The sequence below is a fragment of the Bifidobacterium merycicum DSM 6492 genome (genome assembly GCF_900129045.1).
GTDB lineage: Bacteria > Actinomycetota > Actinomycetes > Actinomycetales > Bifidobacteriaceae > Bifidobacterium > Bifidobacterium merycicum.
In genome coordinates, this window is record NZ_FQTX01000002.1 from 230,685 (window position 1) to 288,355 (window position 57,671).

A 57,671-nucleotide genomic window follows, 5' to 3' on the forward strand; every position below is an offset into this window, starting at 1 on the left:
GCGCCCGTCATCAGTCAGGCTGGTCAGCCCGTACATCAGGCATTCGCCCACGAAGAACGCCATGAGGAACCACAGTCCGTTGCCCATGACGAGCACGTCGAGGAACTGGTGCGCAATACCGTAGTCGTGGCTCGTCTGGAAGGCCGCGCGCATGGCTGGTATGAGCAGTATCGCAAACGGTTTCGCGAGGAAGTACAGGGAGAACACGTAATACGGCACCAGCAACGTCTTGGCCTTGCGCGCCAGGAACGCCATGAACCCGCCCCCTCCTACTGAACGTGAGCCCCCCCAGTAGGAAGAACAAGGGCATATGGAACAGGTATATCGCGTCGATGGGCGCGTCCAATGCGGGCAGCCACACGCTTTCGCCGTCACCGTTCCTGATGTGTCCGAAACTGACCAGTACGATGCCGACACCCTTGGCTACGTCGATCCACTCGACTCGTTTGGAACCACTCATTTCGCTTCCTGTTCCGCTAAGTTCCTAAATTTCATGAACGCGACGAAGCGCACGATGAAGGTCGTGATATTGGTGCTGGAGAACACCACGCACACCGTCAACGGTGTGATGTTCCCGGCCAGCCACAGGACCGCGCAGGCCGTAAGATTCACGATCGTACTGACCATGATCGCCGCGTTCGCCCAAGTCGCCTTCCCGATCGGCGAGAGCGCTGGATAGCCAAACATGAAACTGAAATATCCGAAGAACACGCCGACCATCAGTATCCGTAGGAACCCGCCCGCGCTGGCGTACTGTCCGCCGAGAATCAGCACGCACAACGGCGTTGCCAGCACTTCCACCAGCACACACGCGAGGAACCAGAGAATGCCGCCCCGCAACACTATGCGGTAGAACAGCCTGTAGTCCTTCTTGTTGACCATCGACGGGTAGAGTGCGTCGCCGAGCGGCGGAATCATCTGCTCTCCGGCGGACGACAACCTGGTCGCGCCGGAGTACAGGCCCATCTCCACGGATTCGGGGCTGTAGCGCATGCCGAGGAAGATGGATCCCAATGATCCGTTGATGCTCACGGATATGCGGGATATGAAGAACCAGAAGCTGTCTTTCAACGCTTCCAGCATTTCCCTCATGGTGGTGCCGGTCGCCTTCAAACCGTCGCGTTTGAGCAGGGAGAACGCCCACAGGAGCGCGATGGTATCGAATACGATCATCGAGACGGGATATGTGATCAGAGTGTCGTCGCTCTTCACGAACAACAGCGTCGCCACCAGGATTCCGGATTTCGCGAACACCGCGCGGATGGTGATGTCCTTCATGCGTTCGATGCCCCTGAAGTAGGCGTCCGGAAGCAGTGCTTTGGCGATCGAGTCCACGAAGAACAGCAGGATGATTACGAAATGGCCGCGGAGCATGTTCACGAACGTCGCGCATGCCAGGAACACGGCCGACGCGCCGCATGCCAGCAACAGCTTGGTGTACGTCATCGTCGAGATGGTTCGGGACATTTTTGCTTTGTCGTCGCGATGCACGGAGATGGTCGCGGTGGTTGACAGCTGGAAACCGTACTCCACCACCATCTGGAACACCAGGCAGAACGACGTCGCGAATCCGATCACGCCGAACTTCTCCACGCTGAGCACGCGTGACAGGTACGGCAGGAGCAACAGTCCGATCAGATAGTTCGAAAACGTGAGAGCGTATAGGAACAACGCATTCTTAAAAATACGCGAATATGATTTGTTATTCGTAGCCTTCATTGTCTTTAGGTTAACTCATCTAGCTAATGTTTTAGATTCGTGCGTAAGAAATCAGCAGTTCCTATTTGATGACTGTCGTGATTTGATTTCCTGTATAACGAACAGATGCGCATGTGCGAGTTTCCTCAAGGAAGTTGCCGACCTCAATGTACATGACTGGCACTTCGTTATCAGGGAGATTCAGAAGTTTGCGGGTATCCTTATCTGCTTTTGCCGTGAACATGGTGTTCAGAGGGCAGGAAGCAAGTCCTAAGGATTCAAGCGACAAAAGAAGGGACATACCAAAAAGTCCGCCGTCAGTGAACCCCTCATTCCGTTCATAGGATGTGATGAACGATCGCAGGTCGGAAGTAATGAGAATAAGGGCAGGGGGTTCCGCATATCCTCCCACTCCTCCTTGGATAGCCAAAGCCTTAGTGATGATTTCAGGGTTTAGGATCAGATGAACTCGAGTTGGTTGTCTGTTGCAGACGGACGGTGTCCTCATAGCCATGTCAATGGCTTGCTTGATGAGATTAATATCTACTGGCTCATCGGAAAACTCTCGTACCGAATGACGGTGTTCATTAAGTTGAGCGTAAGGTAGGAGCGAGTTGTTAGCTTTTGTTGACCGTCGGATGACGATGCTTCCCCCGCGTGATGGATTTGCGGACTTAATATGATTCCATTGCTCTTTGGTGAAAAGACTTTTTTGCCATGAGATATCCTTGCCCGCGCGAATATGACGTTCCATGTACTCATGTAGTGCTGACATCGACTCTTGAAATACGGTGTTTTCCTCATAGTTGCTGTCGGCTAGCTCTAAGCTCTTGAGCATGGCTGGAAGTGCGAGAAACACTTTGCGTCCAAAGCCATATCGAAAATCGCCATGGCTGAGTCCTTTTTCTATCTGATGGCTCAGGAACATGATTCGTGTTTCCAACTGTGTGAGCTCGGTAGAGGCAACACGGGAGTAGTTTCGGTTATATCGATGTGCCTGAAGAACGGAGTCTTTGTAAAGATGAAGCGTTTGCCGTAGATTTCGTATTGCTGACGCTATAGGACGCGGGACGCACGCGTGAAACACTGCCCTGAGCTTCTCACTCATTTGAATCCTCCAATTAAGTGTGAGTGATGAATAATCATTGTTTGTTTGCGAGTACTGCTTGCTGCATGTTGGCGAGGTATTCGTCGACCCTCGTGCGCTCTGCGTCGAGTATTCGTTCGACCTTGGCGAAGTCCACATGCCGATTAATCACGTCGAAGTCGTCATATCCGTCTACATGGCACTGCTCGGAGTCCACGAGCTTCAGGAACTCGGAAAGCCTTCCGGAATACTGGCCCGGGTAGATGCAGATTGGCTCGGTTCCCATGTTCATGGAGAATGCGGTCGCGTGGAATGAGTCAGTCAGCACGTATTTCGCGTTGTCCACAAGGGAAACGAAATCGAGGATTTCAGGTACTACGAGGCTTTTGCCGTTCCGGAATACTTGATCCACGCGGGTGCAGAATCGGTAGATAGGCAGACCTGTTCTGCGTGACAGTTCATCCGCATACCCGTCGAACTCTTTGCTGCGGTTCAGATTGTAGATAAGGATGTAGTCGCCTTTAACCCGCGGTCTCGTGGCGATGGAACGCCAGAACGATGCCGGCATCGCCAGCGTGGGGTCGACGATTTGCACAGCGTTGTGGTATCCGTACTGATCGTTCAGAATATCAACGCCGCTCTGCTCTCGTACGGAGATCATGTCGAAACGATCAATGTACTTCTTCGACTGGTTGACTTCGTTCTCGTCGAGATGGCTTCGGCCGAAGCTGGACGCATACGCGTACTTGGGTTTTCCGTCAGGGGCAAAGTCCAGATAGAAGCATGGAATGACTCCCTTGTTCCATTCGGAATTCCACACTTGGTCACTGCCGGAAACGTACACGTCAGCGAAATCGTTGAAGTTTTTGAAATCCGATTCGCTGAGATACGTCTTTTCCGTGAGGTTCAGATATTCGCTGCGGAAGCCGTCGAACACTTTCTTCCATAGCAAGTAGGTTGGCAGGAACGCCAGGGCCTTCACCGGATTGCCCTTGGCGAAGGAGTCGACTAGGCCCTTACCATACGTATCGGGACGTCGATAGTCGATGAGAACGACGTTGTCGAAATACTGCTTCAGCTTCTCTTGCGTGGCGTATGCCTGAAGCTGTGTGCCATAGTTGTCGACTTGATGGAGCGTGATCACCGCCGCTGTTGTCATGATTGTTCCTTTCCTGTCGTGTCGGGTGTTCCGGTCGGACCGGCCACAGTCCTGTTTCGTTTGGCCTCGTAGTAGCGACTCCAGATGGCGCGATAGCACCAGAAGCCGGGAAGCAGGGCGAGAATACCGAGCTTGTCGCGCTTCGACGCCCTGCGATCGCATAGCACGGTTGGTGCAACCGAGAGGACCTCCCGGCGCAGTCTTCGGGCGAGGTCCTTGTCATGATGACCAGTGTTGACCATCTGGGAAAGCGTGGAGAGGCGCACGTACGCCCGCTTCTCAGCTGCGGCCGTTTTAAGGTCGGGATAGTGCTCGCACACCCATGCGGCCATCCGGTCGCCGGCGAGCACGAGGTCCAGCTTGCTGTCCTTCCAGGTGGTGCCGTTCGCGATGGACGTGTAGCGCTGCGCGTAGTGGTATTGGGGTGTCATGTCTGCCGCGACCCTGTCGCATTCCTGCGTGATCAGGTATGTAGTGGCGGTGTCCTCATACAAGAGTCCCTCCGGATACCGTATCTGCTTGAACAGGTCGAGCCGGTACAGCTTATTCCATGCGGTCACGTCCCACAGGCCGTTGCGACACAGGCTCTCAACTGCTTGCGCACGGTCGAGCGTCGTGCGCGTGTGGGCGGGGTCCTTGTCGTCCTCGTTGTCCGGCGTGTAGGAGACGAAATGGCCGCACTGCGCCGCGTCCGCGCCGGACGCCTCCAGCGTCTCGAGCATGGACTCGACGTATCCGGGCTCGACCCAGTCGTCGGAGTCCACGAACGCTATGTATCGTCCGCGCGAGGGTTCTTCGATTGAGAACACGTGGTCGATTCCCGTGTTACGGGCAGCTGAGAGCCCGCCATTCGTCCTGTGGAGACTGGTGACGCGCGGGTCTTGTTCTGCGTATCGGTCGCATATTGCGGGGCAGTCGTCTGTGGACCCGTCGTCGACCAGGACGATTCGTACATCCTCGTATGTCTGTGCGAGCAGTGAGTCGACGCATCGGGATAGCAGGTCAGAGACGTTGTAGACCGGCACCACGATGTTGACGGGTCCCCGACCCGTGGACGCGTTGCGCATCAGTTCCGCCTTTCGTATTCGTTTCCGCGTAGACAAGGAAAATGGACACCAACAAAATCGAGAATCCCGTGTACGTGACGGCGGACACGTAGATGAGTGCCAAATACAACACCGTCGCAATAAGATATTTCGTCTGACGTTTTCCGAGCATTATGAAAACAGCCAGAAGAATCGGCATGAAATACCAAAAGAAAAAGAGAATGCCGCCCTGCTGAAGCACGTTCGAGAAAACACTTGTATTAAACCCGGCAACGCCAATAGCGTCGGATTTGAATCCTTGTCCGAACAGAGGAGAATTCAGGAAATCAGACATTCCCGTACTGAAATTCGCGTTGCGGTCGGCGATGCTTCCAACATCGGCTGTTTGCTTTGTCTGGTACATGTCGATGACGAAGTAGCCGAGTATGGGAACACACACTACGATGAACAACCACCGGAAGACGGCGTTCATCGATTTGCTCGTCAGCACGTAGGCTCCTGCAGCCAGCAACACGATGATGTAGCCGGTCGTGGACACCGTGCAATATATCGCGACGGATATCACCGCTATCTTCAGGTAACTTACCTTCCGTTCGGAGATGAAAAGCATAATGATGAGCGTCGCGCACAACATGAAACTGCACATCGGCGCTTCGGTGAAGATGCTTGTGTATCTGCCGTTACGGAACGCGTGATAAGGAGAACCTTGCGGATTGAACAGCAGGAAAAACCAAGATGATGCAACGTGTGCTCCACCCCAAGAGTAGACTATTCTACCCAAAGGCTTCACGATGTGCAGCACTTGTCCTGTGGAATACAGCACGAGACCAATGCAAGTGATGACGAACATGACGTCGGCAACGTTGTCTAATATTCTCTTGATTCCCAGATGGTAGACGCAAATGCAGCACACCGAGAAAAACCCGACGAAAAGAATCACGATAAGAAGCAATGCCGAAAAGTTAATCGCCTTACGTAGAAATAAAATCTGCAGAACCGGAATGCTGGTGAACAACAGGCCGAAAATGCTTATTTTTTGCACCAACGATTTCGGTATGTGCGTTTTGCGTTTCAGATAAACGAGGAAGCATCCCAATCCCAGCATGCAGGCGTTGAACAGTATGCCAATGGGAGCTCCAGCCATTTTCACATAGATGGTCTGCATCGTCAGGACTATGGAGGCGGTAAGAGCGATGCCGACGTTACGTTCCAAAGGCGCTAGACGCGTGATCTTCTTGGAAGACATGCTCCTGCCGGAGCGTTTCGTGTTTTGCATGTCAGAAACTCTTCGCGTATTTCCTGCCGGCGAACTTGGCCATGAGAAATCCCGCGCCCTTTTCCCACCAGTCGGTCGGTTCCGGGCTGGTAAGGGGCAATTCGACGACACCCTGTCCGTTTGTTTTGAGCCACACGTCCAGCAGGAGCTCGCTGACCCTACCGGGATAACGTTTCTCGAATGGGGTGTATGCCGAGGCGTCGATCCGTTTAGTCAATTCGTCGATCAGCGGGAAGAGCCATGCGCAGTACGCGTCGAATAAGTCGGCGCGCATGACGAACATGTTGAACATGTGGCCGCCAGTAGAGGCCATGCACTTGTCGAACATGGGAACGTATTCGAGAGCCTTCGACGCGAGAATGCCCCTCATAACGTCCAGATGGGATCCATCGAGCGTGTGCGCATAGTGCGAGCGCATCGTCTCGATATAGTAGTTTCGCCTACAGGGCACGACTACGCCGGTCTTTTTCAGCGCTTCCCTAATCTCCTTGCCGGATGCGATTCGAACGAACCGGTCTTTTTGCAGTCGGTTCGCGAGACTGGGGGACGCAAACAGCCTGCGGTAGTGGACGAGGCCCTTGTAGTTGGCGTCGCAGTTCCTCCACATCCAGTACAGGGCCGTCAGTTCAGAATAGCTTGCGTTGAGGGGCGAGATGTTATCGCCCTCGTTGTCTCCCTGAATGTCGGGTAGCACGTCCGGGTGCAGAGCTGCCCCGACGTGGAGCGGCAGGTAGGCCGGGTCGCCGGGCGTGCGGTACGGCTTGTGCATTGCGACTGCTATGCGGATCGACTCGCTCAAATCCCACGGACCTCCGTAACGGTCTCGGAAAGCGGAGTGCAGACGGCGTGCCCGCCAAAGCCGACACAACGGCCGTTATCGGCTCTTTTTGTAATCGATCGACCTGTGGTCGGCATGCGAGTCCCGTCCTTCTCTCTCTAGCACCCCGGCAGAACAGCCTTTGATCATGGTATGCATACCCGTACACAAACGTGATAAGCACCCCCTATAAAAAGGCAATTCCGCTATTGTCTGCACAGACGATTCTCACACCCCCCGGAGACATAATCGGCCCCCGTCTCATAGATAAAACGCAGTTTTTGAATATTGCTTGTTTTGAGGCCATCGTTATTGCAGGAGAAGGCCAATCGCACTTTTTGACGATTATTGCAGTTCAATGCCATCGTTATTGCGTATCGAGGCCACCGCTTGTCAGGCTCCTTTCACCATGCGAGGCACGTGTGGTGAAAGGAAGCTGCCAACATGGCAAGGAAAACCAAGGCCAAGGCGATACCCCGCCTGAACGACCAGAACCTGTCCGGCAGGGCGATAGCCAGATCTCCGGGAATCGCGAGACAGAGCGTGGCCGAGGTGCCGTCCGCCCCGGCCGCCGCGGGAATCGCCTATCCGGACGTGGCCGCGAATCCTGACGACGAGGTGTATTCGATGCCGTTCCCCGGCAAGGGGCGAACGGGAAAGCGTGTACGAACAGCCCGACTGGGCCGGGATTCACCGCGAGCTCGCCCGCGTCGGCGTGACGCTGCGCATCCTGCATGGCGAGTACGCCGATGAATGCGCCAGCGCCGGCAGACCGCGCATGGGTTGCGACCGTTTCCGCAAGCAGCACGCCGCGTATGCGGCGAGGACCGGTGTGACGAGTGGGGTCGAGCACAGGGCCGGACGGGCCATCGAGGTCGACCGGGCCGGCAAGACCATACGGATCGTCGACCCGGTCACGGGCGACGGGTCCAGGGCGTACCTGTTCGTCGGCGTGCCGCCGATCGGCCGGTACGCGTCCGTGGAGCCGACGCCCGACATGGGCCAGAACGCGTGGCCGCGGTGCCACGTCGCGATGCACGAATGGTTCGGAGGCTCCACACCGCGGCTGGCGTGCGACAGCCTCAGGACCGGAGTGGTCAGCCATCCGCGCGAAGGCGAGGTCGTGCTCGACGACGCGTACCGTTCCATGGCCGAGCATCATTCCGCCGCGGTGATACCGGGGCGCGTGCGCAGGCCGAAGGACAAGCCGTCCGCGGAGAACACGGCATGGCACGCGACCATGGCGCTGGCCGGCGTGATGTGCGACCGCTCTTTCGGATCGCTGGACGAACTGCGCGCCGCCGTCCGCGCATGGCTGGACGAGTTGTGTGTGATCGAATAAAGGTGTTCACTGTCGGCACTTGTTCCTGAACACCCTGAGCGTTCAATTTGGACGGTGTCGGCGGTGATGGCGCCGGTGGAATGAGAACACCGGCATCGTCCGGTTCCTTGGTAGATTCCCGAGTGCCTGTCAACCAAACTGATGGTTCCCGGGAGGAAAGGAAATGACGACACCGGTGTGTGTCCGACAGCGTATCAGGCAGCTCGACCGCCAGGGCTTGAGCCACAGGGAGATATCGCGGAAACTCGGCGTATCGCGCACGACCGTGGTCAGGTACGCCAACCATGGGGATTATTCGCCCAGGCCATCGAATGCCGCCCGACCGGGCAGGTCGCTGGTCGACGATGGGTACGCGGCCGTCGTGGATGGCTGGCCGGCCGCGGATCTGCGCATGCCCGTCAAGCAGCGCCACACCGCGACGCGCGTGTACGAGCGGCTCGTGGCGGAGTGCGGGTTCACGGGCTCGTATTCGTCGGTGCAGCGCTGGGTCAAGCGCTGGCGGCGGGAGCATCGCATGGAGTCGGACGGCTTCGCCGAGTTGGAGTGGGCGCCGGGAAGCGCGCAGGTCGATTTCGGCCAGGCCAGGGCCGTGATCGCCGGAGTCGAACGCGTGGTGCATTTCCTGGTGGTGTCGTTCCCGTATTCGAACATGCGCTGGGTGGTCGCCCTTCCCGGCGAGACCTCGGAGCGCGTGTGCCAGGGTTTGCTGTGGATCTTCGAGCGCATGGGCATGGCGCCTAGGGTGGTGGTGTTCGACAACGCCACCGGCGTGGGCCATCGCAGGCCGGACGGCACGGCCGCCCGGACCCGCTTGTTCTCCCTGTTCTGCGCGCATTACGGGTTCGAGCCGCGGCTCCGCGACCCGTATTCCGGCCACGGGAAGGGCAGTGTGGAGAACGCCGTCGGCTTCGTCAGGCGCAACCTGATGGTGCCGATGCCGTCGGCCGAGAGCTTCCAAACGCTGACGCGCGTGTGGCTTGACGAGTGCGAACGCGTCGCCGGATCGGATCACTACCGGCATGGTGTTCCGGTGATCGAACTGTTCGAGGCGGAGAAGGACCACATGCTTCCATTGCCCGGCGTGCGGTTCGACCCGTGCGACTGGAGGAGCGTGAAGGCCGACAAGACCGGCGCTGTCACGATCGACGCGAACCGGTATCTGGCCGGACCGAAATGGCGTTCCATGCGCCTGCAGGCCGGGGTGCGCGTCTTCGAGATCGAACTGCGGGCCCCGACGGCGAAACGATCACCACGCTGGAGAGGATTTGGGGCCATTCGGCGAAAACCCAGGTGGATCCGGCGAGCCTGCTCGCGATCATCGCGCGAAAGCCCCGCATATGGGGCGAAAGCCCGATCAGGAACGATTTCCCCGAAACCGTGCGAGTCCTGCTCGACCGCATGGACGCACGCACGCGCTCCAATCTGCTCGACGACATCCGAGCCGTTGCCGCCGACTGCGGGTTCGCCGCCACGGTCAAAGCGGTGGAAACCGTCATCAACGCGGGACGGACCGTCGACCGCGCGGCGATCGGCACATGTGCCAAACGCATCCTCGAGGGTGCGGGAACCGAAGGCGGGCAGGATTTGAAGCGTTACGACAAATGCATGAAGGAGGCCGAATGAGCCAGCAAAAACCGCGGCAGCGCGGCGGCCGCGTTCTTGGCAAGGCCACGCCGGAACAGGTCATGGGCCTCGCCCGCAACCTGCCGTTGACACACAGCGTGCTCGAGAAGGCCCTGGAGGACGCCACGCCCGGCCAGCTCGGCTTCCTGGCCAACCTGTTCGAGAAGGAGAACGCGAGCCGGGCCGAATCCAAACGGCGGCGGCTGCTCAAACAGGCCGGGTTCCCCCAGAGCAAGACCCTGGGGGGATACGACCGGGGCATGGCCTCGTTCCCCGCCGACTGGGGCCGCGAACAGCTGGAAAGCCTGGAATTCGTCGACCGGGCCGAGGACCTCGTGCTCTACGGCGACGTCGGCTGCGGCAAGACCCACCTGGCCATCGCGATCGGCATGCTCGCATGCCAACGCATGATACCCGTGAGGTTCTTCACCGCCTCCAGCCTGGTCATGCGCTTGAGGAAAGCCAAGGACGACAACAGATTGGACGCCGAGCTCAAGTCGATAGGCAAGGCCGGGCTGGTCATCATCGACGAATTGGGCTACCTGCCCATCGACATCGACGGGGCCCGCCTCCTGTTCCAGGTCATCGCGGACAGCTACGAGACCCGCAGCATCATCTTCACCTCGAACCTCGAGTCCGGCAGATGGGGCGACGTGTTCGGCGACGGGGACATGGCCGCCGCGGTCATCGACCGCATCGTCCACCACGGCAGGATCCTCCGCTTCCACGGCGAATCCTACCGGAACAAACACTCCCTCATGAGATAAACCAAACAAACAACAAAACAAGGGACCAGCCGTCGACGGCGTTCAACTTGAACGCCGAAGGTGTTCAGATTAAGTGCTGAAAGCGTCCACCTCGATTTGACGAAATACAAGGGCATCCGCGAGCACCTGCCCTACGTGCATAGGATCATCGACAAGTTCCACGTCATCAAGCACGCCAACGAGGCCGTCGACAAGGTCAGGAAGGCCGAGGCCAGGGACAGGCCGGTGCTGAGGAACACGAAGTACGTGTGGCTCAGGAACGAGGCGGGCCTGACGGATCCGCAGCTGGAGGTCAAGCGCAATCTGGCGAAACAACGGTTGAAGACCGCACGGGCGTGCGGGATGCGCGAGACCCTGCAGGACATCTACGCCGACAGCGCCAGCCGGATGGAGGCGGAGGCGGGGTTCAAGTCGTTGTGCTCGTGGATGATGCGTTCCCGGTTGGAACCGATGAAGGCCCTCGCCAGACAGTTCCGCCGGTGCTGGGACGAACTTCGACCGACCATACACGAACGCGATCCTCGAATGGCTCAACAGCATCATCCAACACGTCAAGGCCCGCGCCCGCGGCTTCAGGAACATGGACCACTTCTCCACCATGATCTACCCGACCTGCGGCAAACTCGACCTCAAAACAGTCACCGCCTGACCGGATTTACCCACACCAAACAGCGAAAGGCCATAATTATTCATTATTGTGGAGTGCTAGCCTTGATTGTTAAGAATGGGTTTAAGGAGCGGCGAAATGGCAATGTCTAATAAAGAAATTATTAAGCACCTTCCGGATTGGATCGCAGAAAAGAAAACAAGTTTCTTCTTCGGCTCGGGTACGTCTGCTCCTGGTATGCCTCTAATGAATGATTATGATCCTAAAGATTTGCTGGAAGAAGTAGTGCAAAGAAATAAGGCTTTAATAGCGCATGATCCTGCTTTATTTATTGAATGGGTGGAATCTAAAGATAGCAGGTGGAATTCACCGCTTAAAAAAGAATATAATCACTTTTGTGGGCAAGGTGGTGTACAAGCTGTGCAAGACTTTGTTGAAACAAAATTTCATGAAATACAAAGCACTGCAAATGAATATAAATGTTTTATGAATAATATTCTTTCCATATTAAACAATGTGAATTCGAGAGAATTGCATAAAAATATTAATATTTTTTCAACAAATTATGATTTATTCATTGAAGAAGCAATTGATGAAATTTATGGAGAAGGAGGGTCTGTTCCTTTTGTATTTAATGATGGTGCCAGAGGATATTTTAAGAGACTATTAGATAGCTCAAATTTTGATACCATGACTGCTTATAGAGGTCGTTTTGATAACTATATAGATGAGTTACCAGCAATTAATCTTATTAAAATTCATGGATCTGTAAATTGGAACGAACTCTCTGCTGATGCGATTCAGATTCAAAATAATGTCGTTGAGGACATTGATGTGTCTGGAAAAGGAATGGTGGCGCCTAATGGTCAAGAACCAGAGAACACAACATTAAAAAAGCACTATTATGAAATGCTGCGCTATTTTGAATATGAAATGTCGGCGAGTTGGGAGAATGGCTCGATACTGATAGTGCATGGTTTTTCATTTGGTGATGGGCATATTGCCAAGGCGTTGAAAAGAGCGTTGGAGAATCGTGCGCTAATGGTTGTCGTTGTGGCATATAGAGATGCTGACGTTGAAACAATTAGAAAAAATCTCACTAATTGTGGTTTAAGGAACAATTTATACTTCTTAAGTCCAAAAGATTTTGTCTTCCCTGGTGAAGATTTCAATCGTTTAAATTTGAGTAATTTAAACAAAATAATTACTGGCGAATTAAATTGTGCGTAATGGTGGAGGAAATTGTGGAGCAGAGTGAAAAAGAACTTGGGGTTGTTGTGTCAGTTGATGCCGATGAGGCGACTATTGGCATGTACAACGTAACTAATGGTACTTCTTTCTTTATGGATGGTGAGGAGATAAACGGAATAAAGGTTGGAGCATATGCGATTCTTAAGCAGGGGCGGAATCGCATTGTTGTGACTGTTCTATCGGAAAAAGTGCGAGATCAGCTGAATACCATTAATTCAAAAGAATTTGATAATCGCTTCCATGCACAATCTATTCAGAGAATAGTGAAAGTCAGATCTCAGGGTGTGATCAAAGATGGACACTTTTCTTTAACAGGTGCTGTCGTCCCTATGGTGGGTAATGTTCTTGTTTCCGCATCTTCTGAAGATATCGCGGATATTTTTTCTCGCGGTGTTAAAGAATGTGAATCGGTAATCATAGGGCGCTCTCTTATGGAGAATCAGCCAATTAGGATTCCTGTGAATGATTTCTTTGCTTCGCATATTGGCATTTTCGGTAATACTGGAAGTGGAAAATCGAACACCCTGCACAAGCTGTATCTTGAGTTATTTAATTCGAGGTATGGTTCACCGGCATTGGAGAAAAGTAGCTTTGTTGTCATCGATTTCAATGGTGAATACGGAAGCGGTTCGGCTTTTAAAGACCATCATATTCAACTTTATGATGGAGTAAAGAAAAAATTTCCAATTGATGAAAATTTATTTTTTGATATAAATACATTGAAAGTTTTGGCTAAAGCGACTGAGAATACACAAGTGCCTTTTTTGGCTCGTTCTCTAAAAAAATGGCGAGAAAACCGTGAATATGCTTCGATGGAAATAGGTCTCTTAAAGAAATGTTTAACGTCTTGCAGCATTGACCTTATCGAAGAATGGCGTGATGTGGCGAGAAGTATTTTACAAGAGGGATCTAATGGTGAAATTGATTGTATGAATGTGCTTGATACCGTTAGAACATTTAAAAATGATTTAATGTATATATTGGAGGATGGCGAAGAAGAGTATATTGACAAGGGGGATTCTATTGATGGGTGTAAGTATTCTAATTTGAAACTTGATTCTGTGAAGCGAGATTTAGCAAAATGCGTGAGTTCTTTTAATCCATGTGTTTCTTTTTTGAATTTTATAAAATTTCAGAAAATATATGACGCGAAATATATGGGCATGCAACTTGATTGGTTGAGGCCTGTCGTAGGAAGAATGGAAAGAGTCGTCAATTCCATAGAAAAGTATGCTGAAATAAAAGGAGCTAGTGGGTGTTATCTAAAAGGCATCACTGTTTTCAACTTAAAAAACGTTGATGCGGAATATAAAGAAACCTTTGCATTGTTAATTGCTAAGATGTTCTATGAGCGGAAAAAGAAAGATTCGAACAGTGTTTCGCTTCATCTAATAATAGATGAAGCGCATAATATTCTTAATTCTTTTAAATCATCTCATTCTGATATCTGGGAAGATTATCGTCTGTCGACTTTTGAGTCAATGATTAAAGAAGGCCGAAAGTATGGTTTCTTCCTTACGATTGCGTCTCAACGTCCAGCAGATATTTCTCCAACAATTATGTCTCAGATTCATAACTATATCGTTCATAAGTTAGTGAATGACAAGGATTTGCAAATGATGGAGAACACGATGCCAACTCTTGACGCGTTCTCCAAATCACGAATTCCTACTTTAGGTAAAGGCGAAGCCGTGTTGACTGGTCGCGCTTTCGGTCTTCCCTCACTCATCAAAGTTGATTATGAACCGTATTCGCGTCCTGATTCCGACGATGTTGATTTGATTAAAAAATGGACATCCAAAGCTGATAATACTGCTTCTGCGAGCGATACGTACAGTGGAACGCAGACTTTTTGAAGATTGAATAAACGGATCTTTGCGGGTTCGGTTCCGAGGGGCGGAGTCGTATCGAACGGCTACCATTACCTCCGCGCCAGGCTCGGCGTCGACAAATACGTCGGGCTGGCGCGCTCGAGTAACTGAAACATTTTCCATCCAAGGGTGGCGTGGATAACGTCTTATCAAGTCCTCGCTTAAAACTGACTTCTAGTATTCCTCCATTCCCATCTATCTCCCTGTGTCACGTAACGTTTCTCGATAATCCAAAAATCTGTGCGATCGCTGACCCTGCGCGCGCTGATTCTTCATATCGAAATCACCGGCACATCCTACTGATTGGCGTTTTCTGAATCATTGCCATTATTGTTTTTAATTATTGTTGAGAGCTATCTATATGGAATTGCGTATTGCTCATATGCGGATAAATCAAACAATGCTCTAATGAAGACTTGAGAGACTTTGTTCCTTTCTTCGGGCTTTAGTGTGGTTCTACATTTGATGCATAAATCGCAAATAGGGGCTTCTGAATGCATTGTATATTCGTTTTTGTTATTTGGATAATCACATATCAAGGAACCGGCATACCGTACTCCATGTATTTCTTCTCTCGAAACATGGAACATGCGCTGCACAACGTATCTGAAGAACTCTCGGATAATAAGAAAGTGCGACTGGCTCAACAATTCCGTCGCCGATACGCGACGCACATCGACGAATTCAGGAAATTCATTGCAAGCGCAAACGTGGCAATCGACGGGGACTATCGGGAAGCCTGGCACGCATAGGCAGCGGAACTGCCTCCCTGCACAGGGGATCGAATTTGCATGTGCTCATTGCCAATAGCCCAGCACCGTCGCCAGAATCGGCGACCGGCGCAAACGAGAATTGAGCCATATAACCATGTCGCTCCGACAACAAGGGAACGCGTGTGGTCAGCACAGCTGAGTATTAAAAACAGTGCGGATCCAAGGTGTCGCCAATCAAATGCGCTACGGGGTTGCTTGGGATTTCAGGGAGTTCGGAAAGCCGGCAGACGGCGCCCTTGCCGCTGCCGGCTTGAGCTGAAGCAACCGGTGCTTGAGGCGATCAGTATTTGTTGGCGCCTTCGCCAATGAAGTTGACGGTGAATCCGCGGTGGTAATGCAGGAACATGTCGGCACCGTAGCGGTCGACGGGGCGGTGGGTGAACAGCATGCGGATGGCGAATGCGGTCTGCATGTCATCCGGCAGATTCATGAACTCCTTGTGGGCGTCCCAATACGGATGCATGGTGATGGCCGCGTCCGGCACGTAGGCGTATCCGTAGCCGTCCTCGTTCACATAGCCCATGAACGGCAGATCCCAAGCGTCATGATCGGTGAGCTCCTGCTTGAAATTCTCTACCTTGGCGAGTGCTTCATCGCTGATGCCCAGGTTTTTCGCCACCTTGTTGGCTTCGGCTGTTTTGGCGTCGGCGTCCTTGTCGAACATGTCGAGATTCACGGTGATGACGGTTTTCTCGTTTGCCATGGATAATGCCTTTCTATGAGCCGCGCATAATGTGCATTATGCATGTTCGTTTGTAGTCGCAAATGAACATTATGTATGACTGGTTTGTGTTGTGTGAGGTGAACGCTTGCTGTGTTCGCTATTGATGCTACCACGCATATAGAAGGTGAAATGGTTGGAAAATGAACTTTTTGTGTACTGTGGTTTTGTGAATCGTTGTCATGGCTGGGTTTATGGCAATTGTCAGGCGGTTGAAAAAAGATAACATTAAGCGTGTTGTCTTTTTATGATATTCCATGTTCTGTTAATGTTCGAATGAACATTTGAAGCCGTGAATCGTTGCGGCAATATCATCCGTTGCTCGGTGAAATCAATGGGTGCATATAGTGCAATGTCGAGTAGGGTTGGTTACGGAAAGGGGCGCGTGTGATTCGACCGAACAATAGTGAATGCGAAGTGGCTGCCAAGGCCAAGGCTGGTGTCGCAATTGATGATGCCGCTGCACAGGCGCAAGCGAGCGGCAGACAATCGGCGGGGCGCGCCGTTTCCTATCGCCCAATGCTGCGATTCCTGGCGACGCAGGATCGGAACGTCATCTGGCTGTTGCTGGGCATCGCGCTTCTCCCGGTGGACGGCACCACGCTCGGCCTGTACGCGCCGTTCTGGTCGCCGATCAGTCCCGCGCTATTCGCCGTCTACTGCCTGTGCAACTGGCGGCAGCTGCATATCGTAGCCGTGAAGTATCTGCCTATGTTCCTGCTGCCGGTCGCCTGCATCATCCTGTCCATTCCCGGGTGGCTGCGCTTCGGCATTCATTTCAACGCCGCATTCATGAGCCTCACCGGGCTCCTCGGCATGCTCGCCACGTTGGGCGCGCTTGTCATCGCCTTCCATATCAAACGCATCCCCTGGAACATGCCGATCCGGCTGCTTATCGCGGCCTACTGGTGCTCCTTCGCCGTGGGCGTCGTGCAATGGTTCTCCATCCATCTGCGGTTCGAGCCGCTTGTCAACTATTTCTCGCATCTCATGTACCGCCAGTACATCACCGATAGTTCGGTGTGGGGCGGCGGCCGTCCGCAATTCCTGTTCGCGGAACCCAGCTATATCGGCATGCACCTGTTCGGCATACTGCTGCCCTTCATGTGGCTGATGCGAGGTCGCGACAGCATCTATGCCAAACGGCTGCGTGACCTCATCGTCGTCTACGCGATCGGCACGATGCTGATGCAGGCCGGCACCAGAATCGTCATCGACTCCGTTGTGGCGCTGCTGATCGCCATCATCGTGCACAACACGTGGCATGATCGGAAGCAACGACTGCGTGGCATGGTGCAGTTTGCCGGAGCATGCCTGCTTGGTCTGCTGGGTGTGCTCGCCGATTCCAGACTGTCTTCCATAGCCGAGAACGGCGCGCAGGGAGACGGTTCGTTCTTTGCGAGAATCTACCAAAGTCTCGATCCGCTCTGCGGCCTGCTTACCCATCCATGGACCCTGCTTACCGGTTATGGCGCGGGCAACATCATCAACGCCGTGTGGGCTGGCGCATCCAAGGCCGAGCAGCTACTAAATGGTCTTGGCATGAACGGCGGCGCGGCCACAGGATTTGCGGCCGGCATGAATGCGGACACCGTATGGACGATGTGTGCCTACACCAGCATCATCGCCGAATACGGATTGATCGGCCTGGTTCTGCTGGTCATCGCTTCCATAGTTTCCATGACGCGTGTCTTCGATACTGCAGCTGCCGAGCATGGTGTTTGGAGCAAGACTGTTATCTGCTGGCTTGTCCTGATCGTGTACCTGTATATCCAGTGCGAGAACTATGCGTTCGCCGCGCTGCCATTGTTTATCTTCGCGGTAAGCAAGCTGCGCGAGTAACCGTATTTGACGGGGTACGGATGTCTTCTTCTAGATAACGTACAGTTAGAGAAGCCGCTATCGCAAGTATTCTTTAACCTGTCCACAAGGCGGCTGACATTAGCAATCATTTGGGTAGGTAATGCGACTGTTCAGTTTTTTGAGCCTTGCCGCTCTGGAGCTGCCATAAGCGAAATGAGACGTGTTTCGTTGCTGAGGGTGCAGTGGTCACGGCCTGTTCGGACCACAGCACCTCGATACTTATATGCAAGACGGCAGTCGATGGCCGTCTATGCTGGGTGAAGTGATCTGAAGTGATTTTACAAGCTGCGGATTTGCGAGCCGAACGGCCATAGCGCTAATTTGGCCATCTTGAATGATTGAATGCCGAACGGAATGCCGATGATGGTGATGCAGTTCAACAGACCGGCGCCCACATAGCCGATCGCCATCCATATTCCGGCCAGCACCACCCCGTGTTCACCGTCATGATCGCCCTCGGCGACGACATAGTGCTCGCCAGCGACGGCTACCCCTTCCTCGAACCCACGCTTGATCAATCCGAAAGGGCGCTCGCGGAACTCAAAGCCAGCGACCCGCATCTCATCAGCCGTTCCCCACGACCAAAGGCTTCGAACCAGGGCTCGACTCCTTCGACGACCGCGCATACCTGCGCTTCACCGTCTGAACCCCCGAACACACAAGCGTAAACGCTTGCGGTGAGCGCTTATGAAAGTGTTGATGCAAAAACCGGTTTTGCTGAAAATAATCCCCCCGTGTCCGTAAACTGTGAATGATTGAGACAGTCAGACAGGAGAGAAGCGTGGCTGAAGACAAAGCCCAACAAAACAGCATTCTTATCCCGGAGAACCGTATCGATGCAAACCCGCAGAATGTGGTTCTCGCGGAACGATCAGAATCGGATGCAGACGAAGGCATGACCCTGATGGATCTGATCCGCATCGTCGGCAAGCACATGTTCACAGCGATTCTGGTGTTCGTTCTCGTGGTCGTCGGCGTAACCGCATACACGCTGACCGCGCAGAAGAAATACACGGCAACGGCCCAGCTGTTCGCCAGCTACAACAACACCACCGCCGACGCGCTCGACAGCAGCGTGAGCAGCCAGAGCACAGCCGGCACCTACATCGCCACCCAGCTCAAGAGCTACCCGGATCTGGTCAAAACCGAGGCCGTGCTCCAACCGGTGATCGACGAACTGAACGACAACTCCATCACCACCGACGATCTTGCCGCCATGGTGACCGCCACCAACCCCACCGACACTTACATGCTCAACGTCTCCGTTGAAGCCACCAGCCCGGAACAGTCCGCGCAGCTGGCGAACGAAGTGTCGCAATCCCTTTCCAGAGTGGTCTCCTCCGAGCTGTACGCCTCCGGCAAGAAGTCCATGGTGAAACTGTCCGTGGTACAGAAAGCCAAGACACCCACCTCCCAAAGCTCGCCGAACACCAAGCTCAACATCGCCGTGGCTGTTGTCGCCGGCATCGTACTGGGCATCTTCGCGGCACTTGTACGCGACCTGCTGGCCCGCAAGCTGCAGGACCTCATGGACCTGCAGTCCATCGACCCCAACGGCAGCATCGCCGGCATTATTCCCAAGGACGAAGTGCTTAACGTCACCAAGCCGGTTATCGTTACCAAGCCGGACAGCCCCATCGCCGAGGAATTCCGCCGCATGCGCACCAACCTGTCGTTCGTCACCTCCAAAGACGGCGACAAGGGCCGCCTGATCGTAATCACCTCGTCCATGCCGTCCGAAGGCAAAACCACCGTGTCATGCAATCTTGCGGCCGCGCTCGCGGAGAACGGCGCATCCGTGCTGCTCATCGACGCCGATCTGCGCCACCCGTCCGTGGCCAAGCGTCTTGGTCTCGAAGGTGGCGTCGGTCTTGCTCATGTGCTGAGCAATCAGGCCAGCGTCAAGGACGTGGTGCAGCGTTACTGGAAGCCGAACCTGCATATCATGCCCGCCGGTCCGCGTATTCAGAACGCCTCCGTGCTGCTCAACTCCCGCATCATGCACGAACTGGTGCATCAGGCCGTGCAGCAGTATGACTATGTGATCATCGACACCACGCCCATGTCCGTGGCGAACGATGCCGCCGTATTCGGCCAGATGGGCAACGGCGTGGTCATGATCTCCGCACGTGGAACGACCTATAAGAGCGCGTTGCGTGGCGCCGTCAACGAACTTCGCGATCTCGACGTGCCACTGCTCGGCTACGTGTTCAACCTTGCCGACGAGAAGCGCAACCGTGGATACGGCAACTATTACTACTACGGTTCGTACTACAAGGGCGAGTACGGCAAGGAAGACAGCAAGAAAGACAGGAAGCGCCGCCGTTCGCACAGGCGTGGCAAGTGATGGCACGAATGCGCGCCATATGCCTGACGACTTGTCGTGACAAGTGATTCCAAACTGATCGAGTCCCCGTTTCTTTTGGAGCGGGGACTCGTCATACCTGAACGAATGTTACAGTGCTGGCCGTTGTGCGTTGCGAAGCGTGCGTGACTGGGCGTACGCCTGCTTGCAGGAATTCAGGCCACCGCCGCGGCGATGGCGGCGGTCAACCGTCTTGAACGGAACGCGTCGACGGTCATCTGGCTGATATGGTTGCGCTGCAGCAGACGCTCGGCTTTCCACGAGATGGCATAGTCATGAAGCCCGTGTGTACCTGCGGAGGAGAATTCCAGGCTTGGTTCGTTGAAGATATGAGGGGCGAGAATCTCGGCCATGGGCGAGCGGGAGATATTGCCGGTGCAGACGAACAGTATATGCATGGCTTTCACTCTATGGGTTGGTGATGCCTGAGAGAAAGAGAAGATACCCTTGCTGGTACAGTGGCGGCGTGGCAGAGATCGAAGAGTGGCAGAGATCGAAGAATTGAGTATGGAAGAGCTGTCTGGCGATACCGGGAAACCGGTACCGGTGGCGTTGCTCGCGGCGGGTTGAACGAATCAAATGATGTCCCCGGATTAGGGGAGAGCGCTCGTCATCGAAGGCATCGCATACGGCGTCGTGTCCGCGAAGCGGTACTGCTCATCATGGCGGTTATCCTGTCCGCCATCATCCTGCTGGGCGTATATTTCGCGGTTTCCGCGGCCGTTGTAGCTAAAGAGGTCAAGACGGCGGCCGAGAGCGTGTCTTCGCTGAGCGGCGTGAATCTCACTGACGAGTGGTCTATCGCCAATCTTGACAGTACGGTCAGGAATCTTGATAGGCATGTCGGCATCGCCTATGCCAATACCAGCAACCCCGTCTGGCGTATGATGAGCGGCATGCCGCAGTACGGTGGTAATGTCGCCGCCATCCGTACCGCCGTGGATGCGTTGCACGATCTGTCTCATGATGCGTTGCCGTTGATGGTCGACGCTATGGGAGATGTCGATTTGACACGATTCAGCGTCGAGGAATCTACGTGGCAATCGCCATAGCATGAAAGGTCTCCCTCGGGAGGCCTTTTTTGTTGCCGTTAACCGTATGCTCATGTTGCAGTTCGGTTCTAGCCGGTTAACATGCCAGCTGCAGGACGTAGGAAATAAGCGAAAAAAGACCGGGACGGAAAACGATGAACAAGCGGCACGACAAGGAAACGGCGGGAATCGGTTTTCGACGGTTGGCCACGAATACAACAAGAAAATATAACGGATAAAAAGAAGGTAGGGACGCCGTTGTCCCTACCGAAGACGCACTTGTGACAGGATATGATTACGTGATGTGATTGCGGATGCCCTCAATTGCCTTCTCGTACTACTCTTCCCAAGAGCATATGTTACCCCACAATATGGTATTTGGGCAGCACTATCTCAAAATTGGCACCTCGGGAATCGTCCACCACCTGAACGGTGCCCCCATGCAATTGTGCGGCCCACCGTGCGATGGACAGGCCTAGTCCAGTACCGCCGGACTCCGTGCCTGGGCCGGTTTTGGCGCGGACGAATCGGCGGAAGATATCGGAGCGTGAATCCGGTGAGATCTGCGAGCCGAAGTTCACCACGTTGGTCACCACAGTGCCATGCGGAATATCCTCATGCGCCTCCACCAGCACATTCGTGCCGTCGGGGGAGTGCTTCAACGCGTTGCCGATGATATTGGTGAACAGCTGGCGCAGACGATCCTGGTCCCCTTCGATCATGATGTCGTCGGGAACGTTCATTTCGATGATATGCGCATGCCCACCGTCGGCGATCTCCAGCGGTTCGATGGTGTCGTCAAGAAACTCGGCGAAGTTGAACCTTTCGATATCCAGGCTGGCGGCTCCGGCTTCCATGCGGCTCAGATCCAGCAGGAACGCGATCAGATCGCTTAGCCGGTGCGTCTGGTTGAGAATGCTTTCCAGATTCGCCGGTGTCGGCTCGGTGACACCGTCCGCCATGTTCTCCACCTGTGCCTGCAGGGCGGAAACAGGTGTGCGCAGCTCATGACTCACGTTGGCGATCATGTCCATGCGCATCTTGTCCGCATGCTGCAGTTCGGCGGCCATCTCGTTGAACGACCGCGCCAACTGCTCCACCTCGTCGTGGCTGGAATCGTCGATCGGCACGCGCACGCTGTAGTCGCCGTTCGCCATGGCCTCGGCAACGTCACGCAATTGACGTAGGCGTGCGGTCAGACCGCGGGAGAACGTATAGGTGAAGCTCAATGCCACCACCAGTGTAAGGGGCATGGCGATCCACCAGCTCAGATCGAGCTTGAGCAGGATCCAGCACACCAGGAACGCGATCGCCGTGGCGATCACGATCAGGGCACTGAGTTCCATTTTGAGGGAGCGAAGGAACAAGATAGGGCGCACGCCGGTACGACGTGCGCCCTGGAAGCGCGGTTTACGCTGTTTGACGTTCATCAACAACCTTGGGTAGAAGCCTTATTCGCCGTCGGATGGCGGCTCAAAGGCATATCCTACGCCATGCACCGTGCGAATCATGTCAGGGCCGAGTTTGTGTCGCAACGCCTTGACATGGCTGTCTACGGTACGGGTGCCGGAGGCATCCACCCAATCCCACACCTCTTCGAGGAGCTTCTCACGGGTGAGCACGGACTTCGGCTTTCGGGCGAGGGTCGCCAGCAGGTCGAATTCGGTGGGCGTCAGGTGAACATCCTTGCCGTTAAGGCTGACGGTGCGCTGTGCCGGATCGATGATCAGCGAGCCGAAGTCGAGAACCTTCTCGTTTTCCGCATTCTTGGCGATGACCTTTGCTCGGTCCACCCGGCGCAGCAGCGCCTTGCAACGGGCGATCAGTTCGCGCATGGAGAACGGCTTGGTCATGTAATCATCGGCTCCGGCGCCCAGACCGATCACCTTGTCCGCCTCATCGTCGCGTGCGGTGAGGATGAGCACCGGTACCGGGCGGTCGGCCACGATACGTTTCGTGGCTTCAAGACCGTCCATTACCGGCAGCATGATGTCCATGATGACCAAATCCGGTCTCAGCTGAGCCGCCGCCTGAACGGCGCTTGCCCCGTCTCCGGCAACGCGTGCGGACCAACCTTCGGCGGTGATGCGCTGGGCGATGGCTGTGGCCAGCGTCGGTTCATCTTCGACGACCAGCACGGTGCGGGACTGAGCCTGCTGTTGTGCTGTTGAGTTGAGCATTTCGTTAGCTGCCTTTCAGCTGGATATATCAGTTTTCCGGCTTCAAGAATACCGCAGCGAGCGCAGGGACGGTGATTCGTGCGGAAGCGGGGCGGGAATGGTATTCGCCCGCGTCCGCTTCGAACGTGCCGTTCGAAATGCCGGAACCGCCGTACACGGTGGAATCCGTGGTGAGTACTTCCTTCCAACGTCCGCCGTGGGGGAGTGCGACCTGATAGTCGGACCATGCCTCGCCGGAGAAGTTCACCACCACGACGCATTCCTCGCCCTTCGTGCCGATGCGCACGAAGCTCAGGGTGTTGTGGTCGGCGTCGTCGCTGGTGAGCCATTGGAAACCGTCGGGGGTGAAGTCTTGGCTCCAGATGGCCGGTGTTTCCTTATACAGCTTGTTCAGGTCGGCCACGAGACGCTGCACGCCCATGTGCTCCTGCCAGTTCAGGCAATCCCAGTCGATGGAGTTGTCGTGATCCCATTCGCCCCACTGCGCGAGCTCGTTGCCCATGAAGGTGAGTTTCTTGCCCGGGTGTGCCCACTGGTAGGCGAACAGGGCGCGCACGCCGGCGTACTTCTGCCAGTTGTCGCCCGGCATCTTGCCGAACAGCGAACCCTTGCCGTACACGACCTCGTCATGGCTGATCGGCAGCACGTAACGCTCGGAGTAGGCATACACCATGGAGAAGGTGATCTCGTCGTGATGCCACTTGCGGTTGATCGGCGTCTCATGCAGGTACTGGAGCGTATCGTGCATCCAGCCCATGTTCCACTTGAGGCCGAATCCCACGCCGCCAGCGTCGGTCGGAGCGGTGATGCCCGGGTAGGCGGTGGATTCCTCGGCGATCATCATGATGCCGGGGTTGTTCTTGTACGCGGTGGCGTTGGCTTCCTTGAGGAAGTCGATGGCCTCCAGATTCTCACGGCCGCCGTAGATGTTCGGATGCCACTGGCCGGGCTTGCGGCTGTAGTCGAGGTAGAGCATGGAGCTCACGGCGTCGACGCGCAGGCCGTCCATGTGGTATTCGTCCAGCCAGAAGCCGGCGTCGGCGACGAGGAAGTTGCGCACCTCGTGCCTGCCGAAGTTGAAGATGTACGTGCCCCAGTCCGGGTGTTCGCCGCGGGTCGGGTCCGGATCCTCGTACAGCGGGGTGCCGTCGAATCGGCCGAGAGCGAAATCATCCTTCGGGAAGTGCGCGGGGACCCAGTCCATGATGACGCCGATGCCGGCTTCATGCAGCTTCTCGACCAAGTATTTGAAGTCGTCCGGACCGCCCAGTCGGGAATCGACCGCGTAATAGCCGGTGACCTGATAGCCCCAGGAGCCGGTGAACGGGTATTCGGCCAGCGGCATGAACTCGACGTGGGTGAAGCCCATCTTCTGCACGTAGGGCACGAGCTTGTCGGCGAGTTCGCGGTAGTTGTTCACGTCCTTGCGCCAGCTCAGCGCGTTGAGCTCGTAGATCGCGACAGGGCCGTTGTGCGGATCGGTGGCGGCGCGGCGGGCCATCCACTCTTCGTCATGCCACTCATGCTTGGAATCCACCACGATCGATCCGGTCGCCGGCGGAATCTCGTGGGAACGCTCCATGGGGTCGGCCTTGTCGATCCACTCCCAATTGGCGTTGAGGATCTGGTATTTGTACACGTCGCCGGCCTTGGCGCCCGGGACGAACAGCTCCCACACGCCGGAGGAGCCGAGCGCGCGCATTGCGTGGCAGCGGCCATTCCAGCCGTTGAAGCTGCCGATCACACGCACCGCGTGCGCGTTCGGCGCCCATACGGCGAAGGAGACGCCGGTGACCTTCTCGCCCGGTGTGCCGTCCACGCCGCCCATCGGATCCTCATATTCACGTACATGCGCACCCAAGGCATCCCACAGACGTTCGTGGCGGCCCTCGCCGAACAGGTACATGTCCATTTCGCCGACGGTCGGCAGATAACGGTACGGATCGTCCTGAACGGTTTCGGGAACGCCGTCGTACGCGACCTTCACACGGTAGTCCGGCACGGAATACCCGCCGTCCTCGTTGACGGTGGAGGGGATGACCGCGACGAAAACTCCGTTGAACTCGTGCGTTGCCGCGTATTCGCCGGCCTGCGTGACGATGGTGACCGTCTTCGCAAACGGGCGCAAAACGCGGACCGTGGTGTACTTGGCATTCTCGCCTTCGGCGAGGTGACCGCCCAGAATGGCGTGAGGGTTGTAGAAAGCAGTGTTGCTTACCTGATCAAGGTCGCCCTGGTTAACCGGGACGGCAACGATATCGTCATTGATGTTCGTATTAGTGCTCATGTTCATTAGTGTACGGCGTGAACGCTTGAAAATGGAACATTTGGCGCGTCGTAGTGCAATTTTTCCGAACTTTTTCGCAAGTCCAGCGGCTATGGCATACTCGTTCAGGTTTTTTGTGTGTCCGCTCAAGCTCAATCGGAGGTTTCATGGGATACAAGGTCGGCGATATGGTCGTCTATCCGCGTCACGGCGCGGCAAGGGTTGAGGCCATCACCGAGCGGACGGTACGAGGGGTGACCCGCGAATATCTGGAGCTGTCGGTGCTTTCCTCCGACGGTCTGGTTATCAATGTTCCGGTGGATAATGCCAAGAAGGTCGGCGTGCGTGACATCGTCGACGCCAACGAGGTGGCCAAGGTGTTCGAGATCCTTCGCACCCCGATCATCGAGAAGGAAATGAACTGGTCCCGACGCTATAAGCTGAACGTCGAGAAGATCGCGACCGGCGACGTGAACAACATCGCCGAAGTGGTGCGTGATCTGGCGCAGCGCGACGTGGACGAGCACGGCCTGTCCGCGGGCGAGAAGCGCATGCTCACCAAGGCCCGTTCCATCCTCACCTCGGAGATCGCGCTGAGTGAGAAGATCGAAGAGGACGAGGCCCAGCGCCTGCTCGACGTGAATTTGGGTTACCAGCCCGCTCAGCCGGGCGACGAGAAGCACCACACCAAGGAGCCGGAGGAGGCCGCTAAGGACACTTTGGCCCGCGTGGAGGCTTCGAAGAAGTCGAAGAAGAAGTGAGCCGCGCGTCCACGGTGCCGTAGGGTGCCGTGGACGTGGCGCGAAGAGGGAAGGAAGTCGCCGAAGGCGCTTCCTTCTTTTGTTTTCCGGCGGATTCCTCGATTGGATTCGTCGGTCGGATTGGAGGCGGTGAATATGGGGATGCGTATAGGCCAGGGCTTCGATGCCCATCGTTTTGTGAGCGTTGACAGCGGCGACGGCGGTTGCGATGGTGATGGCCCGGCGACGGCGCGTGAGCTGTGGCTCGCCGGATTGCGTTGGGATGATGGGAGCGTTGCCATCGAAGGCGATTCGGACGGTGACGTGGCGGTGCACGCGCTGATCGACGCGTTCCTTGCCGCGTCCGGTCTGGGCGATATCGGTTCGCTGTTCGGTGTGGGGAAGGATTCGTGCGGCGCGGGCATGCATGGCGCCGACATGCTGCGCGACACCATCGATTATCTGCGTTCCCACGGATTCGTGCCGTGTTCGGCATCCGTCGCGATCATCGGCAACAGACCGAAGATCGGCCCGCGTCGCGCCGAAGCGGCAACCGTATTGTCCGATATCGCGGGATGCCCGGTTTCCGTGACCGCCACCACCACCGACCACATGGGCTTCACCGGCAGGGGCGAGGGCATCGCGGCCATCGCCAACGCGCTGGTGGACGACGCTCCGGTAAGAGACACCCTGGTGGAAGACGAATAGGAAGCCAGGGTAGGACCTGAACGGTGCCGCCGATACGTTGGCGGAGCCGATACACGAAAGGCCGTGGACGAATGAATCGCTCTCATTCGTCCACGGCCTTTCGTGTTGCCGGTCGTGTGCGTGCCGCCCGCGCGTAACCTGTGCGGCAGCCCTCCTTCCCTTACTTGCGGGAGGCTTCCACGGCCTTCACGGCCTTCTCAAGCGAGGCGGTGTGGCTCTTGTACCACGAGATCTGATCGTTCAGCTTATCGGTGACCTCGTTGTACTCCCTCATGCTTTCGGCGGCGCACGCCATGTATTCCGGCGCCTGCGCCTCAAGCTCCTTGGCCAGCGCCTTGACGGTCTTCGGGTCCTTGACCTGATCGGCGGTGATGTCGCTTGCGTCGTTCGCATCGTTGTTCACGAGATTGTTGTACTCGTTCATGGCCACGCGCAGCGTGTCGGAGGTTTCCGCGCACTGCGCCTTCGCATTGGCGAAACGCTGCTTGTTCCACATGAACCAGCCGCCTGCGCACAGGCAGATCACCAGCGCCACGGCCACGATGATCACCAGCGCGTGATGGTTCGCCTTCTTCTCCTGAGCGTCCTGCCCGCCGTTCACATTCTTGGTGTTCTTGCTGTTCTTCTCGACGTCTGCCATCGCCGTCCTTTCTCTGTTCCGTTACTCCTGTTTCATCCGCCGCCCCACCCGGAATCAAGCCCTGATCGGGAAACGGCACAAGGGACACACCTTAGCAGAGTTCGCGGATTCGATGGCGTGCGGCGTGTGATGTCACGGCTCGTCGGCAGTCGGGGGTTCGCCTAGCGGCGGCGCCAGGCCTCGATGCCCTTGGCGATCGCCCAGAACAGTGTGGACAGGGTGACGATGATGAAACTCGGAGGAGCGGGGAACATCGCGGAGATCACCAGCCCGCCCCAAATAGCGGCGAGACACAGCAGTCCGGACACCACCATCGACCGGAACGGCGTGCCGGTGAGGATATTCGCGGTCGCGGCAGGCGTGATCACCAGCGCGAAGATGAGCAGCGTGCCCACGGCCGGCACTGCAATCGTGATCACCCCGGCCATAATCGCCATGAACGCCACGTTCATCACACCATTCGGCACGCCCTTGGCCTGCGCCACCTGCTCATCCAGGGAACTGAACAGCAGCGGACGGTAGATCACGGCAAGCACCGCGACCAGCAGCACGTCGAAAACAGCGAAACCGATGACCTGCCCGGTGGTGATCGTCAGAATCGAACCGAACAGGATCGACTGCATCTGCGAGGAGGCCGACGACGACAGTCGCGCGAAGAACAAGCCCAGACCGGTGGCGAACGCCAACACCGTGCCCGTGGCGATCTCACGCTCCGAAACACGCTTGCCCAACGCGCCGATCACCAAAGCGCCGGCCAACGCGAACACGCCCATGCCAAGGGACACGGGCAACCCGAGCAGCACCGCGCCCGTCGCGCCGGGCAGACCGATGTGCGCCAGCGCGTGCGCCGCGAACGTGGAATGGCGCACGATGGTGAAATAGCCCATCACGCCGGCGGCGAGCGCGATGCACAGGCCCGCGATGAAGGCGTTCGTCATGAACGGGGTGGTGAGCGTGTCCATCCAGTTCGGGTCGAAGCTGAAATCGATGTTGGTCATGAGGAGTCCTTGGTTTGCTGAATGAGTGACTGGATGAGTGGTTGGATGGGCGGTTGGACGAGTGGCGTGCGGCGGTGTCCACATACGTTGCGTTGGGCATGTCGCGCGTGTCGGAAACGCTGCGCGTGTCGTATCGCCGACTGTTCCGCGTTCGGATTCGCTTCGTCGTGAACACTACACGCGGCGTCTGCGCGGGTTATCGCGTTCCGCGCTCGCCATCGTGGCTGGCCTGCGTGTGCCGGTGCATGCGTGCGAGCTCGTCGGCGGTGTGCATGTCCTGGGTGCCGTCGTCCGGTTCGTCGGGGGTGGGGGTGACGAACATGTCGCCTTGGGGTGTGGTGACCACCTGCACGTTGGTGCCGTACAGGTGGGTGAGCAGCTTGGAATCGAGGACCTGGCGCATGTCGGCGTAGTGCGGGTGGCCGTCGAGCAGGTAGACGGCGCCGGTGAGGATAGGCAGCAGCATGTTGAGGTCGTGTGCGACCACTTGAATGGTCATGTCGAGTTCGCGGTTGAGCTGGTTGAGCAGATGTGCCACGGAACGTTGCGAGGCAAGGTCGAGGTTGGCGAGCGGCTCGTCGAGCATGAGCAGTTTCGGATCGGAGGCGATGGCCTGGGCGATGGCCACGCGCTGACGCAGGCCTCCGGAGAGTTCGGACAGGCGGAATTTCGCCTTGTCCGCGATGCCGACGAATTCCATGGCCTGGTAGGCTTTGGCGCGCTGGGCGCGGGTGGTGGGGTGCAGGCCGAATCGGGTGCCGGTGAGCCCCAGTAGCACCGATTGTTCGGCGGTGAGGTTCGATTCGATGTCGGCCGCGTAGTTCTGCGGGACGTAGCCGATGGACTTGTTGGCCTGTCCGGCCGGGACGCCGAGGACGGTCACGGTGCCGTGGGATAGGGGCAGCAGGCCGAGTTCCACTTTCATCATGGTGGTTTTGCCCGCGCCGTTCGTGCCGACGATAGCGGTCACCGATCCGGTGGGGATGGCGAAGGTGCCATGCTGCCAGATCGTGCGGTCGCCGCGTCTGACCGCGGCGTCGTTCAGTTCGATGGCATAGGCGGTCTGGTCTGACACGATTGCAGCTCCTTGGCATTGGCGTTCCTGAAGATTCGTATGCTTGGATTATCCCAAACGATGTTGACAATCGTTTTCAATAAGGGAGTGGTGGGGCGCGGAGGGGGAAGGACCCAAGGCTTTAAGGCGGTGACGGTTTCTTCTTGTTGGTGGTGGGGGCGGAGGTGAGGGATTCCGGATGACGTGAGTCGTGATGGCGTCTGGACGTTCGGGCGAACCCTGCGGAAGTTTTGACTGGTGGGCTGTCGGAGATTCACTGGAGGCCATCTCGCTTATATGTGGCAGATTTCACGGGCGCTGATGTGCTAGGTGGCTTATAGATGGCGTCCAATTCGCGAAACCCCGAGTATGAACGCTGGGGTTCCAAGGCGGATACTTGCGGTTTTCCGGATTACATGCCAGCTATAAGCCACCTAGTGAATTCCGGAAGCCGAGATCTGCCACATATAAGCGAGATAGCGGAAGTTGGCGGGGCGACAGTGGATATGGGTGGTGAGATATGGGTGGTGACGATGGTTCTTCACGGGGCGGGATACAGACATCTGTGGAAGTGGGCTTCTACGGACGAAGGCATCTGCGGGCACAGCCGGAACGAAAGGCATTGCTTGCTTCCCCGGAACGCCACCGGAACCGGGCGGCGGCATTCCGGGGAAGCGAACGCCGGCACGCCATCACCGCCTAACCGCATGGCTGCCGGCCGAACACCGTCAGAACGAATCGGCCGCCCCATGCGCCCCGTGCCGCTCCGCGCAAACAACATGCACAAACAACACGGCGGCGGCCGCTCCACACGAACCCGCATGGAATGGCCGCCGCCCATTCGACCAGCGTCAGCCGGCGCTAGTTCTTACCGTCGCCGGTAGTGCCGTCGCTCTTCGTATTGGCCTCGTTGTTGCCGCTCGCGCCGGTATCGCCGGAACCCGAGCACTTCCTGCTCTTGCCGCTCTTGGCGGAATCACCGGCGTCCTTTGAATCCGAAGCGCTACCCGAAGCGTCACCCGAGCCGGCATCCTTCGCATCGTCGCTCTTCGAATCGCCATCCGAATCGGCGTCAGACTCCGAACCGTCCGAACCGTCGCCATCCTCCACAGCACACCCGAACTCCGGGTCAACCGCCGTGGCAATACCATCAACCAACGCCGAAATCCAGTCAGTCAACGACTCATACTCCTTCGGCATCTGCTCACTCACATCCACCACCGGCACCTCCGCCTTACGCGCGGTACCCGTCAACATATTCGTCGCATCCGAAGCCTCCTGCGGATTATTCACTAACATGGAAGCCTTCTTGCCCTCCAACAACTCCTGGAACTCCTGCAAATCACCCGGCGCGACCTCGCCGCCGTTCATCACCGCCTGCAGATACCCCTGAGGAGTCACATCCTTCAACCCCATATCAGACATCAGATAATACGCAACCGACTCAGTCGCCGCATACGCAGCCTTCCCATGCCCCTCCGCGAACTTCCGCATCGTCTCATCCAACGCCTTCTCCTGCTGCTGCCACTGCTTCAACCGCTTCTTGAACGCAGCCTTCTTCGCAGGGCGTGCCTTCGAAAACGCCGCCGTCAACTCCTGCGCCATACTCGAACGGGCGTCCTTCGAAAACCACAGATGCGGATCGTCGCCTTTCGTCGCTCCCACGGTCTGCCCAGCTGAAACCACCGTCACATTACGAGACAACGACTTCGTAGCCCACGAATCATAATCCGCGCCATTGGCCACCACGATCTCCGCCTTACCCAACGCCCGCAAATCCGATGTCTTCGGCTCAAAATCATGCGCATCCACACCAGTCGACGCCAAAACCGACGTCACCCTCACATCATCGCCGCCGATCTGCGCAGCCAACGACCCCCACTGGTTGATCGACGACACCACCGTAATCACACCAGTCTTCTCCACCACCTTAGGCTGAGGATCCGTGGTAGTGCGCCGATTGCCGAAACCACATGCAGCGCTCGCCAGCAGCACTGCGGAGGCGAGCAGTATTGCGGCCCCCTTGCGTATTGCGCGATTCGTTTGCATGGTCACATTCCGCCTTTCTCGTGGCCGTACGTCGAAACAGCCGCTACGATATCCTATCGTAGCGCCCCGCGAACGCGGGTGCGGAAACGACAGAAGAGGGAAGGCGCATGTCCATGAAACTCGACGGCAAGGCAGTGTCCGCACAGATTAAGGATGATTTGCGCGAGCGTGTGGCGAACCTGAAGCGGCAGGGGGCCACGCCGGGCCTTGGAACGCTGCTGGTGGGCAACGACCCCGGTTCGGTCAAATATGTTGCCGGCAAGCACTCCGATTGCGAGGAGGTCGGCATCCGTTCGATCAAACGCGAACTGCCGGAGGATGCGACGTTCGACCAGATCGCGCAGGCCGTGCGCGAACTGAACGATGATCCGGAATGCACCGGGTTCATCGTGCAGATGCCACTGCCGAAGGGGATCGATACGAACGCGATCATCGGCATGATCGACCCGGCTAAGGACGCGGATGGCATGCACCCATACAATCTGGGCGAACTGGTGCTGCATGTGCGTGGGGACGTGTCCACGCCGCTGCCGTGCACGCCGCGCGGCATCATCGAATTGTTCAAGGCGTACGGCATCGATCTTGACGGCAAGGAGGTGTGCGTGCTTGGGCGTGGCATCACCGTCGGGCGTACGATCGGTCTGCTACTCGCCAGCCGTGGTGTGAACGCCACGGTGACTCTGTGCCACACCGGTACTAAGGACGTGCATAAGCATATGCGCAGGGCGGACGTGATCGTGGCGGCCATGGGCGTTGCGGGATTCGTCAAGCCGGAGGATGTGAAGGACGGTGCCGTTCTGGTAGACGTGGGTGTGAGCCGCGTGTTCGATGAGGAAGCCGGCCGCTACCGTATCAAGGGCGATGTTGACAAGGCCTGTTACGAGAAAAGCGCCGCGTACACGCCGAATCCGGGCGGCGTGGGGCCGATGACCCGAGCCATGCTGCTGGCCAATGTCGTGGAGGCCGCCGAACGGCAGGTTGCGGCACGCGCATGAAAGGTGCGACACGCCTAGAATTTTGGGGCTGGGTGCCTGTAGACTGAATATCTGTGTGTGCACGCGGGATTATGTCTGCATGGCACCTGTTCGTGCGTACAGCCAAAACTGAATATCGAGTAATATCCACCAACTATAAGAAACCATTTATTTATATGGCACAGAACAATAACGAAGTCGCCAAGGTCGCCATCAACGACATCGGCACCGAAGAGGACTTCATCAAGGCAGTCGATTCCACCATCAAGAACTTCGACGATGGTGATCTGGTTGAAGGTACCGTCGTTAAGATCGATCACGACGAGGTGCTCCTGGATATCGGCTACAAGACCGAAGGTGTGATTCCTTCCCGCGAACTTTCCATCAAGAAGGACGTGGATCCGGACGAGGTCGTCGAGGTCGGCGACACCGTCGAGGCCCTTGTCGTCACCAAGGAAGACAAGGAAGGCCGTCTGATTCTTTCCAAGAAGCGTGCACAGTACGAGCGCGCTTGGGGCGATATCGAGAAGATCAAGGAAGCCGATGGTGTCGTCGAGGGCACTGTTATCGAAGCTGTCAAGGGCGGCCTGATCGTCGACATCGGTCTGCGTGGCTTCCTGCCGGCATCCCTGGTCGAAATGCGTCGCGTGCGCGACCTGTCCCCGTACATCGGCCAGAAGATCGAAGCCAAGATCCTCGAGCTCGACAAGAACCGCAACAACGTCGTTCTGTCCCGTCGCCAGTACCTGGAAGAGACCCAGTCCGAAGTTCGCGAGACCTTCCTCTCCCAGCTCAAGAAGGGCCAGATCCGCGAAGGCGTCGTGTCCTCCATCGTCAACTTCGGCGCGTTCGTCGATCTCGGTGGTGTTGACGGCCTGATCCACGTTTCCGAGCTTTCCTGGAAGCACATCGATCACCCGTCTGAGGTCGTCAAGGTCGGCGACAAGGTCACCGTCGAGGTGCTCGACGTCGATCTCGACCGTGAGCGCATCTCCCTGTCCCTGAAGGCGACCCAGGAGGATCCGTGGCAGCGCTTCGCTCGCACCCACGTTCCCGGCCAGATCGTCAAGGGCAAGGTCACCAAGATCGTCCAGTTCGGCGTGTTCATCTCCGTCGAAGACGGCATCGAGGGCCTGGTGCACATCTCCGAGCTCGCCAACCGTCACGTCGAGAACCCGGAGACCGTGGTCAAGCCGGGCGAGACCGTGTTCGTCAAGGTGATCGACGTCGATCTCGATCGTCGTCGCATCTCCCTGTCCCTCAAGCAGGCCAACGACTCCGTTGACCCGGCTTCCGAGGACTTCGATCCGGCTCTGTACGGCATGCCGGCAGAGTACGACGAGGAGGGCAACTACAAGTACCCCGAAGGCTTCGACCCGAACACCAACGAGTGGCTCGCCGGTTACGAGAAGCAGCGTGAAGAGTGGGAATCCCAGTATGCCGCTGCTCACGACCTGTGGGAAGAGCACAAGGAGTTCGTGGCCAAGGAACTCGAGCACGCGGAGGAATCCGCCGCTGCCGACGGCCAGGCTGCCAAGGAAGAGAAGGTCGAAGAGGTGTCCAACTACTCCTCCGAGAGCACTTCCAACGGCACCCTCGCCGATTCCGATCAGCTCGCCGCCCTGCGCGACAAGCTGCTCGGCGAGTGAGCTGACAGCAGTCATTAAGGCTGTACCTGCCAATTAAGTTGCAACATCAGCTTTGAGCTGAACGAGGCCCGACCGGTTATCCGGCCGGGCCTCGTTGCGTTTGGTTGTTCATTTGCGGCGTGTGCTGCGGTGTGTTGCGTAGCAGGGGAACGGCTTGATGTGAGCCCGCGGCGCGTTATGTTCCGTAGGCTTGAGGCGCGGTACGATACCTGTGTGAACGCTATGAGAATCGGATTGACCGGCGGCATCGCCGCGGGGAAAAGCACGGTCGCCGCGCGTCTGCGTGACTTGGGCGCGTGTGTGATCGACTATGATGCACTGGCCCGCGCCGTGGTCGCACCCGGGGGAGCGTCGCTGCCCTTGATCGTCCAGACGTTCGGCGAAGCCGCCCTGAACGCGGACGGCACCCTGAACCGGGCGTGGCTCGCCGAACACGTGTTTGGTCCATCTGCCGAACCGGGTGCGCGCGAACGACTCGATGCCATCGAACACCCGCTCATCTACCGTGAGGCGGAACGTCTCGAACAGGCGGAATCGGACGAACATCCGCATGCGGTCATCGTGCATGACGTCCCGCTGCTCGCCGAAGTCATCGGCACCATCCCGTTCCGTTTCGACCATATCGTCACCGTCGAAGCGCCCGAGGAGACGCGCATCACCCGCATGATCGAAACGCGTGGCATGACGCGCGACCAGGCATGCGACCGCATCAGACATCAATCCAGCGCAGCGCAGCGCCTCGCCATCGCAAGCGACGTCATCGACTCGTCGCAACCATTGGAACAAATGTTCGAACAGGTTGATAGGCTATATGCTCAGTGGAATAACGCGTAACGGTTCGGCAAAGGGGTCATGATGGGATTCAACATCGAACGCACGAATAAGCCGTTTGTGGTCAAATCGCCGTACAAGCCGAGCGGCGACCAGCCCAAGGCCATCGAGGAACTCGCCACCCGCATCGAGAACGGCGAGAACGACGTGGTGCTCATGGGCGCCACGGGCACCGGCAAAACCGCCACCACCGCGTGGCTGATCGAACGGCTGCAACGCCCGACGCTCATCATCGAACCGAACAAGACCCTGGCCGCGCAGCTGTGCGCCGAATTCCGCGAGCTCATGCCCGACAACGCGGTGAGCTATTTCGTCAGCTACTACGACTACTACCAGCCGGAAGCCTACATTCCGCAGACTGATACGTATATCGAGAAGGATTCCAACATCAACGACGATGTGGAGCGTCTGCGCCATGCGGCCACCGCGAACCTGCTCACGAGGCGTGACTGCGTGGTCGTGGCCACCGTCAGCTGCATTTACGGTTTGGGTACGCCAGAGGAGTATGCGGGGCGCATGCTGTTCCTGAGGGAAGGCGACCAGATCGAGCGCGACGATTTGTTGCGTCGCTTCGTGGACATGCAGTACAAGCGCAACGACATCGCGTTCACGCGCGGTACGTTCCGTGTGCGCGGCGACACCGTCGAAATCATCCCCGTATACGAGGAACTGGCCATCCGCATCGAATTCTTCGGCGACGAGATCGACCGTATTTCCACATTGCACCCGTTGACGGGCGACGTGATCGCCCACGAGAGCGAAGTGCATATCTTCCCGGCATCGCATTACGTGGCTGGGCCGGAACGCATGGCCCGTGCGCTGAAAAGCATCCGCGCCGAGCTCGATGACCGCGTGGCCGAGTTGAAGAAGCAGGGCAAGGATCTGGAAGCCCAGCGTCTTTCCATGAGGACCACCTACGATCTGGAAATGCTGACCCAGGTAGGCGTGTGCTCGGGCGTGGAGAACTATTCGAGGCATTTCGACGGCCGTGCGCCGGGCACGCCGCCGCATACGCTGCTCGACTTCTTCCCCGACGATTTCCTGCTGGTCATTGACGAATCGCATGTCACCGTGCCGCAGATCGGCGCGATGTACGAGGGTGACGCGTCCCGTAAGCGCACGCTGGTCGAACATGGGTTCCGTTTGCCGTCGGCGATGGACAATAGGCCGTTGAAATGGCCGGAATTCCTGCAGAGGGTCGGGCAGACCGTGTACCTGTCCGCCACGCCGGGCGACTATGAGATGGGGCTTTCCGACGGGGTGGTCGAGCAGATCATCCGCCCGACCGGTCTGGTCGACCCGAAGATCGAAGTGCGGCCCGTCGAAGGGCAGGTCGACGATCTGCTGGGCGAGATCAAGGCGCGTGTGGAGCGCAACGAGCGTGCGCTGGTCACCACGCTCACCAAGAAGATGGCCGAGGACCTGACGGATTATCTGCTGGAACGCGGCATCAAGGTGGAATACCTGCATTCGGATGTGGATACGCTGCGCCGTGTGGAGCTGCTGCGTATGCTGCGCGAAGGCAAGATCGACGTGATCGTCGGCATCAACCTGCTGCGTGAGGGTCTTGATCTGCCGGAGGTTTCGCTGGTGGCGATCCTCGACGCGGATAAGGAAGGATTCCTGCGTTCCTACCGGTCACTGATCCAGACCATCGGCCGTGCCGCGCGAAACGTGGACGGCACCGTGCTCATGTATGCGGACAACATCACCGAAGCCATGCATGAGGCCATCGATGAGACGAATCGACGCCGTGAGATCCAGATCGCCTACAACAAGGAGCATGGCATTGACCCGAAGCCGTTAATCAAGAAGATCAGCGACGTGAACGACATGCTCGCCAAGGAGGATGTGGATACGCAGACGTTGCTCGAAGGCGGTTACCGCAATGCGGGCAAGGCCGGCAACACGCATCTCGGCGTGCCAGTTCTGGACGAGGACGAGGCGAACAAGCGCCATGAGGAGATTCTCAAGGCCGGCCTGCCCGCACAGGACTTGGCGGGGCTGATCCGCCAGCTTTCCGAACAGATGCATACTGCCGCCGAGCAGTTGCAGTTCGAGCTTGCAGCGCGTCTTCGCGATGAGATCCGCGACTTGAAGAAGGAGCTTCGCCAGATGACGGAAGCCAATAAGTAAGGTTCGGATAGGGCGGGTGGAAGAACGTGGGCTGGGCACAGACTCGGCGAGCATAGGGCAAGCGCGGCGGCATGCAAGTATGTTTCTCCGATTGCGGAGCGCGATGCGTGCCGTCACCGCCAGCCCGTACCATGGTGAGCATGGCTGAAACCCCTCTTGCTTTTGAAATCGCCACATTCGTGGTGCTCGCATTGTTCTTCGTGGTCGATCTTTTCATTATCGGACGTAAACCACACGTCCCCTCCACCAAGGAGTGCGTGCGGCATATCGCATTCTTCATCGTCATGGCGCTGATTTTCGGAGGGCTGATCTGGGCGTTCGCTGGTTCCAAACCTGCCATTGAATTCTATTCCGGTTGGCTCACCGAATATTCGCTGTCCATCGATAACCTGTTCGTGTTCGTCATCATCATGTCGAACTTCGCCGTGCCCAAGCAGATTCAGAAGTACGTGCTGAGCGTGGGCATCACCTTCGCGCTGATCTTCCGCGGCGTGTTCATCCTCATCGGTTCGGCGCTGATCAGCCGTTTCACTTGGGTGTTCTTCATTTTCGGCGCGTTCCTCATCTACACCGCCATCAAGCTCGTCGTGGGCGATGACGATGACGACGAGTACAAGGAGAACGGCGTGATCCGCATGCTGCGCAAGGTCGTGCGCATCAGCGACGAATACGATGGGGAGAAGCTGCGCACCACGCGTGACGGCGTGCGCTACTGGACCCCGATGATGATCGTGTTCCTCGCCATCGGCACCACCGATGTCATGTTCGCCTTCGATTCGATCCCCGCGATCTTCGGCCTGACCAAGGACCCGTTCATCGTGTTCACCTCCAACGTGTTCGCGCTGCTCGGCTTGCAGCAGCTGTACTTCCTGCTCGGCGCGCTACTCGACAAGCTCGTGTATCTGCCTGCCGGCCTGTCCGTCGTGCTGGGCTTTATCGGCGTGAAGCTGGTGCTGGAGGCGCTGCATGAGAACTCGTTGCCGTTCATCAACGGTGGCCAGCCGGTCGCCTGGGCGCCGGAGATTCCCACGTGGGTGTCGCTGGCCGTGATCGTTGTGGCGATCGGAGGCGCGGCGTTGCTGTCCGTGATGAAGATGAGGCAGCTTGACGCGGCTTCCAAGGGAGCCAAGGAAGTCAAGGGAGCCAAGGAAGCGTAGGTTTTTCGCTTTCGCGCTTTTCGGGCGGGTCCGCGTGGGCGGGCCCGCCTTTTCGTATGTGTGGGACGTTATTCGCGGTTGCGTGAGGCTATATGCGCGGCTTTTTGCGGGCGATGTCGACGGTGATATCGACGGATATGCCGTGACGAATTCGAAACGGGCATGCATGCGTAATTCGTATCAATAGGTCGAGGAATATGCGTTCGGCGAAATGGGTGAGGGGAGTGATGGACGTCAAATAAATACTGGACGAATGTTAAGGAAATGTCTATTGAATAGCGACGGAATGGCGGATGAATAGTCGATGGACTTCGTTTGCCGTGGATTTTGGACGCGGGGAAGCCGTTGCCTGCAAGTAGCGTACGGTGTTTGGTGAATCGTTGGAATAATTGGGAAACGCCGTATCGACGGCGAATATGCATATAATTGTTAGCGCTAACATAAAAATTGGATAAAACGGTGTTTGCCACAAAACACGCGAGTAAACTTGCGCGAGGAAGACAAGGTTGTCACCTTGTCCGTTGCAATAACCGCAGTAGTTAAGGAAAAGGCATATGCGTAAAGCCAAGATCGTAGATACCATCGGTCCCGCCACCGAAACCCTCGAAGGTATCACCAGCCTCGTCGAAGCTGGCATGGACGTGGCTCGTCTGAACCGCTCCCACGGCACCCCGGAGGATCACCTCAAGGTGTACAACAACCTGCGTGCGGCTTCCAAGGCTACCGGCCGCAACGTTGCGGCCCTCGTCGACCTGCAGGGTCCGAAGATCCGTTGCGGTTGGTTCAAGAAGAACGCCGAAGGCGAGGACAAGGTCCAGCTGACCGAAGGCCAGGAATTCATCATCACCACCGACGACATCGAAGGCGACGAGCACATCACCTCCACCACCTTCAAGGGTCTGCCGGGCGACTGCCACGCCGGTGATCCGATCCTGATCGACGACGGCAAGGTCCGTCTGGAAGTCACCAAGGTCGAAGGCAACAACGTGCACACCAAGGTCATCGTGGCAGGCCCCGTGTCCAGCCACAAGGGCATCAACCTGCCGGGTGTCGCCGTGTCCCTGCCGGCTCTGACCGAGAAGGACGAAGAGGATCTGCGTTGGGCCATCCGCACCGGCGCCGACATCATCGCCATGTCCTTCGTGCGTTTCGCCACCGACATCGACCGCGCCCATGAGATCATGGACGAGGAAGGTCGTCGCATCCCGGTCGTCGCCAAGATCGAGAAGCCGCAGGCTCTGGAGAACCTCGAAGAGATCGTGAAGGCCTTCGACGGCATCATGGTCGCTCGCGGTGATATGGCCGTCGAGTGCCCGCTCGAAGAGGTCCCGCTGGCTACCAAGCGCTGCATCGAGCTGGCCCGCCAGTATGCCAAGCCGGTCATCGTCGCCACCGAGGTCCTGGGCTCCATGGTGAACTCCCCGGTCCCGACCCGTGCAGAGGCTTCCGACTGCGCCAACGCCGTGCTCGACGGCGCCGACGCCACCATGACCTCCAACGAGACCGCCGTCGGCAAGTACCCGGCAGTCACCGTGAACACCATGTCCCGCATCTCCAACTACGCCACCGAGCACGGCTTCGACCGCATCCCGAAGCTGAGCGATCTGGACATGTCCTCCACCGGCGCCGTTTCCTCCGCCGCCGTGAATCTGGCCTACAAGCTGAACGCCAAGGCCATCGTCGCCTACACCCAGACCGGTTCCACCGTGCACCGCGTCTCCCGTGAGCGTCCGTCCGTCCCGATCTTCGGCATCACCAACAACGAGCACACCTACCACTGGCTGGCTTTGAGCTGGGGCACCGAATCCTTCCTGATCGACGAGGACTACCACGACAAGTCCCGCCGTGACCTGATGGAATTCACCGACAATATCCTGAAGGAAGCCGGTAAGGTCACCGATGGCGACAAGATCGTCGTGCTGAGCTCCGCTCAGGGCGAGCACCAGCCGGGCAGCACCGACAGCATCTACGTGCACACCGTCGGCGCCAGCCAGGAGTGAACGCGAATTGTGCCATACGGCATGACGTCGCGGTGTTGCAATAACCGTGACGATGTGATGCGATAACGCCTCACAAACGCATAATGCGGGTGCCCATCTTCTCGTTAGGGGAGATGGGCACCCGCATTATGCGTTGCATTCCGGTTATGCATATGCGATTGCTTTGCGTTTGCGCTGTGTTTGCGCTGTGTTTGCGTCTCCACACCGCCCGTTACGAATCGCACGGTGACGATGCTGCAGGCCATGCCGGCCGTTGCGGATTCCGACTGAATCGTATGCCGGAAATCAAGCGTCGGAATCAGTTGTCGGAATCAGGCGAATCATGATGGTCCAGCAGACCATCATGCAGACTCAGCAGCGCGACCAGCGACTTCGCATCGAGAATCGTGCCATTGACGACCAGCTGATGCGCCTCCTCCGGCGTCACCAATCGCAAGCCCGGACGCGGCGTTTCAGGGCCGAAATCCGAGATCTGCGTGGGAGTGAGATCGGTCGCATAGAACAGCGACGTGTACTGGGTGGAATAACCGGGCATATCCATGATGCGCGAGAACTGCTGGATCTTTCCGGCTTTGAAACCGGCCTCCTCCTCCAACTTCCGACGGGCGATATCCATAGGGCGATCCGTATGGGACGTGCCATGCCCGCCGGGAATCTCCAGCGTCCACCGATGGGTGGAAAGACGATACTGTTCGACCAACGGAATCCTGCCGTCGTTGGTGATGGCGAGCACCCCTACCGTGTCGCCGTGCTTCACATGGATGAAATCGCGTTCGAAAGGCTTGCCAGCCAACGAGTCGAACGCCACATGATCGATGTTGAAACAATGTGTCTGCAGAATCACCTTGCGTGACATTTCCTGAACCGGGGCGATGCGCCACGGGTCGAATCGCCGATGTGTCTTGTTGCTCATACGATCCTCCTTGCGTGAGCGAACACTTCCATTCTACGGGTGAAACGGTTGCAGGCATTGTGAAGTAATGTGAACGGCTCTGTTTCAGTGGGGACGCGGACGGGGTGCAGCGGGGAGCGGCTGCGGACGGACGGTGATGCGCGGTAGGCGAAAGCCGGAGTCTTGGCCGGGAGCGCCGGAGACGCGACGGGCGCGTTGTTATAACATTGTCAGCATGCTCCGGCGGTTTTATGTTGAAATCATCGGTGCCGTTCGACGTTGAGCGACGCACGGTCTACTCCTTCCCGCATAACCCATATCCGCACCCATATCCACACTCAGATTTCGCAAGGAGCGTGACGGCCATGCGACATTTCTCACGCGGAATGCGACGTATGCCGTGGCGTTGCGACGGTATGGCCACACGATGCGCGGTTCTCGTGCTGGTCCTGCAATTCCTTATGTTGTCCGCCTGTACGCAACGCGCGAACATCGTGAAATTCTCCGACTTCGATCTGACGGATGTGGCGATCGCGATTTCGATGAACTATCAGGTACGGAAAATCGACATCGCGGAGCAGAGGACCATCCAAGAGCGGGACAACCAGCTGCAGCTCGTATGGTATACCCCCGACCTCACGAATATGACCACCATCAACACGAATCGGATGCACGCCATCGCCTCATGCGACGGGCAAGTGTACGGCATCAGGCGGGAAACTCCGGTTCTCGACGACGATTTTCGGCTGAGCCTCGTCGCGCTCACGCCAGACAAGCCTGTTCGGAAAACCGTGTCCGTCAACAATGAGAACCCCAGCTTCGAAGTGCATGATGCGCCCAACGGAGTACCTTGCGCGGCGGGAAGAATATTACTGCTTGAGAGTCTGATCAGTGACCCCGACGAGTCGTTCATTCCCGATGACGAGCCTGGCGACGAGCCCGATGACGAACCCGGCGGATTGCCGCCGCTCAACGCCACGTCCACTTTCAGGGCCGTCATAAAGTGGTGGGATGTCAAAACAGGTGATATTCAGACCATACCCGTTCGTTACCCGGATGGTACGGAACTGGGCGGCGAACGCATCATGGGATTTGAGTATGATCCGTACTGTCTTGATCAGGACGGGCGGATGCTTGTTGTTGATTCGCGGACGGGAACATTGCGAGCCGTCGATTCGCGGACGGGAACGATACTGCAGCAAATACAACCGGCGCTCATCGAAAAGGAAAACAACGGCCACTTCTATCTCCGGGCCACGCGCGACTACGCGTTCCTGTTCTTCAACGCGGTAAGCATCGGCTCATACCTTCCGAAGCTGTTCGTCTACAGGCTCCATGATTTGAAGCCGGTGGCGGATATCACGTTCAGCCCGGCGCTGATACAGCTGATCGATAACGAGCCGAACCTGCATTTCACTGAGTTCGTGCCCAATCCAGCGATTGTGTTCTGAGGTGTATGGTGCCGGGGCGGGAGCATGGCTGTGGGCGGTGGCTCGATGGGATGGGGGGATGGGTGGCTGGTGAGGGAATGCGGGTGACTGTGGGAGACTGCGGTGAGCAGCTGTGATTGGGATGGCGGATGAGGTGCTGAATCGGGTATTGGATTGGATGCTGGCTCGGATGCTGGCAACACGGCGTTGGAATTAATCCGGATTGTGTTGTATACTGCTCAAGGTTCAGATACGCCCCTGTATCCCAATTGGTAGAGGAAGCAGCCTCAAAATCTGCGCAGTGTGGGTTCGAGTCCCACCGGGGGCACCGATTCGACGAACAGCCGCGGCCGGGTATTTCCCGCCGCGGCTTTTTCGTTTTGGGTGCTGCATTACCGTTGCATTAGTCGGGAGGAAACGTTGCTCGGCGCGGGGCGTAGTCGGATGGCGGTCTTTGCCATGCTCGGTTTTCGTGCCGAACGGGTAAGGTTGTGAAGAGTCCGGGTCAGCTATCGTGAACGCATCCCCGTACCTTAACCCGTACGGACGTGAGTGGGCGTTGTAGGCCAGTAGTCGGCCGAAACACTGGAATGTGTGATTGCGTATCCTCATCAAGAGGCTTTGTCCTGTAGCCGACAGTAACGAATGGCTCGGGTTTGATGGGGAAAGCGGCTGATTGTTGCTTTTCCTTTTTCTTATGGAAACTCCTGATGACCAGCGGTCGGTTCTTGAGAACACGGAAAGCGACCGTTACCACGAGATAATCCTGAAGGTGCGGCCGGGCGCCTGCTCGACCACACTATAATCAAATTCAACCGCAATGATGTTAAACGCATCCGATAGAAGGGGGCGGTCGTGAACGAACCTGAAGATGGCATGATTATCCGTGACACATTCGAGTTGTCAGATTTCGTCAACTGGCTACGACGTTCGACCCGTGACCGGATCTGCATACTTGTCTCCGAACGCAAGAACGGACAACCGCTGATCCCAATCAAGCATATTCGTTCCGCAGTCAACGGTCGCGCCCTCGTCGTCGAACTACCCAATCATCTGCAATCCACATCCCGCACAATGCTGGACACCGTCAATCCCTACCTCGGCGCCTCCCGCATCTTCCCGCCCGGCGATTCCTGGTGCACTGATTTCACTCTCGTCCCGTTTATACAACCGCAGCTCACTGAGGATGAATATCTGCGTCAAATCAGCGATTGTATTGACGCCATCGAGCGCCCGCGCGTCGCGCGAACGGAACCGGCGGAGGATTCGTCTCCCTCGGAAGAGACCAGTCTCGCCGATGTTCGTGTCCGCGAGGACATGAAATGGTATCTCATTGATGAAACGCATGTTGACGAATGCGTCGGGTCCATTCTTTCCATGAACCGTGACATTCCGGTGATTCTGGTCTCGAAGTCTCCATGGTATTCCAAACCGTTCATTGATGTGGAAGCGCTGGCAGAGGCCGTGGGTGATGGGGCGATCATCTTCGAAATCAAGGATGAGGCTACGAGCAGACTGCTTTACGACAAGCTGCCTCATTGGGCTCGGGCGTACCATGGGGCGGTCAGATTCATTCCGTTCGACGCCATGGACGCTAATGGTGCCGGAACGAAACTGTGCAGAATCCGCGGTGTCGCGGAAAGCAAGCAGACAGTGGAAGAGCTCGTTGACAGGGTCAATGAGGATCTGTCGTCGAGTGAATACGACAGTTACGGGCTCGATGAATCCGAAACCGACGAAGACTCTGGCAAGAATCGGGGCGTTGCCAACACTGAAAGTGTCGGAACCGAAGACTCCGACAGCGGTAAAACCGATTCCGCATCAGCGGTTCCCAAGAAAAAGCAGGAAAGAAGCTGCGGCTTCTGGAAGCAGGTCGCGCATACGAATGCCTCGGCAACGAAGGCGACGGGAGATATGGTCGAGGCTTATGTGAAGATGATTCTCGAAGGTGATGTTCCCTACGTGCAGATTCCCGGCGAGATGAAATTCCGTAAGGTGAACGTGGCCGGCTTGACACGTGAAGTCGCCGAAGCCTTCGTGAACGCGGGATACGAACCGGAACCGGGCGAAGGGCGCATGTATCCGAGCGACTGGATCCTCTGCGCGGGCCAGCATGTGCGAGGCTGGCTTGATGGCCCCGATGGTTTCATATTGGATGCCGATTGGGTCGCAGCGCAACAGGCGTTGCGGCACTACACGTCCGGGAAAATAGTTGCCGGCGTGGTCACCTTCGTATGTGACGACATGTTCAAACTGATGCTCTACCCGGGGATCGGAGACAATCCGCCTGTAGAAGTGACGATCCAACGCGCCGATTTCCTTTCCGGAACACACATCGCACCAGATACGGACCTGCGTCCCGTGCTGCACAAAGGTCAGGCCATCGCGGTAAAAATCATCTCGCGTGAACGGCGTGACATCCTTCCGGACGACGAATGGCTATGCGCGCTACCATCCCAAAACGAAACCGAAGTAGTGGAGGAACCGCCAAGCTTGCTGCCCGACGGTCCAAGCTGGCTTTGGATCAATCCCAAACTTATTGCCACCATCCCGCACAAGGGAAAGGAAAACAAACAATCCGGCGGCAGCAATCCATTCGCATATATGCCGTTCATGCGATCCAAACAAACGCTCACAGCGGTCCCGTTCAAGGACCTTCTCGAATCAACGGCAACACTGGCCTCCGCGCACGAAACAATGCGCACGCTATACGAGCAGCTCGCAGACAGCCAGCAAAGAAACGAAAAACTCGAACAGGAAAACAAGCGACTCAACGGCAAAAACCAGAAACTCAGAGAGCAAAGCAAAGGAGCAGCAAAAATGCTAGACGATACCAACCCGATTACCTCATTCGAAGGGCACTTCGACACCTTGCAGGAAGAACTCGACTGGATGATACGAGCTCAGTCTCTTTTGCAATTCACCACAGCGGAGCGAGCCAAACGACCACTGGACGACTGGTCATATGGCCCGAACTTCTTTGATTCGCTACGCGAATGCGAACACGGCAACATGTCACACGCATCACTGATACGCACAATGGTGTTCGTCCTCATGGGCAATGAGGCGACGCAAAAAGGCCTGCAACAGCATCGACTCCGCGAAGGGCGCGGCGGCGATGACGCGGACCGCTTGGACGAGGAAGGCAACGTGATCTACAGAGTGACGGTGCACGGACAATATCGCCTGCACTACACGCGAGACGCTGTCAACCACGTGAAATTCCTATCCGTCAACACCCATGACGAATTACTGAGATGACCAACTGCATGCGCCGGTGGGCTTGACTCTCCGCCAAACAGAGGGACTCAAACCTACCGCCGCAGCCACTCCTGATCATCAAGCTTGTCCAACGCCCGCAGCAACGAATCAACATGCCCCTTCGCACGCACGTTGTACCGGGCGACACGAATCACACCCTCACCATCAATCACGAAAGTCGAACGGATCACACCCTCACGAACCTTGCCATACAACTTCTTCTCACCATACGCACCATACAAACGATGCGCGGTCAGATCAGGATCCGACAACAGCGGGAACGTCAGATGATCGCGCTCGCGGAATCGGACGAGCTTGTCCAATCGGTCCTTCGATACGCCGAACACGGTGAATCCGCGGGAGGAGAGGCGTGCGAGATTGTCACGGAAGTCGCATGCTTCGGTGGTGCAGCCGGGGGTCATCGCCGCCGGGTAGAAATACAGGATGATGTTCTTGCCATGCAATGCGGAAAGTGTGACGGTGTCGCCGGTGTCGGAGGGGAGTGTGAAATCCGGTGCCGCTTGGCCTGCTTCGAGTCGCGCGGGAGCGGGAACGGGTGCGGATTGGGTTGCTGGGGTTGTTGGCGGATTAATGCCGGTCATGATCGTCTCCTTGCTGTTCCTTGAGTCGCGGGTGACGGTTGAACGGCGGTTAAGCGGCGGTTAAGCGGCGCGATGATTCGTTTGTCACATCAGGCGTCCGCAATCAGGCGTCATCCGTTAGCTAACAACAGCGACAGCTGTGTTTTAACGCTAATGATAGCCATGCTTTTGAAATTATCGAGAAGAAAACATAGGGATATGTAGCTGAGTATCATGACGGCACCGCAGATGACGGGGTGGCTACTGAGTCCTTGGCCGATGCTCAGAAGGGCTTTGCGGATATGCGAGGGCTCCTTGCTGGTGGTTCGGCTTTCGCCTTCCATGATTGATGCCAGCCTCTCATAGGCTGGAAGGAGCTCTTTCCTCCTGTACACCCGGAGTATGTCGATCAGAAGCAATATCGCGAATGCGGCGAGGATGACCGTGATATAGCTGAAGACTATGTCGACTTGGTTTTCCAGTTCCTGCTTCAACTTGGGAATCAATGCTTTCTGCTGGGCGATGAGTTCGCCCCTGGATTCACCGGCTTGTTGCATCTTCGCCATGAGATCCCGTAAAAGACGAGGTCGCGCCATTCATGTGCGTCCGCCAGATTGTGATTCCATGTCATAGTGCATACACGGGCATAGAAATCTGATACCAGAACGCTAATTACTATACAATTCCAGTTCTTTTGACTAGTTTTCATATATTCAAAGGTGCGAAACCGCATACGTGGTTTTCATGGATTGCGTGAATATGCTTACAGTGAACATCGCGAGCGTTGAATACTGTTTGTCTGTTTGCGATGCCATCGCCAGCGCGTGGTAGGGTGTCGGGCATGACTGAGGTGTTGACTACCGAACGTTTGACCCTGCGTCCCTGGAAGGTCGGGGATGCCGATGAGACACGCGTCTTGTTCTCGTTGGCTTCCAATCCACATATCGGTCCGAGGGCGGGTTGGCCGGCGCATCGCAGTGTTGAGGATAGTGCTGCGATCATTCGCGGTGTGCTCTCTACCGATGAAACCTATGCGGTCGTGCTTTCCGCGACCGGCGAGCCGGTAGGCAGCATCGGACTCAAGCCGTTGTCCGGCATCATCGCACCCAGCGCCGAGGAGAACCGGGGTGCGTTGGAGATCGGTTACTGGATTGGTGAACCGTACTGGGGTAGGGGATTGGTTCCCGAAGCAGCCCGGGAGCTGATGCGGTACGGGTTCGAGGATTTGGGGCTCGAAGCGATCTGGGGTACGCACGACGTAAACAACAAGCAGTCTTCGCGGGTGATGGACAAGCTCGGTCTGCGAATCGTGCGCACGCGTGACCATGTGTATTTCCCACTGATCGACGAATACCATGACGAGGCGATCCGTCGTATCACGCGTGCCCAATGGGAGCATGAGCGCTGAACGTCCCATCGACCACATCGAGGCACTGATCTACGCACCCAAATGCGTGACGTGATCGAGGTAACAGCGCAACGCCAGCTTGTATTTGTCCCAGTCCTCTGCCGGATTGGGCACATTGATGTTGGCATCCATCGCGTCGATCACATAATGCAGGTACAGCAGGTAGTGGCGTGCACAAAGCTGCTTCTCGTAATGCACATTCAAGTCGTCGCAGTCAAGCCAGGAGATGCGGTATTCCGCCTTCCCCTCGCACTCCCCATACCAGTAATCGTACTGGCGATCCTCGTCATCATGATGATCATCGGGCAAAGCGATCGGAGGGAAGTCCCGGTGACGCTTTCGCCTTCAACAGCATCGAACATGAACGTGATTCGGGTGAGGGGCATCTCCTGGGACTTGGTGCGCTCAATCAGCGGCGAACGGGTAATGGTACAGGTCATTTGTGCTCCTTCTTCTGGTTGTTGTCGTACAAGGAACCGCAAATACGGTTCAGCTGTTCTTCCAGCGCAAGAATCTCCGACATCATGTCGCATTCATCAACCGGACTGTCATCGAACAGCTTCGGATAACGTCCCATAAGTTCAGACAGCGAGATGCCATCCACGACCGAAGTCTCCATGCCCCAACCGCTGCTCCACTGATTGATGATGATGGCGGACTGGTCGGGAAGCAGAAGAACATTGCCCGTCGTCCGATCGTGCAACAGCAGAAGCATGGGGTCGTATTCGTCATACCTATCGTCGGAGATGAGCCCGTTTTCAACAAGCTCCTCGTAATGCGCGGTGGCCCAATGGGAATTGGACAGTTCCCTGCTCTCAATAGATCGACCATTCTTGCCAACGTCGAACGTCGCGAATTCGTAGGAGAAGGTTTGCATGTTGATCGGCTGATTCTCGCGCATTTCGTCCATGGTTGCGGCCTCCCAGCATTGCTGGAGATCGGCCACAGGTCGTTCCCTTTCATTGTCCGGCTGACTGTAGAGAGGCATATAACGCTTGAAATAGCGGCGCGATGATACGCAGTAACGGATGCAGACGGGGCGAATCACCTCATAGCAGGCGGCAAGGAAACCGATGTTGTCAATCTGCTCCTGGACGTGTTCGACGGCATCGTGCATCGTCGCGTTGCCAACCCAAACGATATAGCTGCTGGACGATTCCGTATTGACCGCGGTGTTCATATTCGCATGTTCCTTTCTGCAAACAGTGGACGCACTCCCATACATGCGTCCCGCCTGCCTTGCTGGCCTCTTTCGGTTTTTACCGGTTTCCGCCGGGCTTCATCGGCCTCTACTTCGTATAACCGGACAAATGATTCGTGTCTTAGAACGTTTTGAAGGAATGCCGACTGATGCCGTTCGGGACGCATGACACAGGATGCCGGCGAATTGTCCGGTTAATACCTGATGTAAGGAACAACGACCTCATGAAAGGGGATTGGAATGGCATATCGTGAAGGCGCACAGCCCGGAGGAATTGAGTACGCGATCCGTCGCGATGAGGACGGTGCGTACTTCTTCGACGCGGACCTTGACGGCCGTGACACGTCCTGGGAGTTCGATGCGGAGAACGCCGTCTGGTTCGAGGACAAGGACCAGCTGGAAGGCTGCGCGATCATCAACGGTTTGGCCGGTGATGACGACGGGCTTCGGGACGGCCTGAAGATCGTGTCGCGCGAATGGTACTACGAGGAGGATCTCATCCCCGACGAGGATGATGACGATCCGTACTGGTGACCGGTACTGTTCCGAGGTGGTGTGTGCCGGTTTGCGCTGAGCCGCTTGCCGGTTCCGACACCTGAAAGGCGGGCGATTGGAGGAACGGATTCCCGCAATCGCTCGCCTTACGTATGCCGTATGGGAACAAAAAGACAGTGGTTGGGGCGGAAAATAGCGGCATGTTGTTTTCCGCCGTTGCCCCATCTCCGGTTTCGTCTTTCAGAAACCGTGATGGATGTTCTGCGTCGCGCAGGAGGGTTCCATATCAAATGTGACGGCGCTGAACTGTTCCGGCTGACGGACGAACGTGTCAATCAGCTTCCACTGGCGGCGGCTGATGCCGATGCGGTAATCCGGGCGGATCATGAGAATCGGCGCTTTCGGTTGCAGCTCCTCCAGTTGCCGTGCCCGCTGCGCGGTGCATTCGTCATCGTCGATCCAGACGAGCGGAGCCGGCCTGTCCATGCGGTTTTCGATGTTGGCATGGCGCAGAATCGTCTGCCATTTGCCGGTGCCGCGCCACGCGTTCGTAATCGGATCGTACCAGGTGACGACTTCCACCAGCTGGGGATCCCAGCCGAGCAGCGGGTCGAGTTGTTGCTCGCAGTATGGCTGCCAGGTGGACAGCCAGTAGAGTTCCGCAAGGCCATCTGCCGCAAGCCGGTACATGGCATCGGACAGCTCGCTCGACCAGTGGATGCGCCACGAGCCTTCGGGCGTGTGCGCCACCTCGTTGCCGTCCGTGTGGAATGCGTTCGCCGGGTCATACAGCTTCGCGTACGGGCTGTCGGGTTTCGCCCATGACAGTACCTTGTTCACTCCGCCGCGGCGCAGCACCTTGCTGTCGGGGAACGTGTTGAGTACGCCGTCGAAATCCGTGAAGATCACAGGTCTCGAGAATGCTGTCCGATTCTTCGCCATTGCGGCTCACTCTTCCTTTCCGCTTGTCTGACCCCTTCTCCTGTCTGAAGGAATCTTAGCCTGCCCGTATAAGGGCATGTCATATCTAACCGGACAAACTAACTGGACAAAAGCGTGCGGGGCCGCGTCCCATTTTCAGACAGAATTAGCTGGATTCTGTCTGATTCTGGGAAAGCGGTCGGGGCTGCGTCCTCGTTTTCGGACGGGGTGGGGTGGGTTTTGTCTGATTCTGGGGAAAGGGGCGGCAAGGTAGGTGAAAAGGGGAGCCCCACGGGGATGTCTCATAATGTGAATCAATGGTTTGACGTAAAGCCCTTGGCTGGCCCGCTTATTGTGTTATTGTGGTGGCTTGAGAGTTACATTTGGAGCGTTTTCGAGTCCAAAGAAACGAGGTTGATTTATGGTGTCTAGCACAAGCGAAGAGGGAATGGAACCCGTGCTGACGGCCGAGGAGCTGCAGGCCGCCGCCCGTGCCGAAGAGGCTCCCGAGGAGAATGAGAATCGCAAGCGTACCGTCGTGGTCGCCGAAGACGAGTCCGTGAACCGTATGGATCTGGTCGGCATGCTTGAGGACAACGGCTACGAGGTCGTTGGCGAGGCCGCCAACGGTGAGGAAGCCGTTGAGCTCGCCCGCAGCAAGCGCCCTGACGTGGTCTGCATGGACGTCAAGATGCCGCGCATGGACGGCATCACCGCAGCCGGCATCATCTGCGACGAGAACATCGCCCCCGTGGTCATGCTGACCGCATTCTCCCAGCCCGACCTGGTCAAGAAGTCCACCGGCGCCGGCGCCATGGCTTACGTGACCAAGCCGTACGAGGAATCCAAGCTTATTCCGGCTCTTGAAGTCGCCATGGGTCGTTTCGCCGAAATCAACGACCTGCTCGACAACGTGGAGCGTTCCGAAGCCAAGCTCAAGGCCACCGAAGACGAGCTGGCCAAGGCGCAGGCCGATCTGCAGAAGGCTCAGGAAACGCTGGAAGAGCGCAAGCTCATCGACCGTGCGAAGGGTCTGCTGATGGACAAGGCCGACTTCTCCGAACAGGGCGCGTTCCGTTGGATTCAGAAGACCTCCATGGATCAGCGCATCCCGAAGAAGCATCTGGCCATGGCCATCATCGAGAAGTACAGCGATCCCAAGCCCGCACGCGACGATCACTGAGAATCAAACCGATACCGAACCTATGATTGATACCGTATCCGACGAAACGCGCGGAACGCTGCTGGTCGTTGATGGCCATTCGCTGGCGTTCCGCGCGTTCTTCGCTCTTCCCGTGGAAAACTTCTCCACCTCCTCCGGTCAGGCCACCAACGCGGTCTGGGGCTTCGCGACCATGCTCGCCCAGGTGATCGACGCGGAGAAGCCCGACCATCTCGCCGTCGCATTCGACGTCAAAGGCGGCACGTTCCGCAACACCATGCTGCCGCAGTACAAGGGCACGCGCGACGCCGCCCCCGAGAACCTGCTCAGCCAGCTGCCGATCATCCAACAGATGCTCGACGCGCTGGGTGTCACCTACATCGAAAAGCCGGGATTCGAAGGCGATGACGTGATCGGCACGCTCGCCACGATGGGCGAACAGGCGAAATACAAGACGCTTGTCCTGTCCGGCGACCGAGACGCATTCCAGCTCGTGGACGACTGGATCACCGTACTGTACCCGGGGCATCACTTCAAGGACCTGAAGCACATGACGCCCGAGGAGGTGCTCGCCAAATACAAGGTGACACCCGCGCAGTACCCAGATCTGGCCGCGCTGCGAGGCGAAACCGCCGACAACATCCCCGGCGTGCCGGGCGTGGGCGACGGATTCGCCGCCAAATGGATCAACCAGTATGGCTCGCTCGAAAGCATCTGCGAACACGCCGAGGAGATCGGCGGCAAGAAGGGCGAGGCGCTGCGTGCGAACCTCGACCAGGTGAAACTCAACCGCAAGGTCAACGCTCTGGTGCGCGACATCGACCTGGGAGTCTCCGTCGATGATCTGACCTTTGGCGGCATCGACGTGGACAAGCTCAACGAACTGTTCTCCTCGCTGGAGTTCGGTTCCCGCACCAAATCCCGCGTCCTCAAGACCTTCAACGGGGGAGTGGCGCCGAAATCCAATGGCGGCACGGGCGTCGGCGAGAACGGCAACGGCAAAGGCATCGAGATCTCCGACGTGGAACACGCGCAGGACGCCGAAACCCTGAACACATGGGTGGCCAAGCACCTGCCGAACCCGACTGGCGTGCTCACCGATGCCGGTAACGATGAGTCCGACGGACGATTCTCCATCGATCATGCGCTGCGCTGCAACGGTGACGTCGAACACTCATGGGTCATCAACGCATCCGGCAACGCCAAGCCGGGCCGCGTCACAGCGAACGCGATCACCCTGCAGCATGGTGATGCCGTGCTCGTCATCGAAATACGCGGGAACGCCCTGCCGGACGCCGCATTACGCGACGCGCTGAACGACATCCTCGCCAAGTACGCAGGCGCCATGGTCATGCACGGGTACAAGGAACAACTGCACCTGTTCGCATCCCTCGGCATCAGCCTGCCGCAACCCCTGTTCGACACCAAGCTCGCCGGCTACCTCGTGCAGCCCGACTTCCATGCGGACACGCTCGAACAGGCCGCCGCCCACTTCCTCGACCTCCACGTGGAGGAGAAGAAGGAGGAAGCCACCCAAGGGCTGCTCGATCTGGATGACGACACCAACACGGTGGGGGAGGAGTCGCAGACCTCGACCCTGCTGCAGCATGTGGGCATCATCGCCGAACTCGCTAGGACGCTCGCGCCGCAACTCGACCAGCGCGAACAGTTCGGCCTGCTGCGCAGCCTCGAACTGCCCGTATCCCGTGTGCTGTACGGCATGGAATCGCAAGGCGCGAAGGTCGACATGCATCGTCTCGACACCATGCGCGACACCTTCGCCGCGGAAGCCCGTCAGGCGCAGGAGATCGCATGGGATTTCGCGGGCACGAACGTGAACCTGCAAAGCCCCAAGCAGTTGGGCAAGCTCCTCTTCGAAGACATGGGCCTCAAACCCACCAAGCGTACGAAGACCGGCGGCTACACCACCAACGCGGACGCCCTGCAGAAGCTCTACTTCAACTACGCGTCCGATGAACGCGCCAGCGGATTCCTCGGCGCACTGCTCAAGCACCGTGAAACGAATAAGCTCAAGCAGATCGTCGCCACGCTCATCGACGCCACCAATCCGTCCGACGAGCGCATCCACACCACGTTCGAACAGACCGTGGCCGCGACCGGACGCCTGAGCTCCGTGGACCCGAACCTGCAGAACATTCCGAACCGTAACGCCGCCGGGCGTGAGATCCGATCCGCGTTCGTGCCGGGTGAAGGATTCGAATCGCTGATGAGTTGCGATTACTCGCAGGTCGAACTGCGCATCATGGCGCACCTGTCCGGCGACGAGTCGCTGATCGAAGCGTTCAAGAGCGGCGTCGATTTCCACAAGTACGTGGCGAGCCTCGTGCACGGCGTGCCGGTCGATCAGATCACGCCCGACCAGCGCAGCCACGTGAAGGCGATGAGCTACGGCTTGGCCTACGGTCTGAGCTCGTACGGTCTCGCGCAGCAGCTCAAGATCCGCCCCAGCGAAGCGGATGCGCTCAAGGCGAAGTATTTCGCCACGTTCGGCAAGGTGCATGATTTCCTGGAATCCTGCGTGAGCAGGGCGCGTGAGCTTGGCTACACCGAAACGATGTTCGGGCGCAGGCGCTATTTCCCAGCCCTGCGGTCCACGAACCGTGCGGCCCGGGACGCGGCCGAACGCGCGGCGTTGAATGCGCCGATCCAAGGCAGTGCGGCGGACATCATGAAGATCGCGATGATTCGGGCGAGCAAGGCGCTGGCGGATGCGGGTATGAACAGCCGCATCATCCTGCAGATCCACGATGAACTCGTGGTGGAGATCGCGCCGGGGGAGACCGAACAGGTGACTGCCCTGGTGCGCGACGCCATGGAAAACGCCGTGCATCTGGATGTGCCGTTGGACGTGTCCACGGGTGTAGGCGCGGACTGGCAGCTCGCTGCCCACTGATGAACTGAAAACAACGCGTGTGCCTTCCCGGGAACAAGCTTGGAAAGGCACATGGGAAAACAAAACATGCGGAAAGGGACATGATGAGGCTCAAGCAGGTCGTCGACGTACTGGAAACGCTCTACCCGCTGCGATACGCGGAAAACTGGGATGAACCGGGCCTCATCGTGGGCGACCTGCGCCAGCCGGTCACGCGCATCGCCTTCGCCGCCGACCCGACTAGCGCCATCATCGATCAGGCCATCGCTTGGGGCGCGGATCTGCTCATCACCCACCATCCGCTCTTCTTCCGCTCTGTGCACCAAGTCTCCGGTCTCGGTTTCCGCGGCGATCTCGTCACCAAGCTCAACCGCGCCGGTTGCGCCCTATGGGTGGGGCACACCAACGCGGACGCGGCGTGGCGTGGCGTGGGCCAGGCCGCCGCCGACTACTTCGGCCTCATCGACCAGAAGCCGCTTGCACCCATCGACGATCCGACCGCGCCCCACCCCGTCGGTTTGGGGCGCGTGGGGCGCTTGAGCAAGCCCATGACCTTGGGGGCGTTCGCCCGCCGTGTCCATGCTGAAGTCAACGAGCATGGCATGGCCACCGCGCTCGGCATCCAAATGTGCGGCGACCCGGACACCCTCGTCTCCACCGTCGCGATACTGCCCGGTTCCGGCGACTCCCTGTTCGACGAGGTGCGTGCCACCGGCGCGGACGTGTACGTGACCAGCGACCTGCGCCATCATCCTGTCACCGACGCCATCGAACAAGCCCGCTACGAGGCCGCCATGCGCGCCGAAGGCATCGAGCTCGGGCACGGCGAGCCCGGCCAAGGCGAACCGCACGTGCGCCCATGCTTCATCAACACTCCGCATGCGGCCATCGAATCCATGTGGTTCAACTACGCGACCGAGGATGTGCCCGCAGCCCTCGCCGCAACCACCGGCGAAGAGGTGGAAACGAACTGGATCCGCACCACCACGGACCCATGGACATGGCTCATCAACAGCGCGGGCATCGCCAGCGCCACCGGTCCTGTAACAGCCGAGTGACCGGCGGCTAGCGAAGCAACCAACAGCTGTTGATCGGCAATCAGCAATCGGCGATTAGCGAAGGCCGACGCCGCACAACGGTGACCCGGACGGCACGGCAGGAAGGAACGGGAAAACCATGAGCGAGATTACGGACACAACCGTGGAGAGAAACGGGCAGGCGAAGGGCGCCACCACCACGGGAAGCGCGGTGGACGCGCGGCTCGCCGCCCATGGTGACGGCATCGACATGTCCGTTCCGGCGAAACTCTTGGAAAGCCATGAAGTCTACCGCGGGGCGATCTTCCGCGTGGAGGACACGGTCGTAGGCTTGACCACCACGAGCGGCGAACTCGTCCGAATCCGCCGTCAGGTATTGCGTCACGCGCCATGCGTGGTGATGCTCGTGCACGACACGCTCACGGACCGTTACCTCATCGAACGCGAATACCGTATCGGCAACGATTCGTTCGCCTACGGACTGCCTGCCGGGCTGATGGACGACGGCGAGGACGCGCGCGAGGCTGCATTGCGCGAACTGCGCGAGGAGACCGGCGTGACACCCATCGCGCCGGATCGCATACGCATCGATCACGTCATCGACTGCTACTCCTCCGAAGGCATGACCGACGAACTCGCCCACATCATGGTGATCCACTTGGACGGATTCAACCGCGTCGAACGCCATTTCGACCAGGATGAACACGTGGAATCGGCATGGGTCGGCTGGAACGAACTCCTCGCCACGCACGTGACCGCAAGCAACTCCGTCATCGCCATCCAACACGAACACATCCGCAGACTCCGCGAAAACGCCTGATCCCACGCCCCTCCAACCACACACAACCACCCTCCAACCAACCCGCAACCCCACCGGAAACACGCGGCAAGATGGGGGCATCTTGTGGCGGAAGTCACAAAAACGAAGCACAGGGGCAGGGCGCGTGGGATAATGTGTAGCATGCATATACGACCGGGATCCATGTATCCGCTCGGCGCAAGCTACGATGGCGCCGGCGTGAATTTCGCATTATTCTCCCAGGTGGCCGAAAAAGTCGAACTCTGCCTGTTCGACGAAGACGACCACGAAACACGCGTCGAGATGACGGAGCAGAACTCCTACGTCTGGCACAACTACATACCCGGCCTGCAGCCGGGCCAACGCTACGGCTACCGCGTCTACGGGCCATACAACCCCGCGCAAGGCCAACGCTGCAACCCCTCGAAGCTCCTGCTCGACCCGTACGCCAAAGCCATCGAAGGCAACATCGACGACGATCCGAGCCTGTTCTCCTACGACATGTCCAACCCGGGAGACATCAACGCCATCAACACCCAGGACTCCGCGGCGCACACCATGAAGTCCGTCGTCGTCAACCCCTACTTCGACTGGGGCAGCGACCAACACCCGGGCATCTCATACCACGACTCGGTCATCTACGAGGCACACGTACGCGGCATGACCAACCTCAACCAGGATGTCCCCCCGGACATCCGAGGCACCTACGCGGGCCTCGCATACCCGTCCGTCATCGACTACCTCAAGAAGCTCGGCGTCACCGCCATCGAACTCATGCCCATCCACCAGTTCGTCAACGACTCCTTCCTCCAGCAGAAAGGCCTCAGCAACTACTGGGGATACAACACCATCGGATTCTTCGCGCCACACAACGCCTACTCCAGCGTGGGCGAACGCGGCCAGCAGGTCAAC

At 57.5% G+C, this 57,671-nt stretch carries 46 protein-coding genes, 1 tRNA gene and 4 pseudogenes (2 of these 51 cut by a window edge); 27 read left to right on the forward strand and 24 right to left on the reverse strand.

Annotated features, from left to right (window positions below; all coding sequences use genetic code 11):
- From BUB29_RS03500 to BUB29_RS03530, 8 genes and pseudogenes are all read right to left on the reverse strand, one after another.
- Positions 1 to 255, reverse strand: the 5' end (the start) of a protein-coding gene (locus BUB29_RS03500) for a hypothetical protein (protein ID WP_033521757.1). Its footprint begins 573 nt before the window's first position; only the first 255 of its 828 coding nucleotides appear in the window; the start codon lies at positions 253 to 255; its stop codon lies off the left edge, out of view.
- 22 nt (positions 256 to 277) lie between these two features.
- Positions 278 to 460: pseudogene (locus tag BUB29_RS10300) on the reverse strand (acyltransferase family protein); the annotation flags it as partial.
- Positions 457 to 1,671: an oligosaccharide flippase family protein gene (locus BUB29_RS03505; RefSeq protein WP_033521756.1), complete on the reverse strand. Its 1,215-nt coding sequence runs from the start codon at positions 1,669 to 1,671 to the stop codon at positions 457 to 459. The pseudogene BUB29_RS10300 and the gene BUB29_RS03505, both read right to left, overlap by 4 nt.
- A 109-nt stretch (positions 1,672 to 1,780) precedes the next feature.
- The gene (locus tag BUB29_RS03510) at positions 1,781 to 2,626 is read right to left on the reverse strand and encodes a nitroreductase family protein (RefSeq protein WP_234945683.1); all 846 of its coding nucleotides are present in this window, start codon (positions 2,624 to 2,626) and stop codon (positions 1,781 to 1,783) included.
- Between the two features lie 214 nt (positions 2,627 to 2,840).
- Entirely contained in the window at positions 2,841 to 3,944 is a 1,104-nt protein-coding gene (locus BUB29_RS03515) for a polysaccharide pyruvyl transferase family protein (protein WP_033521752.1), read from the reverse strand.
- Positions 3,941 to 5,011 carry a glycosyltransferase family 2 protein gene (locus tag BUB29_RS03520; protein WP_051914854.1) on the reverse strand — a complete coding sequence of 357 codons (1,071 nt, stop codon included), beginning with the start codon at positions 5,009 to 5,011 and terminating at the stop codon, positions 3,941 to 3,943. Before BUB29_RS03520 ends, BUB29_RS03515 begins: the two co-directional genes overlap by 4 nt.
- Complete coding sequence (locus tag BUB29_RS03525; RefSeq protein ID WP_156098181.1) at positions 4,947 to 6,236, reverse strand: hypothetical protein; 1,290 nt, start codon at positions 6,234 to 6,236, stop codon at positions 4,947 to 4,949. Before BUB29_RS03525 ends, BUB29_RS03520 begins: the two co-directional genes overlap by 65 nt.
- 31 nt (positions 6,237 to 6,267) lie before the next feature.
- A complete protein-coding gene (locus BUB29_RS03530; protein WP_234945684.1) occupies positions 6,268 to 7,065 on the reverse strand; it encodes a DUF4422 domain-containing protein in 798 nt (265 codons plus the stop codon).
- Positions 7,066 to 7,744: 679 nt separating this feature from the next.
- On the opposite strand from BUB29_RS03530, the gene BUB29_RS03535 reads away from it, so the two are divergent.
- The 6 genes and pseudogenes from BUB29_RS03535 (at position 7,745) to BUB29_RS03560 (ending at position 14,529) form a co-directional block, all read left to right on the forward strand.
- Positions 7,745 to 8,425, forward strand: coding sequence for an IS21 family transposase (locus BUB29_RS03535; protein WP_051914856.1), 681 nt, complete (start codon positions 7,745 to 7,747; stop codon positions 8,423 to 8,425).
- Between the two features lie 163 nt (positions 8,426 to 8,588).
- Positions 8,589 to 10,048 (forward strand): annotated as a pseudogene (gene istA / locus BUB29_RS03540) (IS21 family transposase).
- Between the two features lie 62 nt (positions 10,049 to 10,110).
- Positions 10,111 to 10,815 carry an IS21-like element helper ATPase IstB gene (gene istB / locus BUB29_RS03545; RefSeq protein WP_407640910.1) on the forward strand — a complete coding sequence of 235 codons (705 nt, stop codon included), beginning with the start codon at positions 10,111 to 10,113 and terminating at the stop codon, positions 10,813 to 10,815.
- 54 nt (positions 10,816 to 10,869) lie between these two features.
- A pseudogene (locus BUB29_RS09515) lies at positions 10,870 to 11,464 on the forward strand (ISL3 family transposase); the annotation flags it as partial.
- 96 nt (positions 11,465 to 11,560) lie between these two features.
- Positions 11,561 to 12,652 (forward strand): SIR2 family protein, encoded by a 1,092-nt coding sequence (locus BUB29_RS03555; protein WP_159430604.1) that lies wholly within the window; start codon positions 11,561 to 11,563, stop codon positions 12,650 to 12,652.
- Positions 12,652 to 14,529 (forward strand): ATP-binding protein, encoded by a 1,878-nt coding sequence (locus BUB29_RS03560; RefSeq protein WP_052109162.1) that lies wholly within the window; start codon positions 12,652 to 12,654, stop codon positions 14,527 to 14,529. Before BUB29_RS03555 ends, BUB29_RS03560 begins: the two co-directional genes overlap by 1 nt.
- 1,068 nt (positions 14,530 to 15,597) lie before the next feature.
- On the opposite strand, the gene BUB29_RS03570 is transcribed toward BUB29_RS03560, so the two are convergent.
- Complete coding sequence (locus BUB29_RS03570; protein ID WP_033521743.1) at positions 15,598 to 16,020, reverse strand: hypothetical protein; 423 nt, start codon at positions 16,018 to 16,020, stop codon at positions 15,598 to 15,600.
- A 405-nt stretch (positions 16,021 to 16,425) separates the two neighbouring features.
- On the opposite strand from BUB29_RS03570, the gene BUB29_RS03575 reads away from it, so the two are divergent.
- Positions 16,426 to 17,880: a hypothetical protein gene (locus BUB29_RS03575; protein WP_234945685.1), complete on the forward strand. Its 1,455-nt coding sequence runs from the start codon at positions 16,426 to 16,428 to the stop codon at positions 17,878 to 17,880.
- A gap of 299 nt (positions 17,881 to 18,179) precedes the next feature.
- Here BUB29_RS03575 and BUB29_RS03580 read toward each other — a convergent pair.
- Positions 18,180 to 18,332, reverse strand: a pseudogene (locus BUB29_RS03580) (YccF domain-containing protein); the annotation flags it as partial.
- Positions 18,333 to 18,796: 464 nt separating this feature from the next.
- Between BUB29_RS03580 and BUB29_RS03585 the strand changes: the two are divergent.
- Entirely contained in the window at positions 18,797 to 20,248 is a 1,452-nt protein-coding gene (locus BUB29_RS03585) for a tyrosine-protein kinase domain-containing protein (protein ID WP_407640911.1), read from the forward strand.
- 173 nt (positions 20,249 to 20,421) lie between these two features.
- Here BUB29_RS03585 and BUB29_RS03590 read toward each other — a convergent pair whose 3' ends face one another.
- Complete coding sequence (locus tag BUB29_RS03590) at positions 20,422 to 20,664, reverse strand: arsenate reductase/protein-tyrosine-phosphatase family protein (protein ID WP_051914863.1); 243 nt, start codon at positions 20,662 to 20,664, stop codon at positions 20,422 to 20,424.
- Positions 20,665 to 20,928: 264 nt separating this feature from the next.
- Here BUB29_RS03590 and BUB29_RS03595 point away from each other — a divergent pair, with 264 nt between their 5' ends.
- A complete protein-coding gene (locus tag BUB29_RS03595; protein WP_033521741.1) occupies positions 20,929 to 21,318 on the forward strand; it encodes a hypothetical protein in 390 nt (129 codons plus the stop codon).
- A gap of 338 nt (positions 21,319 to 21,656) precedes the next feature.
- Here BUB29_RS03595 and BUB29_RS03605 read toward each other — a convergent pair whose 3' ends face one another.
- The 3 genes from BUB29_RS03605 to glgB form a co-directional block, all read right to left on the reverse strand.
- The gene (locus BUB29_RS03605; RefSeq protein ID WP_407640912.1) at positions 21,657 to 22,643 is read right to left on the reverse strand and encodes a sensor histidine kinase; all 987 of its coding nucleotides are present in this window, start codon (positions 22,641 to 22,643) and stop codon (positions 21,657 to 21,659) included.
- A 105-nt stretch (positions 22,644 to 22,748) separates the two neighbouring features.
- Positions 22,749 to 23,477, reverse strand: a complete 729-nt coding sequence (locus BUB29_RS03610) for a response regulator transcription factor (protein ID WP_033521737.1) — start codon at positions 23,475 to 23,477, stop codon at positions 22,749 to 22,751.
- Positions 23,478 to 23,505: 28 nt separating this feature from the next.
- Positions 23,506 to 25,764 carry a 1,4-alpha-glucan branching protein GlgB gene (gene glgB / locus BUB29_RS03615; protein ID WP_033521735.1) on the reverse strand — a complete coding sequence of 753 codons (2,259 nt, stop codon included), beginning with the start codon at positions 25,762 to 25,764 and terminating at the stop codon, positions 23,506 to 23,508.
- Between the two features lie 146 nt (positions 25,765 to 25,910).
- On the opposite strand from glgB, the gene BUB29_RS03620 reads away from it, so the two are divergent.
- Together BUB29_RS03620 and ispF are read left to right on the forward strand one after the other, a co-directional pair.
- Complete coding sequence (locus tag BUB29_RS03620; RefSeq protein WP_033521733.1) at positions 25,911 to 26,504, forward strand: CarD family transcriptional regulator; 594 nt, start codon at positions 25,911 to 25,913, stop codon at positions 26,502 to 26,504.
- A 135-nt stretch (positions 26,505 to 26,639) separates the two neighbouring features.
- A complete protein-coding gene (ispF, locus tag BUB29_RS03625; RefSeq protein WP_051914900.1) occupies positions 26,640 to 27,191 on the forward strand; it encodes a 2-C-methyl-D-erythritol 2,4-cyclodiphosphate synthase in 552 nt (183 codons plus the stop codon).
- Between the two features lie 160 nt (positions 27,192 to 27,351).
- Here ispF and BUB29_RS03630 read toward each other — a convergent pair whose 3' ends face one another.
- The 4 genes from BUB29_RS03630 to BUB29_RS03645 all read right to left on the reverse strand — a co-directional run bounded on the left by BUB29_RS03630 (position 27,352) and on the right by BUB29_RS03645 (position 31,932).
- Positions 27,352 to 27,831: a flagellar basal body-associated FliL family protein gene (locus tag BUB29_RS03630; RefSeq protein WP_051914865.1), complete on the reverse strand. Its 480-nt coding sequence runs from the start codon at positions 27,829 to 27,831 to the stop codon at positions 27,352 to 27,354.
- Positions 27,832 to 27,992: 161 nt separating this feature from the next.
- Positions 27,993 to 28,829, reverse strand: a complete 837-nt coding sequence (locus BUB29_RS03635) for a metal ABC transporter permease (RefSeq protein WP_033521731.1) — start codon at positions 28,827 to 28,829, stop codon at positions 27,993 to 27,995.
- 196 nt (positions 28,830 to 29,025) lie between these two features.
- Complete coding sequence (locus BUB29_RS03640; RefSeq protein WP_033521729.1) at positions 29,026 to 29,904, reverse strand: ABC transporter ATP-binding protein; 879 nt, start codon at positions 29,902 to 29,904, stop codon at positions 29,026 to 29,028.
- Positions 29,905 to 30,744: 840 nt separating this feature from the next.
- Positions 30,745 to 31,932 carry a metal ABC transporter solute-binding protein, Zn/Mn family gene (locus tag BUB29_RS03645; RefSeq protein ID WP_051914867.1) on the reverse strand — a complete coding sequence of 396 codons (1,188 nt, stop codon included), beginning with the start codon at positions 31,930 to 31,932 and terminating at the stop codon, positions 30,745 to 30,747.
- A gap of 107 nt (positions 31,933 to 32,039) precedes the next feature.
- Here BUB29_RS03645 and BUB29_RS03650 point away from each other — a divergent pair, with 107 nt between their 5' ends.
- From BUB29_RS03650 to pyk, 6 genes are all read left to right on the forward strand, one after another.
- Positions 32,040 to 32,927: a bifunctional methylenetetrahydrofolate dehydrogenase/methenyltetrahydrofolate cyclohydrolase gene (locus BUB29_RS03650; protein ID WP_033521727.1), complete on the forward strand. Its 888-nt coding sequence runs from the start codon at positions 32,040 to 32,042 to the stop codon at positions 32,925 to 32,927.
- 155 nt (positions 32,928 to 33,082) lie between these two features.
- The gene (gene rpsA / locus BUB29_RS03655; RefSeq protein WP_033521725.1) at positions 33,083 to 34,555 is read left to right on the forward strand and encodes a 30S ribosomal protein S1; all 1,473 of its coding nucleotides are present in this window, start codon (positions 33,083 to 33,085) and stop codon (positions 34,553 to 34,555) included.
- A gap of 222 nt (positions 34,556 to 34,777) precedes the next feature.
- Entirely contained in the window at positions 34,778 to 35,389 is a 612-nt protein-coding gene (gene coaE, locus BUB29_RS03660) for a dephospho-CoA kinase (RefSeq protein WP_033521723.1), read from the forward strand.
- A gap of 21 nt (positions 35,390 to 35,410) precedes the next feature.
- Positions 35,411 to 37,522 carry an excinuclease ABC subunit UvrB gene (gene uvrB / locus BUB29_RS03665; protein WP_033521721.1) on the forward strand — a complete coding sequence of 704 codons (2,112 nt, stop codon included), beginning with the start codon at positions 35,411 to 35,413 and terminating at the stop codon, positions 37,520 to 37,522.
- Between the two features lie 140 nt (positions 37,523 to 37,662).
- The gene (locus BUB29_RS03670; RefSeq protein ID WP_051914902.1) at positions 37,663 to 38,679 is read left to right on the forward strand and encodes a TerC family protein; all 1,017 of its coding nucleotides are present in this window, start codon (positions 37,663 to 37,665) and stop codon (positions 38,677 to 38,679) included.
- A gap of 554 nt (positions 38,680 to 39,233) precedes the next feature.
- Positions 39,234 to 40,679 (forward strand): pyruvate kinase, encoded by a 1,446-nt coding sequence (pyk, locus tag BUB29_RS03675; protein WP_033521719.1) that lies wholly within the window; start codon positions 39,234 to 39,236, stop codon positions 40,677 to 40,679.
- Between the two features lie 298 nt (positions 40,680 to 40,977).
- Here the strand turns inward: pyk and BUB29_RS03680 are convergent, their stop codons facing one another.
- A complete protein-coding gene (locus BUB29_RS03680; protein WP_033521717.1) occupies positions 40,978 to 41,592 on the reverse strand; it encodes an NUDIX domain-containing protein in 615 nt (204 codons plus the stop codon).
- Between the two features lie 374 nt (positions 41,593 to 41,966).
- Here BUB29_RS03680 and BUB29_RS03685 point away from each other — a divergent pair, with 374 nt between their 5' ends.
- From BUB29_RS03685 to BUB29_RS03695, 3 genes are all read left to right on the forward strand, one after another.
- The gene (locus BUB29_RS03685) at positions 41,967 to 43,022 is read left to right on the forward strand and encodes a hypothetical protein (RefSeq protein WP_143155139.1); all 1,056 of its coding nucleotides are present in this window, start codon (positions 41,967 to 41,969) and stop codon (positions 43,020 to 43,022) included.
- Between the two features lie 233 nt (positions 43,023 to 43,255).
- A tRNA-Leu gene (locus BUB29_RS03690) sits at positions 43,256 to 43,329 on the forward strand.
- A 527-nt stretch (positions 43,330 to 43,856) separates the two neighbouring features.
- Positions 43,857 to 46,262, forward strand: a complete 2,406-nt coding sequence (locus BUB29_RS03695) for a cell division protein ZapB (protein WP_143155140.1) — start codon at positions 43,857 to 43,859, stop codon at positions 46,260 to 46,262.
- A 53-nt stretch (positions 46,263 to 46,315) separates the two neighbouring features.
- Here the strand turns inward: BUB29_RS03695 and bcp are convergent, their stop codons facing one another.
- Entirely contained in the window at positions 46,316 to 46,864 is a 549-nt protein-coding gene (bcp, locus tag BUB29_RS03700; RefSeq protein WP_033521711.1) for a thioredoxin-dependent thiol peroxidase, read from the reverse strand.
- 110 nt (positions 46,865 to 46,974) lie between these two features.
- On the reverse strand, positions 46,975 to 47,409 hold the full coding sequence (locus BUB29_RS03705; protein ID WP_143155141.1) for a hypothetical protein: 435 nt from the start codon (positions 47,407 to 47,409) through the stop codon (positions 46,975 to 46,977).
- A gap of 275 nt (positions 47,410 to 47,684) precedes the next feature.
- Between BUB29_RS03705 and BUB29_RS03710 the strand changes: the two genes are divergently transcribed.
- The gene (locus BUB29_RS03710) at positions 47,685 to 48,251 is read left to right on the forward strand and encodes a GNAT family N-acetyltransferase (RefSeq protein ID WP_033521708.1); all 567 of its coding nucleotides are present in this window, start codon (positions 47,685 to 47,687) and stop codon (positions 48,249 to 48,251) included.
- A gap of 30 nt (positions 48,252 to 48,281) precedes the next feature.
- Here BUB29_RS03710 and BUB29_RS03715 read toward each other — a convergent pair whose 3' ends face one another.
- Both BUB29_RS03715 and BUB29_RS03720 read right to left on the reverse strand, forming a co-directional pair.
- Complete coding sequence (locus BUB29_RS03715) at positions 48,282 to 48,560, reverse strand: hypothetical protein (RefSeq protein WP_033521706.1); 279 nt, start codon at positions 48,558 to 48,560, stop codon at positions 48,282 to 48,284.
- A 127-nt stretch (positions 48,561 to 48,687) separates the two neighbouring features.
- Positions 48,688 to 49,431, reverse strand: coding sequence for a hypothetical protein (locus tag BUB29_RS03720; RefSeq protein ID WP_033521705.1), 744 nt, complete (start codon positions 49,429 to 49,431; stop codon positions 48,688 to 48,690).
- Between the two features lie 261 nt (positions 49,432 to 49,692).
- Here BUB29_RS03720 and BUB29_RS03725 point away from each other — a divergent pair, with 261 nt between their 5' ends.
- Positions 49,693 to 49,986 carry a hypothetical protein gene (locus tag BUB29_RS03725; protein WP_033521703.1) on the forward strand — a complete coding sequence of 98 codons (294 nt, stop codon included), beginning with the start codon at positions 49,693 to 49,695 and terminating at the stop codon, positions 49,984 to 49,986.
- A gap of 201 nt (positions 49,987 to 50,187) precedes the next feature.
- Here BUB29_RS03725 and BUB29_RS03730 read toward each other — a convergent pair whose 3' ends face one another.
- Positions 50,188 to 50,889: an HAD domain-containing protein gene (locus BUB29_RS03730; protein WP_033521701.1), complete on the reverse strand. Its 702-nt coding sequence runs from the start codon at positions 50,887 to 50,889 to the stop codon at positions 50,188 to 50,190.
- Between the two features lie 400 nt (positions 50,890 to 51,289).
- Here BUB29_RS03730 and BUB29_RS03735 point away from each other — a divergent pair, with 400 nt between their 5' ends.
- The 5 genes from BUB29_RS03735 to glgX form a co-directional block, all read left to right on the forward strand.
- A complete protein-coding gene (locus BUB29_RS03735) occupies positions 51,290 to 52,051 on the forward strand; it encodes an ANTAR domain-containing response regulator (protein ID WP_033521699.1) in 762 nt (253 codons plus the stop codon).
- A gap of 22 nt (positions 52,052 to 52,073) precedes the next feature.
- Positions 52,074 to 54,944 (forward strand): DNA polymerase I, encoded by a 2,871-nt coding sequence (polA, locus tag BUB29_RS03740; protein WP_033521697.1) that lies wholly within the window; start codon positions 52,074 to 52,076, stop codon positions 54,942 to 54,944.
- Between the two features lie 80 nt (positions 54,945 to 55,024).
- A complete protein-coding gene (locus tag BUB29_RS03745) occupies positions 55,025 to 55,981 on the forward strand; it encodes a Nif3-like dinuclear metal center hexameric protein (RefSeq protein ID WP_051914869.1) in 957 nt (318 codons plus the stop codon).
- 229 nt (positions 55,982 to 56,210) lie between these two features.
- Positions 56,211 to 56,780 carry an NUDIX hydrolase gene (locus BUB29_RS03750; RefSeq protein ID WP_051914905.1) on the forward strand — a complete coding sequence of 190 codons (570 nt, stop codon included), beginning with the start codon at positions 56,211 to 56,213 and terminating at the stop codon, positions 56,778 to 56,780.
- 141 nt (positions 56,781 to 56,921) lie between these two features.
- Positions 56,922 to 57,671, forward strand: the start of a protein-coding gene (gene glgX / locus BUB29_RS03755) for a glycogen debranching protein GlgX (RefSeq protein WP_107315230.1). 1,392 nt of this gene lie beyond the right edge of the window; 750 of the gene's 2,142 nt are visible here — the first part of the coding sequence; it begins with the start codon at positions 56,922 to 56,924; its stop codon lies off the right edge, out of view.

Bases quoted from the DNA above. Each gene is read 5' to 3' on its own strand.
- BUB29_RS03705 (WP_143155141.1), bottom strand. From the start codon at position 47,409: ATGGCGAAGATGCAACAAGCCGGTGAATCCAGGGGCGAACTCATCGCC.
- BUB29_RS03520 (WP_051914854.1), bottom strand. From the start codon at position 5,011: ATGCGCAACGCGTCCACGGGTCGGGGACCCGTCAACATCGTGGTGCCG.
- BUB29_RS03725 (WP_033521703.1), top strand. From the start codon at position 49,693: ATGGCATATCGTGAAGGCGCACAGCCCGGAGGAATTGAGTACGCGATC.
- BUB29_RS03525 (WP_156098181.1), bottom strand. From the start codon at position 6,236: ATGTCTTCCAAGAAGATCACGCGTCTAGCGCCTTTGGAACGTAACGTC.
- BUB29_RS03710 (WP_033521708.1), top strand. From the start codon at position 47,685: ATGACTGAGGTGTTGACTACCGAACGTTTGACCCTGCGTCCCTGGAAG.
- BUB29_RS03590 (WP_051914863.1), bottom strand. From the start codon at position 20,664: ATGCATATACTGTTCGTCTGCACCGGCAATATCTCCCGCTCGCCCATG.
- glgB (WP_033521735.1), bottom strand. From the start codon at position 25,764: ATGAGCACTAATACGAACATCAATGACGATATCGTTGCCGTCCCGGTT.
- istB (WP_407640910.1), top strand. From the start codon at position 10,111: ATGGGCCTCGCCCGCAACCTGCCGTTGACACACAGCGTGCTCGAGAAG.
- BUB29_RS03650 (WP_033521727.1), top strand. From the start codon at position 32,040: ATGTCCATGAAACTCGACGGCAAGGCAGTGTCCGCACAGATTAAGGAT.
- BUB29_RS03645 (WP_051914867.1), bottom strand. From the start codon at position 31,932: ATGCAAACGAATCGCGCAATACGCAAGGGGGCCGCAATACTGCTCGCC.
- BUB29_RS03685 (WP_143155139.1), top strand. From the start codon at position 41,967: ATGCCGTGGCGTTGCGACGGTATGGCCACACGATGCGCGGTTCTCGTG.
- BUB29_RS03745 (WP_051914869.1), top strand. From the start codon at position 55,025: ATGATGAGGCTCAAGCAGGTCGTCGACGTACTGGAAACGCTCTACCCG.
- polA (WP_033521697.1), top strand. From the start codon at position 52,074: ATGATTGATACCGTATCCGACGAAACGCGCGGAACGCTGCTGGTCGTT.
- rpsA (WP_033521725.1), top strand. From the start codon at position 33,083: ATGGCACAGAACAATAACGAAGTCGCCAAGGTCGCCATCAACGACATC.
- ispF (WP_051914900.1), top strand. From the start codon at position 26,640: ATGGGGATGCGTATAGGCCAGGGCTTCGATGCCCATCGTTTTGTGAGC.
- uvrB (WP_033521721.1), top strand. From the start codon at position 35,411: ATGGGATTCAACATCGAACGCACGAATAAGCCGTTTGTGGTCAAATCG.
- BUB29_RS03680 (WP_033521717.1), bottom strand. From the start codon at position 41,592: ATGAGCAACAAGACACATCGGCGATTCGACCCGTGGCGCATCGCCCCG.
- pyk (WP_033521719.1), top strand. From the start codon at position 39,234: ATGCGTAAAGCCAAGATCGTAGATACCATCGGTCCCGCCACCGAAACC.
- BUB29_RS03730 (WP_033521701.1), bottom strand. From the start codon at position 50,889: ATGGCGAAGAATCGGACAGCATTCTCGAGACCTGTGATCTTCACGGAT.
- BUB29_RS03585 (WP_407640911.1), top strand. From the start codon at position 18,797: ATGACCCTGATGGATCTGATCCGCATCGTCGGCAAGCACATGTTCACA.
- BUB29_RS03610 (WP_033521737.1), bottom strand. From the start codon at position 23,477: ATGCTCAACTCAACAGCACAACAGCAGGCTCAGTCCCGCACCGTGCTG.
- BUB29_RS03635 (WP_033521731.1), bottom strand. From the start codon at position 28,829: ATGACCAACATCGATTTCAGCTTCGACCCGAACTGGATGGACACGCTC.
- BUB29_RS03620 (WP_033521733.1), top strand. From the start codon at position 25,911: ATGGGATACAAGGTCGGCGATATGGTCGTCTATCCGCGTCACGGCGCG.
- BUB29_RS03605 (WP_407640912.1), bottom strand. From the start codon at position 22,643: ATGGAACTCAGTGCCCTGATCGTGATCGCCACGGCGATCGCGTTCCTG.
- BUB29_RS03595 (WP_033521741.1), top strand. From the start codon at position 20,929: ATGGCGGTTATCCTGTCCGCCATCATCCTGCTGGGCGTATATTTCGCG.
- BUB29_RS03720 (WP_033521705.1), bottom strand. From the start codon at position 49,431: ATGAACACCGCGGTCAATACGGAATCGTCCAGCAGCTATATCGTTTGG.
- BUB29_RS03560 (WP_052109162.1), top strand. From the start codon at position 12,652: ATGGTGGAGGAAATTGTGGAGCAGAGTGAAAAAGAACTTGGGGTTGTT.
- BUB29_RS03510 (WP_234945683.1), bottom strand. From the start codon at position 2,626: ATGTTCCTGAGCCATCAGATAGAAAAAGGACTCAGCCATGGCGATTTT.
- coaE (WP_033521723.1), top strand. From the start codon at position 34,778: ATGAGAATCGGATTGACCGGCGGCATCGCCGCGGGGAAAAGCACGGTC.
- bcp (WP_033521711.1), bottom strand. From the start codon at position 46,864: ATGACCGGCATTAATCCGCCAACAACCCCAGCAACCCAATCCGCACCC.
- BUB29_RS03735 (WP_033521699.1), top strand. From the start codon at position 51,290: ATGGTGTCTAGCACAAGCGAAGAGGGAATGGAACCCGTGCTGACGGCC.
- BUB29_RS03515 (WP_033521752.1), bottom strand. From the start codon at position 3,944: ATGACAACAGCGGCGGTGATCACGCTCCATCAAGTCGACAACTATGGC.
- BUB29_RS03750 (WP_051914905.1), top strand. From the start codon at position 56,211: ATGTCCGTTCCGGCGAAACTCTTGGAAAGCCATGAAGTCTACCGCGGG.
- BUB29_RS03670 (WP_051914902.1), top strand. From the start codon at position 37,663: ATGGCTGAAACCCCTCTTGCTTTTGAAATCGCCACATTCGTGGTGCTC.
- BUB29_RS03555 (WP_159430604.1), top strand. From the start codon at position 11,561: ATGGCAATGTCTAATAAAGAAATTATTAAGCACCTTCCGGATTGGATC.
- BUB29_RS03630 (WP_051914865.1), bottom strand. From the start codon at position 27,831: ATGGCAGACGTCGAGAAGAACAGCAAGAACACCAAGAATGTGAACGGC.
- BUB29_RS03570 (WP_033521743.1), bottom strand. From the start codon at position 16,020: ATGGCAAACGAGAAAACCGTCATCACCGTGAATCTCGACATGTTCGAC.